This window comes from Mariniradius saccharolyticus AK6 (assembly GCF_000330725.2).
In the GTDB taxonomy this organism is placed as follows: domain Bacteria; phylum Bacteroidota; class Bacteroidia; order Cytophagales; family Cyclobacteriaceae; genus Mariniradius; species Mariniradius saccharolyticus.
The window spans coordinates 57672-115342 of sequence record NZ_AMZY02000004.1 but is presented as its reverse complement, the minus strand read 5'-3'; the positions used below and the strand labels follow the sequence as shown (position 1 = coordinate 115342).

The window sequence follows — 57671 nt, the reverse complement described above, 5'->3', positions numbered from 1 at the left end:
GATTGTTGACGTTTTGGAAAATCTGACCGATTGCAAGAAGCCAAATCAGCGATTCAAAAAAGCCTAAAATCGGCGCGATTTTCTTTTTCCCATTCATCACGAACATGATGCGCAGGGTATTGATCGATACGTCCATGACCCGCGCACAGAATATCAAGAGCGGCATCACCACATAATCAAACACTTCTTTTGGCACTCCCAATGAAAGCAAATGCTCCTCCATCTCGGTTTCTTGGTTTTGGCACAAAGTTAACACCTTTGTCGGCACGGCTTGTAGGAAAAAGTCTAGATCAGTTCGGATTTGCCTGATTTAGTCCCAAAGTAAATGTACAGGACCGAACAGGCCAGCATTAATCCGATGAGCAGGTTCCAATCCCCAAATACATCAAACGCAATCCCAAAAAGCACCGGACCCAATGCGGCCATGTAATAGCCCGTCGACTGGACCATGCCTGAGAGTGCCGTTGTGCTCTGCTCAGAGTCGGTCCGAAGACCAATCATGGTATAGGCCAAAGATACGGATGCGCCCAAACCCAGCCCTGCCAGTGTCAGCCCGGCGTAGTTGATAAAGGCCGTCGTTGACAATAGACTGGAAAACCCTAGCAAATACATCAGGCCAATACCGATGACCATACCGACTTGGTCCCGGAATCGCACCGCCAACATGGGTGCAAAAAAGGATCCCAATAGCCCCACCACTTGCATCAAAGACAGGATAAGCCCAGCCCGTCCCAGGCTATAGCCTCTTGCCACTAGCATATCCGGTAGCCAAGCAATGATGGTGAAGTAAAGCATCGATTGCACCCCCATAAAAAGGCATACGTTCCAAGCCAGGCGGGATTTCCAGACATTTACCTTTGGGCTTTGTGTGGTTGTTGTTGGGGATTTTTCATTGTCAAAACTGATTTGGGGAAACCAAACTGCCAATCCGACGATAAGTAGGCCCACCCAAAACAAAAGCGAGCCCCTCCATCCCCAGCTCCAATCAGTAGCCAAAGGGGCCGAAATACCCGAGCCAATCGCCGCGAATAATGACATGCCTGTCGTATAGGAGGCAGTCACCAAGCCAAGTTTACCCGGCATGCGTTTTTTGATCAATGGAATCAGAAGGACGTTGCAGATAACAATGCCGATACCCGTCAAGCCAGTCCCTAGAAACAGTGAAAGCTTGCCGCCCGACACCCGCCAGATACTTCCCACGAGTAGAACAAAAAGTGCCAAAAAGATCGCCCTGGCAAGGCCCAGTCTTTTTCCTATTCCTGCAGCAAACAATGAGAAAGTAGCAAATGTCAACAGAGGAAGGGTGGTCAAAAAGCCTGCCCATCCATTGCTCAGTCCCAAGTCCTCCCGTATCAGCGGAATCAAAGGCCCGACGGCGGTTATCGACGGACGGAGGTTGAAGGAAACCAGCAGAATCCCAAAAAACAAAAAGCCAAGGTTTTGCTGCGGCAATGGTGATAGTTTCATTTAAAGAAATGGATATTCCCAAAATGCCCTCGGCAACTGGATCGTTCAATTTTCATGCGTGCAAGTCCATTTTGAGTTAATCAATTCAGAATCTAGGTTCTTGGCTCTCACTGCTATTCTATCTAAATCACCTGAAAACCATGCACATAAGGATCGTCGTCATCAAGGATGATCGTGTTGTAGCCGTAGACCTTTGCCCAGCCTTCTATGCTCGGCACGATGGCAGGCTTTTCCGCGATTTCGGTTACCTGCTCGATTCTTCCGATGAATTTGGACCCAATGAAGCTTTCGTGGATGAATTCGTCTCCGGGTTTCAGCCAACCTTTCGCATGCCATTGGGCCATGCGCGCGGAAGTGCCCGTCCCACATGGGGAGCGGTCAATGGCTTTGTCACCGTAGAAAACCGCATTTCTTGCGGTGCTTGTTGGGTCGATGGTCTTTCCCGTCCAAAGCACATGGGATAGCCCCCTGATTTTTTCATGCTCGGGATGGACAAAGTCGTAGCGTTTGTTCATTTCTTGCCGTAGGTTTCTCGCCAATGAAATCAGCTGCTCCGCTTTATAATGCTCCAATCCGGCGAAGTTTTCCTGTGGATCGACGATGCAGTAAAAATTCCCGCCATAGGCCACGTCTACGGTCAGTTTTCCCAGTTCCTCGATTTCGATTTCCAGGCCTTCCGCTGCTAGATAGCTTCTAACATTCGTAAGCTTCACGGATTTGACCTTTTTGCTTTCCTGCTTGTACTCGACCAAAACCAACCCTGCCGGTGCTTCCATGCGGAGAAAGCCGGGAGTCTTTGGATGAATCAAGCCTTCCTCAATCGCGACCGTGATCGTGCCAATCGTGCCATGACCGCACATCGGCAAACATCCCGAGGTTTCGATAAACAATACCGCAAAATCATTTTCCGGGTCGTGCGGTGGAAACAGCATCGAGCCAGACATCATATCATGTCCCCGTGGCTCAAACATGAGCCCTGTCCGTATCCAATCCAGGTTTTCAAGGAAATACTGGCGTTTTTCGAGCATGCTGTTCCCCTTTAGAAAAGGGACTCCCCCCGAGACAACCCTTACTGGATTGCCACAGGTATGTGCATCGATGCAGGAGAAAGTATGTCTGGAAGGCATGGGTGAAAAGGGATTGGTTGAATTGAAAATTGGAAGATTGGGATCAGTTTTGATCAGGTTTCAAGGTTGAAAGGTTTGGAATGCTGCAAGGTTATTTGCCTACACGAGAATCGCAAGCCCTAGATTGACGCAGGCAATCATCTCGTTTTTTACTGTTGGAAGGTGAGGAGTCTGTCTTATCATCCCTCAAACCATAAGGCTTGAATCTGCTGACTTGTCTCTAACTTCTACCTTCGTACTTCTACCCTCTATCCTTATTTCCCCCATTTCCCATCGACCATTCGCCAGATCTGTAACGGATTGTCGTCACGAAGTGCATCGGGGAGAAGGATTTCCGGCATGTCTTGGAACGCGATCGGACGTACAAAGCGCTTGATGGCATGTACTCCGACGGAGGTACTGCGGCTATCCGTAGTGGACGGATAAGGTCCGCCATGTTGCATTGCGTATCCGACTTCGACTCCGGTTGGCACTCCTTTATAGAGCATACGCCCGCATTTTTCTTCCAATAAATTGATGAGGTAAAGCTTATCGGTCAGTTCGCTCAACTCAGCCCAAATGGTGATCGTCAATTGGCCATGAAGTTTTTGTGCGACTTCCATCAGATCGGACTCCGATTCGTACACAACCATCAAGGCAAAGGAACCAAAGACTTCCTCTTGGAATTTGTTGTCGCTCAGCCAATCTGTCGCTTTGATCTTTGCCAATGCCGGATGACCCTTGATGAGGTCTTTTGCGGCGGCTACTTTCACCCATTCGAGTTCATGTCGACTTTGGAGATATTGCAGGGCATCATAATAGGCCGAAGCGATGCCTTCATGCAGCATGGGTGCCGCGGCGATCTCTTCCAATTCGGCCTTAATGGCAGCAGAAAAAGCAGCTTCCTGTGATCTTGGGACGAAAATCAATCCAGGGTTGGTACAGAATTGACCGACACCCAATGTAAGCGAAGCGATAAATGACTTGGCGTAGCCGGTGATATCCTTTTCCAGTTTTTTTTCAAAAGTAAAAATCGGATTTACAGAGCCCATTTCGGCATAGACGGGGATGGGTTCAGGTCTTCTGCTAGCTAACTCAAACAATGCCATCCCACCCCTGTGTGAGCCGGTGAAGGCTACCGCTTTGGCGAATGGATGCTGTACCAAGGCTTGTCCCTCTGCGATTCCTCCGACTACGTGCGTAAAAATTCCCTCTGGAAATGCGGAATCCTGAATGGCCCTTTGGATTACCTTGCCTACCAAAAGGGAAGTATCGGGATGTGCAGGGTGAGCCTTGTAGACCACTGGACACCCTGCGGCTAATGCCGAGATGGTGTCACCTCCTGCCGTTGAAAATGCCAGGGGGAAGTTGCTGGCACCAAATACTACCACCGGCCCGAGTGGTGTCAAAAACCTCCGGATATCCGGTTTGGGAATCGGGCTTCTGCTTGGGTCGGCGTGATCAATGGTTGCTTCCACCCAACTTCCTTCTTCCACCAAATTGGCGAAAAGCCTAATCTGGCCCACCGTTCTCCCTAGTTCGCCTGTGATCCTACCTTCGGGCAGGTTAGACTCGCGTGCAGCCAATGGGATCAAATCCGCTTTAACAGACTCGAGCCCATCCGCGATTTTGCGAAGGAAAGTACCTTTTTCTTTTCCGGTTACATTTTTGTAGAATAGGAACGCCTCTTGGGCAGATCGGAAGATTTGGTCTAGGTTCATATGGAAGGAGAGAAAATTTAATCGGTCATAAGGTAATCATCCCAAACCCAACGTCAAAGAAATTTGAGTTGAATGGGGATAAGAGCGACTTTAGATCGCATGATGCTTATGCCAAGTCTTTAATCGTAACTTTCGTAGGTATCAAATCTTCGGCCTGTGCTCCAAACCCTGCTTGATGATGTTCTCGATTTTTACCCGCTCTTCCCCGATGAGAGTAAGTCTTGGCGCACGTACGTACTCAGATCCGATTCCAGCCATTTGCTCAGCCAATTTGATGTATTGTACCAGTTTTGGATGGATATCGAGTTCCAATAAGGGCAGGAACCAACGGTAGATTTTAAGCGCTGCTTCGGTTTTACCTGCTTTGCAAAGGTTGTATACGGCCACGGTTTCTTTCGGAAAGGCACAGACCAATCCGGCTACCCAGCCGTCAGCGCCCATGAGCAGTTCTTCCATTGCAAGGGTATCTACCCCGCAGAGAATTTTAAACCTATCGCCAAACAGGTTCCTCATCCGGGTGACGTTGGAAATGTCCCGTGTGGATTCCTTTACAGCTTGGATATTGGGGATGGAAGTCAATTCCTCAAACATAGACAAAGTCACCAAAGTCTTGTAATCCACCGGATTGTTGTAGATCATGATGGGAAGGCTGGTGTTCTTTGCAACGTCTTTGAAATAAGTCACTGTCTCCCGCGCATCCGCAGCATAGCGCATGGGAGGGAGAAGCATCAGTCCGGAAGCGCCCATTTCTTCAGCTTTCTGCGCCCAGAAGATGGCATCTCTGGTCGCTCCCTCGGCAATGTTGAGTACCACCGGTACTCGTCCATTTATGTACTTTACGGTCTGAGTTGTCAGCTGGATTTTCTCTTCCAAATTGAGTACTGAAGATTCTCCGAGCGTGCCGCCGAGAATGATGCCGTGGACGCCGGCTTCAAGTTGAGCATTTAGGTTTTTGAAAAACAACGGCATGTCCAAGCTTCCATCAGAGTGGAACTTGGTCGTCACTGCCGGAAATACGCCTTGCCAGTTCATAGTTTCTATTTTTTTTTATCAAAATTAGCTCAGTCCTGTCTCCCAGTCCCGCACCCAATTGGGGTTTATTGGTACAATATTGACTTGAATATATTTTTGAATTATTCAAATCGATTAATATTATACCAAAAATGAATTGTTCGATTTGGCAGTAGGCAATTCTGGATTGACTTTAGACGCAAAAATGCAAATGGGTAGTAAAGTAATTCCCTTTAAAATCCCAAAATCCAGCAAGGAGTTCGTGCGCTTCCAGGTGGATGCTGAAAAGCATTTCTACGACAAACTGCACCAGCATCCCGAATGGCAGTTGACTATGATTTTGGAAGGAAGGGGGCAGTTGATGGTCGGGGATTATTTGGGGCGATTTGAACCTGGGGATGTGTTTTTGTTTTCTGCCAATATGCCCCACGTCTTCAGGTCAGATCCTGAATATTTTGACCCGCAAAGCGACAAACTTTCTTTAGGGCACACCCTTTTTTTTGATTTTGAGGCCTTGGGAAAGGGCGTGTGGGAAGTAACTGAATTTTTTCCTTTGCAACAATGGCTTCACCAGACCAAGGGTTGCTATGCTTTGGAGGGAGGAATCAAGGAATTGGTTGGAGAGCAACTCAGGGTTTTTGATTCCAAACAAGGTTGGGATAGGTTGATGGCCACCTTTGGGATTTTACAGCGTCTACAGGATTCCAAAAGCCTCCGTTTGCTTAACAGGCTGACACCATTGCGGGATTTTACTGAGTCCGAGGGGAAAAGAATGGCGCAGGTCATGTCCTTCATTTTGGCTCAAAGCCACCGGAATGTTCAGCTTCAGGAGGTCGCCGATGTCGCAATCATGAGTAAAGAAGCTTTTTGCCGGTTTTTCAAGGAACGAACGGGCAAAACCTTCACGGAATTTCTCAACCAAATCCGCATTCAGCAAGCCTGCCAACTCCTCCTGGAAACTGACTTGTCAATTTCCCAGATCGCATTTCAGGTTGGATTTCAGAATCTATCTTATTTCAACAGGACTTTTCGGAAACTTGGGGGGAGTACTCCGAAAGAATACCGAATTAAGTTGTTGGGTATTTGATTTGCACCCAAGTTAGATAGCAAAATCTCCATACCTATTTGGGGATCAGATAAAATCCACCAAGGTTTCAAGCTTCATGCCGCGGCTGCCTTTGATAAGGATTTGGTAATCCTCCAGTTTGGAATCCTGCAGCCAATTGCGGAAGGAAAACGGATCCGGGAAATACAGCGTGGAGATCGGAGCCTTGGACAGGGCGGCCTGCATGTGTTTTCCGGTAAGGCAGATTTTGTCGAATGCGAATTGGGAAAGAATTTCGCCGATTTTTTGATGCTCTGCTTCGGTATGTTCACCCAGTTCAAACATATCCCCCAAGATTACCATCTTGTGTTTCTTCCTGTTCATCGAGGCAAAAGTCTTGATAGCCACCTCCATGCTGGATGGATTGGCATTGTAGGCGTCGAGGATGATCAGGTTGCTGCGTTTTTCCATGAGTTGGGAGCGCATGTTGGCAGGCACATATTGGACTACGCCCTTTACAGCCTCCCGGAGTGGTACGCCGAAATATTTTCCCACAGTTAGCGCCGTTGCGATGTTGCCAAAGTTGTATTCTCCGATCAGGGAACTTTGGTGGACCGTGTCATCATTTTCCACTTTAAAACTTACGAAGGGATTAGCTTCAACGAAAGACACTTCGCAATAATCCCCTTTGGACGGATACAGGACAGGGTTTTCAAACCGCTTGATCATGTTCGAAAGAATCGGGTCGGCCGTATTGATAAATACGGTTCCTTTGTTTTCCCGCAGATGCTGATAGAGTTCGGTTTTTGTTTTCAGGACACCTTCCGGCCCACCCATTCCTTCGAGATGTGCTTTGCCGATATTGGTTATGAATCCGTGGGTCGGTTCCGCGATATCGCAGAGTTCCTTGATGTCACCCTGTTTGTTGGCGCCCATTTCGATGATGGCGATCTCGCTGTCTTTTCCGATCGTGAGCAAGGTCAGGGGCACGCCGATATGGTTGTTTAGATTGCCCTGCGTGGCGGTGGTTTTATATTTGCGGCTGAGTACCGCGTTCAGGAGTTCTTTGGAAGTGGTTTTTCCATTGCTTCCTGTAAGTCCGATGATTGGGATTTGGAGTTGGTGTCGATGGTGGTTTGCTAGCTGCTGCAAGGCAGTCAAGGCATCCGCTACAAGAAAATAGCGTTCGTCTCCCGGTGGAACTACCCGCTCCTCATCGACTACAACCAAGGCCGCTCCAATTTCCAAGGCCTTCGAAGCGAAGTCATTGGCGTTAAAATTTGGTCCCTTGAGTGCAAAAAAGATATTCCCGGGATTGATTTTTCGGGTATCCGTGCTTACGCCCGTTGACTGGAGAAAATACTGGTAGAGGTTTGGGATGTTCATAGCTGTCAAAATCGCAGGCTAAAATTAACGGAAAGGCGGAACATCTTTTATCAGTCCATTCGTTTAATTTGGTACGCCAAGCCCTGTTTGATTTGTGAGAACATTCTATTTGTACATTTTGGTTTTTTGCATGAGTCTTCCCGCTTGGGCGCAGCAGGTTTTTACTTTTGGTGAGGGAGTTTCGATTTCTGTTGATGGTGAACAAGTACCAATGCCGTTTGCCGTTGGTATCAATGCGGCCCAGTTTCAGCAAATGGACCTCGATGGGGATGGAACTGAAGAGTGGATCGTTTGGGACATCAATTCGCGACGGGTGTTGGTCTTTTCAAAAAACAATGAGTCATTCAATTTCCGCGCAGGATTGGCCTATTCTTTTCCGTCTGATATCAGCGGTTTTTTGGTCCTTCGGGATTTTGATGGAGATGGGAAAATGGACATTTTCACTTCCAGTCCTTTCGGCATAAAAGTCTACCGAAATAGCAGCCCAAGCGGTGCCAGCAAGCCGCAGTGGACGCTTGCCCAGAATTTTCTCCGCTTGGACAACGGCTCCAATCTCCAGGCAAATAACCTCGATATTCCTTTGGTTACTGACTTGGATGGAGACGGCGACCTGGATATCGTTACCTTCAATTTTGCCTCGGGTGATTATCTCGAATACTACAGAAATACCAGCCTGGAGCGCAAAGGGCAAGCCGACGTGGACGGTTTTGCATTTCCCGAAAGCCATTGGGGAGGTTTTGAGTTTTGTGGTTGCGGTGCCTTTAGCTTTGGGATTTCTTGCTTGGGAGTACCTTTCGCGAGGCTTGACGAAAACAAACGAGTCCAACATGCGGGCGGGCATTCGATCCTGTTTGAGGATTTTGATGGGGACGGGATTCGTGATCTACTTTTGGGAAGGGACGAATGCGGCAGCCTGTATTTTCTTCCAAACCTTGGCAGCAACAACGATCCGGTTTTTGAGTCCTTTTCCCAAGAGCTTCCTGGCTACGGACCGCTGCCGCAGTTCCCGATTTTTCACACCGCTTTTTTGGACCGGGCAGAATTGATCGTGAGCAGCAATACTTCCGAGATATCGGTGATATTTCAAGCCGATTTTTCACAAAATATCTTTGTTCTTCCGCGTTTTGGAACCAAGTCAGCTGTTTACAGCCCGTTTTTGCAGGACCAGATGTTGGATTTGGGGGAAAGTTCACGGCCCTTTTTCAAGGGGGTGAAGGAAGACGGAACGCTGATTGTCACGGCAAATTCAAAGTGGAACGGAAAAGTTGTCGGCCTGGCATATCGTCTTGATATAAAGGGAAATGACTGGGTTTTGGCGGAAATGGATTATTTGGGAATGTCTGCATGGGATTTGTTGGAGTTGCAGTATTTCGAGTATGTAAAAGGCCAAGGAGGCAGGGAGTATTGGATATCAGGCATTGATACGGTCGCCGGCCTTCTCCAAAGGAGGGTTTGGGTCGGTGAAAATGCCATTCAGGACCAAATGCAGGAGCTTGTTTTCCCCGGCACGGGCATAAGGACTTTGGACCATGTCGAGCCGTTTGCCTACAAGGGAAAAGATTATCTGCTTTTGGCAAGGCAAACGGGGGAGTTGGTGCTTTTCGAGGTCGTTCGCGGAGAAAGTATAAGCTTGGAATTGTTGGAGCGGAATTTCCTTGGACTGTCGGATAATCCTGCACGACGCAACCTGTCTGTCCATGTCATACAAGGTCCTGAGCCTTCCTTATACCTTGTGGACCAAAATGGCGAGTTGCGTCTTATTCGGGATTTTATGGGCAGCGCAGAGAATTTTCCCGTACAGTTGGATTTGGGACAAGGGGAAAAGGTTCCTACCCGATTGAGTCGAAGTACATGGATCAGTTCGATAGCTGCTGCCTTTGGCAATAGCCACGATTTGGTATTGGGAAATACAGCGGGAGGTTTGGAATATTTGAAATCCACGGGCGACAATCCGTCCAGCCGTGATTTTCTCACAAAAGTATACCCCAATCCAAATCAGGGGGAATTTTTCATCGTGGCATCAAAAACTTCAAAAGCAAGGTTGATCAACAGCCTCGGACAGATCTTGATGGAGGATATAGAAATGATAGCGAATCGGCCCGTACAGATTCAATATCCATTCATTGCACCGGGATTGTACCTGATTCAAATAGAAAGCGTGGAAGGGGATCGGATCACCCGCAAAATCTGGGTCAATCAATAACTTTCCTTTTCAGATGGAAAAGATTTGGACTTTACGTCTTTAATATAACCCTGCACGGCTTCTGTCATGATAGACTGTAGGTTTGCGTATTGCCGGAGGAACCTTGGTTTGAATTCTTGGTTGATACCGAGCATATCATGGACAACGAGCACTTGCCCATCTACATAGGGACCCGCCCCGATTCCAATTACAGGGATTTGAACTGTCTCAGCGACTTGCTTGGCGAGGGCTGCTGGGATTTTTTCCAATACAATCGCAAAGCAGCCACATTCTTCTAGGAGTTTGGCGTCATCCAGGAGTTTTTTGGCTTCGGCTTCTTCTTTTGCGCGTACGGTATAGGTTCCGAATTTATAGATCGACTGAGGTGTCAAACCCAAATGCCCCATCACGGGGACGCCTGCACTGAGGATTCTGACCACGGATTCCCTGATTTCTGCTCCGCCTTCTACTTTCACTGCGTGGGCGCCGGATTCTTTCATGATTCTGATGGCGGAGCGGAGCGCTTCAGAGCTGTTTCCCTGATAGGATCCAAACGGTATGTCTACAACCACGAATGCCCGTTTTACCCCTCTTACCACCGAAGTGGCATGGTAGATCATTTGGTCCAAAGTGATCGGCAGGGTCGTCTCATGTCCGGCCATCACATTGGAGGCGGAGTCGCCGACCAAGATGATATCGATTCCTGCGCTATCGATAATGCCTGCCATCGAAAAATCATAGGCCGTGAGCATGGATATCTTTTCACCCCGCATCTTCATTTCCTGAAGTATGTGGGTTGTGATTCTCTTGATATTGGACGAATTGTGGACAGACATCTCAGCTTAGTGAAGGTGTACGGTATGGTTTTCGGATTGCAAATCTACTGTGATATGTTCGCTCAGCGTGGTGGCAAGCTCAAGCCCGGTGTAATCGGGAGTGACTGGGAAGAGTTTGTGAGAACGGTTGACTAATACCGCGACTTCAATCTTCCTCACGGCACTATTCAGAAACGGCTGTAGCGCATAGACCAAGGTCTTTCCGGTATTTAGCACATCATCGACGATAATCAGGCAATGGCTTTCAGCGCTTGGACTTTTGGACAACCTGATTTCACTTTTCTCCACATTTGATTTGTCCAAAATTATTTCAATGACTTCTGTCTTGATCGGCGAGATTGATTCTAGGGTAGACGACAAGGACAAAGCCAACAGATGCCCCATGCCCGTAATTCCCGCAAAGACCAAAGTCTCCTCGTGGAGGTTCCGTTCGTAGATTTCATAGGCCATGCGGGTAATTTTTTGGCGGATCTGTCGATCGTTCAGCACCAAAGTTTTGGTCTTGCTCATGCGCTCTAGGGATAGGGAACGAAAAATAAAGCAATTGGAATTGGATTCAAACGGAAGCGGCTACAAATCTCCCTATTTTAAGGAATTTGTAGCCGCTGAGTTTCAATTTGCGTCTTTTAAAAAGGAATGTTCCTAATCTGGTCACCCAGCCTTAGTGTAAGTTGGGTGCTGCATTCCGGACCAGCTCCAACTGATGTTTGGATGTCTGCATTGTCCCAAACGGATTCCATCAGACCTCTTGTGAAGCCATTTCGCCCCAAATCCCTACAATTCATGGCAAATTGTAGCGGTGAGGTGATCAGGCTTACAAAATTTCCGGTCCCTTTGTAGTTCCCTGTTCCTTGCCCTAGCACATCGTAAGACACCAAAAGGCCGTTGCTCCGGTTGACTTGGGCCGGGAAAGTCCCTGAAAGGGTAGAAACCTTATTGTCCTCGTGGGTATACTGTAAATTTTGATATAAGATCGCCTGTCTGTAGGTATCTCCAAATACGATATCCCTATGTTCGATTCGCAACGTTCCTTTGAAAGCCCTTTGGTCAAGCACGAGGTTTTCTGTCTCTAATGTGGCGATAGCGCCTGGTACCCATTCAGATCCCGAAAGCGTCACCCGAATGGTCCCCGACTTCGGAAATCCGGTAGTGGGTTGACAGGATTGTCCATAACTGATAGTCATGGTGTTGGTTGCTGGATTCCATGCGTAGATGGTGTTTGGGCAGTCAACTTCGGCAGGATTCAGCAGAAAATTTCCAATGATGCCGTTGGATTGCAAACCTTTGTAGAAAGAGAGATTAATCTCAAACATAAACCTTTGGAACATGACTTCGGAGACCGCAAACACCTGTTGCTCAAACAGTGGATCGACGGGTGTTTCAGGTTCTTTCTCACAGGAAAATAGCCCCATTCCAAAAAGGCCAAACAATGCAAACCAAATCGTTTTTCTCATTTTCATAACTTTCAATTTCCGTGCTTCAGAGGTTTTTTTACCAGGAAAACAAGCCCTCGTTCAAGCTTCTAAGCGCGTCATTTTTGTATTTTGCTTCCACCAACAAAGAGACATTGTGTCTACTTCCGCCATAGGATACCATCCGAATCGGGTAATCCCGTAGGCAGTCCATGATATTGGCCAAGGTTCCTTTTGATTCGGCAATCATGTTACCAACGACGGAGATGATGGTTTGGTTTTTGTCGACTTCCACGGTTCCAAAGGCTTCGAGTTCCTTCACTATTTGCTTCATATGGGTCAAGTCATCTATCGTGACAGAAACTGCCACCTCAGAAGTGGTGATCATGTCAATAGAGGTTTTGTATTTCTCAAACACTTCGAAAACTTTCCTCAAAAATCCGTAGGCCAACAGCATCCTGGTGGACTTTATTTTGATGGCTGTAATACCATCTTTTGCGGCCAAGGCCTTTACGCCTGTTCCCTGTTCCTTGGACGTGATGGTGGTGCCCGGTGCATTTGGCTCCATGGTGTTGAGCAATTTTACCGGGATATTGGCATGTTGTGCTGGCCAGATGGAAGCAGGGTGGAGGATTTTGGCGCCAAAGTATGCCAATTCTGCCGCTTCATCGAATGAAAGCTGCGCAATTGGTCTGGTCTTGTCGACAACCCTAGGGTCGTTGTTGTGCATGCCGTCGATGTCGGTCCAGATTTCCACTACTTCGGAATTGACAGCTGCCCCAATAAGCGATGCAGAATAATCCGAACCGCCCCGCTTGAGGTTGTCGACCTCATTGCGGTGGTTTTTGCAGATATAGCCCTGAGTAACAAAAATCCGGTCTTGGGGATAATTTGCCAGGATTGATTTCAGTTTCTCACTGATTTTCTTCAGTTCAGGTTCGTTGTTTTCATCGATGCTCATGAAGTCCAAGGCTGGAAGAAATACTGCCTTGATGTCTAGTTCCTGCAAAAGCGTGTAGAATAACTTGGTGGAGAGCAACTCTCCTTGTGCCAAAATATCCCTGTTGATGGCTTCATTGAAGGATATTTTCAGTAAGATATTGAGAAACTCAAAATGTTCCTGAATAATTTTCTCACCCTTTTTTCTTGCCGCCTCGGTTTTGAGGAGTTCTGGGAAAAAAGCCAGGTAATGTTTGTGCAAGGTATCGATGCGCTCTTTCGCGAGGTCTTTTTTGCCTTCGGCAAGCGCTTCGCCGATGGACACCAGGGCATTAGTGGTGCCGGAGAGCGCCGAAAGAACTACAATCTTTTTTTCGCTATCGCGGGTAATCAGGTCTTTAACTTGGTGCATTCTCTCGGGTTTTCCGACAGAAGTACCTCCGAATTTCATGATTTTCATGGTACGAATTTTTCGTTGTCAATAGGTTTGGAAAGAAGTGCGAAGTTGGAAGTCAGAAGTACGAAATGACGAGATACTCAAATCTAAAATCTCATGTCTCATACCTCAAAATCCCAGCATCTTAATCGCAGTGATGGCAGCCTCGTCGCCTTTGTTGCCGTGTTTGCCGCCTGCCCGGTCGAGCGCCTGCTGTTGGTTGTTCGGAGTCAAAACCCCAAAAATGACTGGTTTGTTGTATTTGAGGCTGACATTGGTAATGCCGTGGGCCACCGCATCGCAAATAAAATCAAAGTGGCGGGTTTCGCCCTGAATCACGCAACCCAGGCAAATCACAGCATCGATTTCGTCAAGTTGGGCGAGCCATTGTGCCCCCAGCGACAGTTCGAATGAACCCGGGACATTTTTTCGAAAGATGTTGTATTTTTTCACCCCGTGTTTCAGCAGCGTCTCCAAGGCACCTTTGTACAGGGCCTCGGTGATTTCATCGTTCCACTCGGAGACGACGATGCCAAATTTTTTGGTGGACATATCCACCAGGTTTTTGTCGGAATATTGGCTGAGACTTTTGAGGGATGTTGCCATGGTATTTCTGTTTTGGATAAAAACAAAAAAGAGCAGAACCTAGGCCCTACTCTTTTGGAATGCTGCTTTTTGTCGAAGCATTACTTAGAGGCAAGGCCTTCCAAGCGAGCTTTATGCTTTCGAGCGTTGGTATATTCGTATGATTCGAAATATTTCTCTTCGATGGTAGTGTAGGTCTTGATAGCATTTTCGATATCGCCTGCCTCTTCATAAGCAACGGCCAATTTACTCAAATACCGCGGTGCAAAGAACTTGTTTTCCTTGTGGTCAACAGCCTTTTTGTAGGACGAAATTGCATCGCTCGTATTTCCTAATTCCAAATATGCGTCTCCCAAGAGCGAAAATGCTCTCGCTTGAACAAAATAGTCGTCGGACGAGAATTTCTTCAAGTGATCCACCGCGTCTTGGAACTTGCCTTGGGATAGGTAGATCGATCCGATGTAGAAATGTGCCAAGTTGGCGGCATCGGTCCTGCCGTACTGATCGACTATTTTGAGGAAACCCGGATTGGAACCATCGCCATTGAGCGCATAATCCACGCTGTCCTGCTCAAAATAATACACAGCTTGGAACATTTCCTCCTGTGCTTTATCGTTTTTGTTCTGATTGTCAATCTGGAAGTAGAGTGCACCGGCGATCACGACGATCACCGCAATCAAAATTCCCCCAACCAGTTTTGAGTTTTGCTTTACGTAGGCCTCGCCTCTTTCCAGTCTGCTTGCGATTTCTTCGGGTTTTTCCAACAAATCTTCCACACCAGAAGCTTTTTGCGTCGTTTTCTTAGCCATTGTTTGATTTTTTGCAGCCGCAAATATAAGGCTTTTACTTAATACACAAATTGGGATCAAAAAAATCAGCCACGGTTCCTTATGGGGCCGTGGCTGAAGTCCAAGTCGGTTTGGGGAATTTACTCCATTACAAACGGGTAATCTTCCTGTACATAAACATCTTTGAATGCGTCCATCCCGTCAGGCCAAGGTGATTCTTCAGCAAATTTCACGGATGCGTCCACTTGCTTTTTCACCCGGGCATCGATTTCGGCGATTTCCTCCTCGGTAAGGATATTGTTGTCCTGGATGGTCTTTTTGACCTGCTCGATGGGATCACGCTGCTTGTATTCTTCGACCTCTTCCTTGGTTCTGTATTTTTGCGGATCGGACATGGAGTGCCCCTTGTAGCGGTAGGTTCTGAATTCCAAAAGGGTTGGTCCGTCACCTTTCCTTGCTCTTTCAGCAGCCTCAGCAACTGCCTCATGGACGGCTTCCACGTTCATTCCGTCGACTGGGAAAGACGGCATATCATACCCTTTTCCGATCATGTAAAGTTCGGTCACGTTGGAGGTCCTCTCTACGGATGTACCCATGGCATAGCCATTGTTTTCAATGACGAAGATCACAGGGACCTTGTAAAGCATGGCTAGGTTGAATGCCTCGTGTACGGCACCTTGTCTGACGGCACCGTCACCCATGTAGCAGATACAAAGGTTTTTGGTTCCTTTGTATTTTTCCGCAAAGCCAATTCCAAGGCCCATCGGCACTTGCGCACCCACGATTCCGTGGCCACCCATGAAGTTTCTTTCTTTGTCAAAAATGTGCATGGAGCCGCCCTTTCCTTTGGTGGTACCGGTTGATTTTCCATACAACTCTGCCATGATGGCGCCCGGGTCTGTTCCCAAGCCAAGCGGATGGGCATGGTCACGGTAGGCTGTGATCCACTTGTCATCCTTGGTCAATGCCGTGATGGCACCGGAAGCACAGGCTTCCTGACCGATATAAAGGTGACAAAATCCCCTAATTTTTTGCTGACCGTACAACTGTCCTGCCTTCTCCTCAAACCTCCTCATCAAAAGCATGCTTTCATACCAATACGCGTAAGTTTCTTTTGAATATTTCGCTTTTGACTTGGTGGTGGTACTTTTCTTTGCCATATCCAATGTGGTAAAATATGCTAAATTAGGCCCCAAATATAGCGAAATGGGCTGAATTTCGAGGCTGCCTGCGAAATTAACCAAAAACCCCACAGTATCCGCATCATGTATCTCAAAAATCTCCGGCTCCACCAATTCAAGAATTACCAAAAGGCGGACCTGGATTTTTCCCGGGAGATCAATTGCCTGCTCGGTATCAACGGTAGTGGTAAGACCAACCTGCTGGATGCCATCCACTACCTCTGCCTTACCAAAAGCGCCTTCCAGAGCATGGACAACCTCAACGTCCTGCATGGGGGGGAGTTCTTCACTTTATCCGGCGAGTTTGACTTGGAGGGAAAAAATTGGGAGATACGATTGGTGGTGGAAAATGGGAAAAAAAAGCAACTGCTGCGGCAGGGAAAGCCCGTGGAGAAAATGAGTGAACACATTGGGCTGCTGCCGATCGTCCTGATTGCACCGGATGATACTATGCTGATCAAAGATGGCAGTGAGGAAAGGAGGCGTTTTTTTGATGGGATGATCTGTCAGGTCAACCATGAATACCTGGAAAAGCTCATGCGTTACCAGCATTTCCTCAAACAAAGAAACGCGCTGCTCAAGCAGTTTGCGGAAAGGGGAAACTGGAAGCCGGCGTACCTAGAGCCTTACGATAGGGAGATCGTGTCGCTTTCGAAGTACATTGCGGGTGTGAGAAGCGATTTTTTGCTGGAATTTCAACCGAAGTTGCTGGAGTTTTACCGCTTCATCTCCGATGCGCAGGAACCCGTAGGCGTGTCTTATGAATCGGATTGTATGGAGGAGAATTTCATGGAAAGCTTTGGGCAATGCCTCCAAAAGGACATCGCCACCCGTCGGACAAATATGGGTATCCACAAGGATGATTTTCTGTTTTCGATCAATGACTTTAAAATAAAAAATTTTGGCTCCCAAGGGCAGCAGAAGTCCTACGTCATTGCCCTCAAGCTTGCCCAGTTTCAAATTCTTAACCAACAAAAGGGAACCAAGCCCTTGCTCCTTTTGGATGATATCTTCGACAAGCTGGATGACAAGCGGATCGGTAAATTGATGGAGTTGGTCGCCGACCGCCAGTTTGGACAATTGTTCATTACCGATGCCAGACCGGAGCGCTCGCGTCAGATTCTTTCAGGAATGAAGGAGACGGATGTTCGGTTTTTTACGATCGAAAAGGGGAAAGTCGCCGCCGTTGCTCAATAATTGCGCTTTTTGATCTGGGCATCCACAGAGTACTTTCCGGGACCGAGCAAAAACAGCACGATAAATACCAACAGAAACAGCAACGATTTTTCTTTGGATGAAAATGGATCATCCGCATGGGCGATCAGTGCCGCGACGAGCATCGTGATGATCATTGGGATGAGCGAAAGCCGGGTCAAAAAACCGATCGCTACCAAAATCGCACAGAAAAATTCTGCAAAAATGGCAAGCTGAAGCGAAACCGCGGGGCCGAGTCCGATCGGATCGCTGAATTTGGCAAGGTAGCCGGTGAAGTCGGAAATCTTGGCCCAGCCATGTGTCAGCAGCATCAGCGCCCCGCCAATTCTAAGCAATGCTAGCGCCAAATCCTTGGCAATTTCAGTTGTGGAGAAAAGAAGCTTTTGCATATTTTCAAATCAAAGTTGCCTAGAATCAGTTTATTTGTTCAAAAGTAGCCATTTTATCCAAGACACTCGTTAAATTGGCAGCATATCATCCACCCATTTCAATCCATTTCATAACGATGAAATCGCACTCTATCTATCTCAAAAAATCAGTTTTATTGCTTTTTTTGTCTTTTGTGTCGGCGTTTGGATATGCACAAAGCGCCTCGCCTGCCTACCAAAAGTTCATGCAGAGCATGGATAAATATATCCAGCAGGAATTGTATTCGGAAGTCTCCAAGGTCCTTTTTGACGTGGAAGAAGCACCTGCCATCGATAGCTATATCGGATTTAGCAAGGGCGTCAAGTCCAACCTTGACCAGATTGTGAGCCAAAACTCCGCCGGACTTGAAGCCAAGGAAATGGCAAACGCCAGGCTTTACACCCAAGCCATGATGATCCAATTGGGAGAACTCTATATCGAGCGTGCCCAAGAATTGGAGCCTAAAGAAAAGATCGCCTTTTTGGATGCCTATCTTTCCGGAATTGGGCTGGACAAAGAAATCAACGCACTGTCTGACGACTTGGCGAGGTCACTGATGATGTCGCTGCATTCTGCCATGGGTATTCCCTTTGGCGTACCAAACTACCAAATCGAAAACTACATCGAGAGCCTTCCCGAGCCCAAGCAGGAACTCTACCGTGCTGCGATGATCCTCAACGAAACGGTGATGCTGTCAGGCGGCTATGAAGTGGCAGAGCGGCAGGTGACCGAGTTTCAGCAACTGTATCCAAAGTCTGGATTTTTGCCCCAGTTGCAGAGGGGATTGGCTTCCTTGGAAAAGCTGAGGGAGGGTGCAATCGTAGAAAATTTCGCCTTTGAGGATATGGAAGGCAACAAGGTAAGTCTGGCAGACTACAAGGACAAGATCATTTACCTTGACCTATGGGCCAGCTGGTGCGGACCCTGTATCAATACGTTCAGGACTAAAACGCCCGCTTTTGAGCAAAAATTGAGGGAGAGGGATGATGTAGTGCTGATGTATGTGTCGATTGACGAGAAGCCCGAAGCTTGGAAAAATTACCTCAGCAAAAACCCCATGCGCGGTGTTCACTTATTTGCAGGCAAGGGATTTGAGGCAGAGATTGTCCGCTACTTCAAGGTATGGGGGATTCCGCGCTACCTGATTTTGGGAAAAGACAACAAGATCATCGACGTAAATGCCCCACGGCCGGGTGATGAGGCCTATGAAGCGCTGATTCAGATAGGGGGGATTTAAGGTAGATTCTGCGTGTCACACCGAAAGTTTATTCAATCTGATAGAGTTGATTCTGGGATTTTGCCTAATTTTAAATATCCATAAAAACGCTTAAAATCATGAATCTTGAAGCCCGAAAAATTGAGTTTATCCAGGAGTTCTTGAAGCTTCAGAGCGAGGAAGTGGTATTAATACTTGAGCAGGTTTTGAGGAGTCAGACTTTGGCGCCAGCGGGAGAGGCCCCGGACTCCACCGGAATGGAGGAACTCAACCTTCGGATTGATCGTTCGGAGTCAGACTTCGATGAAAACCGATTCAAGAGCAGCGAGGAACTCCTTTTGAAGTACAAGTAATGAATTTTTCGATCGTTTGGTCTGAATTTGCTGAATCACAACTCGATGAGATTTACGATTACTACTGTGGAGAAGTGGGCAAAGAGTTCGCAGCTAAATTTGTGAAGGGGATTATCAACGAACCCAACAAGCTTTTAACTACTCCATTTATCGGTCAAGAAGAAGAGCTTCTGAAAGGACGAAAAATCCAATATCGATATTTGGTCTATAAAAATTACAAGTTGATATACAGTGTAGATTTGGACAACGGCTTGATAAGAATTGCTGATGTTTTTGATACACGCCAGAATCCCCCGAAGATCAGGCGAAATAAGTAAATCAGCCCTGCCGGTATCTGGTGTTTGCGTATAGGCAATAGAATTTGGATGAATTGTTCTTCATGGGTTATTTCAAGTTGTTTTTCTTCTTCGTAGTCTTTAGTGTTTGGATTGGGTTACTTTTCCCTGTTTATTTTTGGTGGCTCAATAAATGTCAAGGTATTCGTTTTGAACAAGGAACGAGAAAAGTTGCGCTGAAAAGGAAGCAAATTTTGGAGATGATAAGTGCCCTTGGTGAAAATGATACACGAAGACGTTATCTCAGAATTCTTCTATTTTTCCATACGTTTTTGGTGATTTCCGGGAAAGTGATCCTTACGTTGTTTCTCCTGTTGATCATGCTGGTAATTGTGGACAAGGTGTTTTAGAAATAAAGCTGGGCTTTGCTCGGTGAGATTTTGACATCAAAAGCGGGATGTTCTGCATTTATTCAACTTCAAGAAAGAGAGAAATTTGCGGTTTGATAAGGTTCTAAAAAGATTGCCGAAATTTGGTTTTTGACCAGATTTCTGGACCTCCTCAAGAAAAAATTCAAATCAGCCATTTTTTTATTGATTACTGACTGCCCTAGAAACCAAAAAAAGCCTTCCAAACTCGGAAGGCTTTCGCTTTTATTTTTTCATTGGGAAAATCGGTTCGATCGTACCGTCCTCCTTGTGGACCAATTCGGTCATTTTGATGTTTCGGAGGTGCGTCTCTCCGGAGAGTTCGGTGTCGTGGTAGAAGAGATACCATTTCCCGTTCCATTCCACAATCGAGTGGTGGTTGGTCCAGCCTTGGACGGGGTGTAGCACGATTCCCTTATAAGTAAATGGACCGTAAGGATTGTCAGAGGTGGCATAGGCGATGAAATGTGTGTCGCCTGTGGAGTAGGACAGATAGTACTTGTCAGCATACTTGTGCACCCAGGCTGCCTCAAAGAATCTCCTGTTGTTGTCACCCGCCAAGATCGGATTTCCGGACTCATCGAGAATCTTGATTTCCTTTGGCGTTTCTGAAAAAGACTTCATATCGGCCGAAAGTTTGGCCACATAAGGTCCCAAGGCTGGTAGGCTGTCAGCGGGAAGGCCGGCTGTGGGACCGGTTAGGCCCTCTTGGTATTTGCCGTTTTTGAATCGCTGCAACTGTCCGCCCCAGATTCCACCCGCATACAGATAATAGTTGCCATCGGTATCTTTCAGCACGGAAGGATCAATGCTGTAGGAACCCTTGATGGGTTCGGGTTCTGCTTTGAATGGACCGGCGGGATTGTCGGCGACGGCAACGCCGATTCTAAAGACATCCTGCTTGTCTTTTGCGGGAAAGTAGAGGTAATATTTGCCATCCTTCTCGGCGGCATCCGGTGCCCAAAGTTGCCTGCTGGCCCAAGCGACATCTTCCAAGGCCAAGACCTTGCCATGGTCGGTGACCTCGCTGCTGGGACTGTCCATAGAGAAGACATGGTAGTCCTTCATGTCGAAATGAGAACCCATGTCATCCTGTGCCGCGGCACTTTCTACATCATGTGAGGGATAGATGTACAATTTTCCATCAAACACATGGGCCGAAGGGTCGGCTGTGTACACATGACTCACGAGTGGTGGATTTACAAATGGATTTTCGGTGACAGTTTCGACCGGTACTTGTTGTGTCTCGGTTTTTGGTCCGCAGTATGCCAAAAGCATTGCCAATGGCATGAGGTAGATTGGGTTGTGTTTCATGGTTACAATAGGTTGAAATTGGCCTCAAATTAGGGAAAAGTGTTTGGATTTCGGGTATCTGCCGCTTTTTGGGCTTTACCGCTTTGCCTCGGAACGGCAATCGGCCCAATCGATATTCAAAATTGGAAATTCGATATTCTACATTTATTTCAATAATGAATGAAGAACGCCGAATATCGAATTTTGAAAGTAGGAGGATTCCTCGGATGCATTCGGAAAAGCAGCAAAACCTAGCTCCGATTTCCGCATAAAAAAAAGGCTGCATTTCGCAGCCTCTCAGTTGGTGGTTTATTTCCAAAGGTTCGCGGGATATTCTCCCGAATCGTGCAGTTTTTTCAATGCGTCGATGACCACCGGTTTATCCTCTGTATACGTTACTCCAAACCACGTTTTGCCGCCGGGTAAGATTTCAAATGCTGCTTTTCCCGCTTGGATAAGGTTGTTGGCGACGGTTGGGATATAAAATTCGGATTTGAGGTTTTCTTTGTTGGCGGGCAGGAAATCATGCCACATCTGTTCGATATCCGCGAAAACATCCGGATGGAATCCCCAGAAATTCATGGAAACAGGTGTTCCTTCCTTGATTTCGATCACCTCTCCATCACCCTTCGCCAGTATTTTTTCACCCTCACGGGCAATGGAAGTTCGCTCTACCATGCCAATAAGTTGGTTCGCAGCGTTCATGGAGCAAACGCCACGACTGACGGTGCCATGCTCGGAAAGTACATTTTGGATGGCATAGCCGACCATGGCATGGAGGTCAGGCTTTACCTCGTTTTGTAGGAAACTACCCAATACGTCGTAAGCTTCCTTGCCATAAAAATCATCCGCATTGATGACTGCGAACGGTTCCGCAATCGCATCCTTTGCGCAAAGTACCGCATGGGCTGTGCCAAAAGGCTTTACCCGATCTGGATTCTGAAATTCCTCAGGCACAAAGCTCTTGATGGATTGAAGGACGAAATCCACTTCTATTTTTCCTTCCAATTTTGGTAGAAGGAGGTCTTTTGCTGTTTGTAGGATTTCTTCCCTTACGATCAGTACTACTTTTCCAAATCCTGCCCTGATGGCATCATAAATGGAATATTCCAATATCGTTTCGCCGTTTGGCCCGAATCCATCAATCTGCTTATTGCCACCGTAGCGGCTGCCCATGCCTGCCGCAAGGACCAAAAGTGTTGGTTTTTTGTTCATGTTCTCTAAAATTCAGGTGCCAAATTTAGGTTTTTCCCTCGGGTATCAAACTTTGCGGCGAATATTTTGCCGGATAGGGATTTTGGTTTTTTGTGCAGATAAATTGACAAATTTTCTCCCACTAACCTGCTTTTTTTCAGATTTCCCCATTCTTGGTAGCGATTTGAGGCTAAAAATCAAAAAATAATGCGTGAGTGATATAATTATGGTCTAATTCAATGCTTGATTTTGAAATTAAAGTGAAAAATTTTTCAAAATTGGATTGAAAAATAACCATCAAATATTTTTTTTTCATTTTTTCGCTTAGATTAGCGCAGATTTCCTATTAAACCCTCCAAAAAATTAGACAAAATGAAAAAAATCGAAGCAATCATTAGGACATCAAAATTTGATGAAATCCATAAGTGCGTGGCCGGATTGGGAGTGAAATTCCTGACTTTCTACGAAGTCAAAGGCATGGGTATGGAGCATGCAAGGATGCAAACATACCGTGGTGTGGCTTATGAGCCAGCCTATATACCACGAACCAAGCTTGAGATTGTGACCGAAGATGAACTTGTGCCCTCCGTGATTGACTGTATCCTAAAGATGGGTAAGACTGGTGAAGTCGGGGACGGGAAGATTTTCGTCTATGAGGCGCTCGAGGCCTATCGTATCAGAAACAATGACAAAGGCGTGGATGCCCTTTAATCCGAGGAAACCATCAATAAAATAAATATAAAACCTAACAAACCTATCAACCTATGACTCAGGAATTATTTACCATCAATAACCTGTGGATGATGGTGGCCACGTTGTTGGTCTTTATCATGCACTTGGGCTTTGCTACATTGGAGGCCGGACTGACCCGAGCCAAGAATACTGTCAATATCTTGTTCAAGAACACAATCATCCCGGCGATGGGTCTTTTGACCTACGCGTTTATCGGGTTCAATCTGATGTATCCCGGTGCGGATTTCGCCGGATCGGTGTTTGGATTTTCCGGATTTGGCTTATCACTTCCCGAAGGTTGGGACTCTTCCAATTATAATGCGGGCTACACCTACTTCACAGATTTTATCTTCCAGGCCATGTTCGCTGCAACTGCCGCTACGATCGTGTCAGGTGCGGTGGCCGAACGGATCAAATTGGGACCATTTATCTTTTTTTCCTTGATCTATGTCGGGATTTGCTACCCGATTGTGGGCATGTGGAAGTGGGGTGGAGGATTTTTGAATACAATGGAAACCCCGTTCTATGATTTTGCAGGCTCTACAATTGTGCATTCAGTGGGAGGTTGGGCTGCCTTGGTGGGTGCGTTTCTCCTTGGTCCAAGACTTGGCAAATATACACCTACCGGCATGAAGGCGATCCCGGGTCATAACCTGCCTATGGCGACCATCGGCGTGTTTTTGTTGTGGTTCGGCTGGTTTGGGTTCAATGGCGGTTCAGTACTAACTGCCGACCCTGGCACGGTATCCAAGGTATTTGTCACGACTGCGATTGCGGGTGCAGCAGGTGCTTTCGGAGCGCTGGTTTCCTCCTATTTCAAATTCAAAACCTATGATATCACGATGGTGCTCAACGGTATCCTTGCCGGACTTGTTAGCATCACCGCTGGTGCAGACAAAATGGGTGTTGGTGAAGCTGCACTGATCGGATTGATCGGTGGTACGTTTGTCGTTTTTGCAGTCGTTCTTTTTGACAAAATCAAAATCGACGACCCAGTGGGTGCGATCTCAGTGCACTTGGTATGCGGGATTTGGGGTACCTTGGCCGTTGGCTTGTTTGGGGATTTGGCGGGCATGCCGCAGATTATTGCCCAATTAAAGGGGATTGCGATCGTCGGTGCTTTCTGTTTTGTAACAAGCTGGCTGATTTTTTTCACGCTCAAGCGGACAATCGGTATCCGTGTGGATGAAAAAGAGGAAAGGGAAGGTTTGGATATCAACGAGCACAGCATGCAAGCTTATCCTGATTTTGCTTCAAAGGATTAATTGAATATTTCCAAAAATAGAAAGAGGCTCGGGAGCTATTCCCAAGCCTCTTTTTTTATGATTGCTTGATTTAAGTTGGGGTAGACAACAAATTCAACTTATTTCGGTTTGCGAAATTTGGCGATCGTAATCACCAAAAATTGATTTTCCGAGTTTATTCATTCTTCACAAACAATACACCTACACCTTTTTCTTGTGCCAAAGCATTGAATTTGGGTATTTCCTCCTGCAATAAAGCATTTCCTTCTGCTTTGAGTGTCACCCATTCTGCGTTGAGTTCGGCCAATCTATCCCTCGATCCCTGCGTGATCCTAGGGATCTCACTATCGGACTGATTGATGAGGTAGAGATAGTTGGCGGTGAACTTGTTGGGAAAGTTTTCTACATCGTCATAGGCTTTGGATTTCCGCTGTACCATCGATTCGTCCCAAGCCTGCATCCTTTTTTGGAGTGTTTGGGCGGCAAGGTATAGGTCTTTTCGATCTGCATCGGTCTTGATTTGGTCCATCAGGGCCTTGAGTTGGTTTTGGTAAGCCATAGCCGTATTGACCATTCGGTGCATCGCGGTGAGTTCCTTTTCCATTTCTGACATGAATCTGTCATATTCTACATAGGCCTCTTGGGTCAGGGCAAAGTGAGGGTTGGGGATGATTTTCGCCGAAACTTGGCTGGAATCGTTTCCTGCTTTGACCTTGATTTGGTAGCTGCCTGGAATAGCTTTGTGGCCCCTGTAACTCCCCTCGATGAAGGCAGTTGGAATTCCGGGCATGGTGGCATGTCTCAGGTCCCAAACGAACCGATTGACTCCTTTTTTCGAAGAAATCACTGGCTCGGGAGATGGACCTCCATCATAGGAAATGAATGAAGCGTCTTTCTTGCTGCTGAACCTCCTTATCATTTCTCCCGCTTCATTCCGGATTTCCAAAGTCACGGGGATGCTATCCACATGATTCTCGGGCAAATGGTAGTACAATACCATCCCCGAAGCGGGGTTGACGCCCACGAGTGGGTCTTTCCCCGTGGCGCTGTTGCTGTTCAGCGAGGAATACCAGCTACCATTATACGTATCGTCTGGTGTGTAGAGGAGCGGCTTTTCGACTTTTGTCTTCAGTTCCCTGACCGGTTGCAAATCATCCAAGATCCAATAGGAACGGCCCGAGGTGGCCACGATCAGGTCATTGTGTGCAATCTTCAGGTCGGTAATGGGCGTGACGGGAAGATTCAGTTGAAAGGGATCCCATGATTGGCCACTATTTCTGGAAATGTAGACTCCTGTTTCTGTTCCTGCAAAAAGAAGGTTTTTGATTTGGGTGTCCTCCCGCACGACCCGTGTAAATGCACCATAGGGAATGCCTTTGCTGATGTTGATCCAGGTTTTTCCATAGTCCGTGGTCTTGTAAATGGCTGGCGTGTAGTCGTTGAACTTATAGCGGGTCGTCGCGATATAGGCAGTGGCAGCGTCATGGGGAGATACCTCGATGGCATTGACAAGCGTCTCGGGAAGTCCCTTGGGCGTGACGTTTTCCCAAGTCTTCCCGCCGTCTTTGGTCAGGTGTACAAGTCCGTCGTCCGAACCTGTCCACATCACGCCTTTTTCGTGGGGTGATTCGATGATGTAGGCGATCGTGCCGTAGTTTTCCGCGCCCACTGCCTCGTTGGTGTAGGGGCCGCCGCCTTTGCCTTGTTTTTCTTTTTCGTTTTTGGTCAAATCTGGGGAAGCCTCTTCCCAAGTTGTACCGAGGTCCCGGGTACGCAACACATGCTGGGCGGCATGGTAGAAGGTGTTGGGTTCATGCTGCGACCAAATGATCGGCGCATTCCAATTGAACCGATACTTCATATCGCTCGCATCCCGACCCAGGTATAGAATCGGAGCAGCCATGATATTGGTTCCCGCTTGGGCCTTGGTGTCCAACACCTCAATCGTTCCCAAATAGACGCCTCCCAAAACATACCTGGGGTCATTTGGATCAAAAGCCAAAAATGCGGATTCACCACCCGCTGAGTAGTTCCAATGCTCTTGCGTGATTCCGCCCCGTCCCAAGGCCATACTGTTGATCACAAGGGAGGTATTGTCTTGCTGCCCACCGTAGATGCGGTACGGAAACTGGTTGTCGGTATTGATACGGTACATTTGCGCAGTGGGCATATTGTCTTGGCGTGACCAAGTTTTGGCATAGTTGAAAGAAATGGCTGCCCCACCATCATCGGCAATGACCATGTTTTTGGAATTTTTGGGATTGATCCAAAGGTCATGGTAGTCACCATGCGCGTTGGGCAACACTTCCCAATTCTTTCCACCATCAATGGACCGCAATGCCGGAGCGCTGAGCACATAGACCGTATTTTCATCACCCGGATCTGCAAACACTTCGATGTAATACCAGGCCCGCTGTGTCAATCTGTTGTCGCCACTCGCCAAGGTCCAGTTTTCACCTGCATCATTGGAGACAAACAATCCCCCTAGGTCCTTGTTGGAGTCGCTTTCGATCAGCGCATAGACCTTGGAAGAATTAGCGCGGGAAACGGCTATGGCCATTTTTCCTTTTTCCTTCGGAAGGCCTTGGTTGATCTTTTTCCAGGTTTTGCCGGCATCGGTCGATTTGTACAGGTCAGAACCTGGGCCGCCGGAGATGACTTTCCAAGGCAAGCGCTGATGTTCCCACATGGCTGCATACAGGATTTCCGGATAATTCATGTCCATAGAAAGTTCCGCCGCGCCTGTCTTTGTATCCACATAGAGGATTTTTTCCCAAGTTTCCCCGCCGTTGGTGGTTTTGAAAATACCGCGATCCTCATTTGGGGCGTGGAGTGCGCCTTGCGCAGCAACATAGACGATATCTGGATTTTCGGGATGGATGATGATCCGTGAAATGTGTTGGGTTTTCTCAAGACCTACCTTTTTCCAAGTACTGCCTCCGTCTATCGATTTGTAGACGCCATCTCCATAGGAGGTCATCACGCCCCGGGGTGCGTGTTCACCCATGCCGACATAGACGATGCGGGGGTGGCTTTCGGAGACGGCGATCGCGCCCACAGATCCTGTCGTGAAATAGCCATCGGAGATGTTCTCCCAAAGCTGCCCGGCATCGCTGGTTTTCCAAACACCACCGCCAGTGATTCCCATGTAGTAAGTGAGCGGATCACCAACCACGCCAGTCGCCGTGACGGACCGACCGCCGCGGTGTGGGCCGATGTTTCTATATCTCATGGGAAGCTGGGTTTGGGCGATCAGGATAGTCGTAGAAATCCCCAGCAGGAAAGTGAAAAGAATTCTCATTGCTTGTTTGGTTGGAAAGTCAAGCAATGAAGTTCCAAATTTCTCGAAGCATTCCAAACAAGATTTTTGGTGGCGGGATGAATACCCAAAAAATTGATGCGCAACTGAGGGATTTCAAAAGAAAAGAACCTGTCCTGATGACGCTCAGGTACTCCGAGAGGATTTGGGGAATTGGCAAAAGGAAAAGGAGAAACGGACTACAAAGCCCTTATTTCTCCATCTTCCTCGATGTACTTGATGCCCTTAATCTTCAAATCATCCAGCTTGGACTCATTTCCGGACGTGGTGCCGGAGATTACACCCGTAAACGACAAAACATCACGAATCACGCAGCCTTTTTCGCGTAGTTTCTGGGCAATGGTTTGGATGTTGGAAATTTCCGCTTCTTCCACTGCTGCAATGAACTTGGTTGGCTTGTGTCCCATAGGATTTCAGTTTTTTGGCATTATTGTGGGCTTTGGACCAAACCTGCACCTACGTCACTGGCGGGCAAGTCCAGTTTTCTGGCATTTTGCACCAATTTGTTCCAGATATCGGTGGCTGAGGCGTTGGGATTTTGTTCCCACAGTTGGGCAGCTACACCCGAAACAAAAGGCGTTGCCATGCTGGTTCCGTTGAGGGAGGCATATTGCTGAGGCGCTTTGTAGGAACTCATGACAGCCACGCCCGGACCGGCGATGTTCACTTCACCGCCACCGTCATTGATGCCGCCACAGGAGAAATCAGCGACTTTCAGAAACCGGTCGATTGCGGCCACGGCCATGATCGAGGGGCAGTTGGCTGGGTGGCCGACAGGACGGATGTCTCCCGAGGAGCGCCTACTTTCATTGCCAGCCGCGGCGATGATCAGGGTACCGTTGGCGAGGGCTCTTTTGCCGATGTCTTCATAGATTCTCGAATAGGATTGACCGGGCCGGACTGCCGCGCCCAAGGACATGGAGACCACTTTGCAGCCGTTGGTCATGGCCCAGTCCAAGCCTGCCAAGATTCCCGAATCCGCGCCCGACCCGGCATTGGACAATACTTTTCCGATAAAAATGTTGGACTCAAACGAAACGCCGTAGCGGATTTGGTTGGAGCCTCGGAGTCCCCCTGCAGCGTTGCCGGTGCAATGGGTGCCATGCCCGTTGAGGTCATTGACCTCTTCTCCCGGGATAAAGGACTTGCTGGAGATGACCCGTGTCTGAAAGTCTGGATGGCTCAGCAAAAAGCCCGTATCAAGTATAGCGATTGGGATGTTTTTTCCCGTAAATCTGCTTGAGAGTGCCCGAACCGCATGCACGCCCCAATATGCCTTGGAGTCGTCGGCAAAGGACTTGGGAAGCGATGGATCAGGTTGCGGACCGGGTCCTGGGGTAGGCACAGGTGGCTTTGGTTTGGGGGAAATACCCAGCAACCGCATCAACCACTGCCAAAACCCTCCGCCTGCCGCCTGGCTTTCGATAGCGTAGAGGAACCTTTCGGGCTCATCATAAAGAAACAGGTCCTTGGTACGGGCAGAGGTCGTCAAGGCCCCGATTTCGGAATCGTGGTTTTCATTGATCACCGCCACGCCAAAGCGCTCGAAGATGATCCCATCGGCTTCGGAGAACGCCTTGACGTAATCTTCTTCGTGGGATTTAAAGTCGCTGGACGTCGCTAAGCGCAGGGAGGCATCCTCTGCGGCTTTTTCAATACTGCGAAGCTTAGCTTCAGGCGTATACATGACGAGTCGCCTGCCGGTAAACTCCGGTTTAGGGTCTTGATTGGTGGATTGGTCGGCCATGGTATAGGAAATGAAAAGTGAAGGATAGAAAAGAATGACCCAATTTAATCAAAAATATTAAAATATTGATTTTCAGTTAGATGAAATTGGGAGGGGTGGAGGTTTGAAAGGTTACAAGGTTATAAGGTTGGGAGGTTCGGAAGTTGGGAGGTTAGGAGGTTGGGAAGTTGGGAGGTTCGGAAGTTAGAAGGTAAAAAAGTTATAAGGTTGGGAAGTTTGGAGGTTAGGAGCTTGGGTTTATTCGCTGCTGTGTCATTCCGACGAAGGAGGAATCTCCGGGAATTTAGCCCATGATGCATCGAAAACATCAGCCCCATCGGGGCGCTCTGATTGTAGCAAACAGTCACAATATGGATTCCCGAGCCTCGGAAAGGGGTAGAGGTTTGAAAGGTTACAAAGTTATAAGGTTGGGAGGTTCGGAAGTTGGGAGGTTCGGAGGTTCGGAAGTTAGAAGATTAAAAAGTTATAAGGTTGGGAAGTTAGGAGCTTGGGTTTATTCGCTGCCCCGTCATTCCGACGAAGGAGGAATCTCCCAGATTTCAACTCAGGATTAAACGAAAACATCAGCCCCATCGGGGCGCTCTGATTGTAGCAAACAGTCGCAATATGGATTCCCGAGCCTCGGAGAGGCGATTTGATCGAATGGGTTCTGATTTCAAAGAAATCCTGCGTTCGGAAACGCAGGATAGCCCCAAGCTTTTAAAAACCCAGAAATGCTAATATGAAGCACTTCCCATCGCCACAGGCGACGGTACGATACAGTCCGGCGGTGCAACTGCGGGAAAACCAATGTTGCGCTATTTTCAGATATCAGTGTGGATTGTTGCTTTCGCCATAATCCGTTTTTCCACCTCCTCCATTTTCTTTACTTTGCCGGCCGATTAAAGGATGATATCAAATGAAACCAACTAGAAACCTGTTCCTCATCGTTTGCCTCTTTTGGGCTGGATTTGCTTTTGCGCAGCAGAAAAAGAAAGTCAGCCTTGAGGATGTATTCAAGAAAAATACCTTCGCCCAAAAATCCGTCAGTGGCATCAATTGGATGAATGACGGACAATATTATTCAGCGCTCAAGCGCGGCATTGCGGGGCCTATGGTCGTGAAAATGAACATCGCTACCGGTGCCGAGGAAGCTGTCTTGATCGACGGGGGAAAGCTGGGAGTCAATTTTTCCTCCTACGAATTCAACAGCGATGAGACCAAGGCCCTGTTGGCTTCAGAGGTAGAAAGTATCTACCGACGCTCTTCCAAAGCGGTCTTTCATGTGCTTGACCTACAATCCGGGACAGTCCAGAAGCTTCTCGATGGGGAGAAAGTCATGTACGCCACGCTTTCGCCCGACAATGACAAGGTCGCATTTGTGAAGGATAACAACCTTTTTTACCTGACTTTGGCCTCCGGCAAAATCACCCAAATCACCACCGATGGCAAGTGGAACCATATCATCAACGGTGCCGCAGACTGGGTCTACGAAGAGGAATTCTCGATGTCCAAGGCCTTCGAATGGTCGCCCGACGGCAAGCAGATTGCCTTCATCCGCTTTGATGAGACCGATGTGCCGGAGTTCAACATGCAGACCTGGGGAAAATTGTACCCCCAAGACTATCGCTTCAAATACCCCAAGGCTGGGGAAAAAAACGCCGAAGTCAGCATCCATGTCTATGATCTGGGTAGCCAAAAAACCGTAAAGGCCGACGTCGGTGCGGAGAAGGATATTTATCTCCCCCGGATTTATTGGACTACCGAATCCAATACTTTGGCCTTTATTCGCCTGAATAGGCTCCAGAACCAACTCGACCTGCTCTACGCCAATATCCAAACAGGCAGTACGACCTTGGTGCTACGCGAGGAATCGAAGACCTATATAGATTTGGATTACAACGACGACCTGCGGTTTTTGGCGGGAGGAAAGGGCTTTATCCGGACTTCCGAACAGGATGGATTCAAGCATATCTACCACCATGCCAACGACGGCAAACTGATCCGACAGATTACCTCCGGCAATTGGGAGGTGTCGAGTCTCGTGGGTATCGATGAGAAGGGGAAAAAGATCTATTTTATCTCTACCGAGCAGTCTCCCATGGAGCGGAATCTTTTTGTCATCGGGATGGATGGGAAAGGGAAAAAGCTCCTGACTCCCGAAAAAGGGACACATGGCATCAACATGAGTCATGATTTCAAATATTTCATCGCCAATTACTCCAATGCACAGCAGCCACTGCGGGTATCGCTGCATGAATCCTCTGGCAAGATGGTCAAGGTCCTGGAAGACAATGCCGAGCTTCAGGAGCGTCTGTCCGGATTCGCGCTTTCGGGCCGGGAGTTTTTCCAATTCAACACCGTGGATGGCACGGCGCTCAACGGCTACATGATCAAGCCTGCGGACTTTGATCCGGCCAAGAAATACCCCGTGCTGATGTATGTCTATGGCGGACCGGGTTCCCAAAACGTAACCAATGCCTGGGGCGGCACGCGGGATTTTTGGCACCATCACTTGGCGGCAGAAGGCTACATCGTGGTCTGCGTGGACAATCGTGGCACGGGAGCCCGCGGACGGGATTTCAAGCATGTCACTTACGCCAATTTGGGCAAGTATGAAACCCAAGACCAAATCGCCGGAGCCAAATACCTCGGGACATTGCCTTATGTCGACGCTGCACGCATTGGGATTTGGGGTTGGTCGTACGGGGGCTATATGTCTTCACTTTCCCTGATGCTGGGGAATGATGTATTCAAAGCAGCCATTGCCGTGGCACCTGTGACGACTTGGCGGTATTATGATACGATCTACACCGAGCGCTACCTGCAGACTCCGCAAATCAACGCCGCGGGTTACGATGACTACAGCCCCATCACCCATGTCAACAAGCTGAAAGGGAACCTGCTCTTGGTGCATGGCACGGGCGATGACAATGTGCATTTTCAAAATGCCGTCGATCTGGTCGATGCGCTCGTCAAGGCCGACAAGCAGTTTGAGACGATGTATTATCCCAACCGCAACCATGGAATCTACGGGGGCAATACCACCTGGCACCTGTACAGCATTATGACGGATTTTATCAAGCGAAAGCTTTGATTTCAATAGCCACGGGGCACGCTTCAAGTTGTGCTCCGTGGTTTATTAAGTAAACTTTTCGCTGCGTTCATCATGATTTGGCTTTGGGTCTGAAATGCTTCAGATATGTCAGAGGGGCATTTTTTGTGACGAGAGTTTTTTTGTTTTTTCTTGAAAAAGTGAAAATCAATTGGGCTAAAAAGACCATTAATCGACGGCAATCGCCACCTGTATGTATTTCGTTTCAAAGGCGCTTGTTTGGCCGTAGTTTTCGGATTGATAAACATCGTATCCGTCCCCAAGTTATATTCTGGATTAATGAAAAAGGGCATGTTGTACTACAAGACCTACAAGCATCCTTCCAGTGAGGAATGGGTGGTGTTTATCCATGGGGCAGGGGGTTCCTCGGCTGTTTGGCACAAGCAAATCCGTGAATTTCGGGAGAGCTTCAACCTCCTGCTGATCGATCTGCGCGGACACGGAAAGTCCGCCAACCAGATCAAAAACCTCTGGAACGAGGCCTATACCTTTGAGGCGGTGACCAAAGACATCATCGAGGTGTTGGAGCATTTGGCCTTGCCGCCGGTGCACCTGATGGGCGTTTCGCTGGGGACGATTCTGGCGCGTCAGTTGGCCGAAATGGCTCCCCACCGGGTCAAGTCGATGGTGATGGCCGGAGCGGTGACTCGCCTGACAGTGACCTCCAGGTTTTTGGTGTTTTTTGGAAATACTTTCAAAAACGTCCTGCCGTATATGTGGCTTTACAGGCTTTTTGCCTGGATCATCATGCCTCGCGCCAACCATGCCGAGTCCCGCAACCTTTTTGTCCGCGAAGCCAAAAGGCTTTGCCAAAAGGAGTTTTTGAAATGGTTTAAACTGACCAAGGACATCAATCCGCTGTTGAAATACTTCAAGGAGAAAGACATTCCTGTTCCGACACTCTACATTATGGGCGAGCAGGACATCATGTTTTTGGAACCTGTCAAAAAAATCGTCCGCGAGCATAAACTTTCGATCCTTAAAGTGGTCAAAGACTGTGGGCATGTGGTGAACGTCGAACGCCCCGAAGTTTTCAACCAATACTCATTGGAATTTATCAAAAACCAATAAACCAGCATTATCCTTTTCTCTACCTATTCGCATGAAAAAACAAACGAAAGTAATATTAACTGTTGCCATCGTCCTGGTTTTGGCTTTTATTTTTCTCTACCCTCGCTGGGGTCAGATAACTGGAAGCGGTCCGTCAAGCGGACCTGCAGCAGGACCCTCAGCGGGAGGACCTGGAGGAGGTGGGGCACAGCCACTTCCTGTGAACGTCGTGCAGGTAGCACCCAAAGTATTCGAAAATAACCTGAGCGTGACTGGAACGATTATTCCCAACGAAACAGTAAACCTTAGGACCGAGATTTCTGGCTTGGTGACCAAGGTTTCCTTCCAAGAGGGTCAATTTGTGAAAAAAGGCACGCCGCTTTTGTACCTCAATGACGACGAGTTGAGGGCTCAGTTGCAGAAACTGGAATTCACCAAGAAACTATTTGAAAGCCAGGAAAACAGGCAGAAGCAATTGCTGGAAAAAGAGGCCATTTCCCAAGAAGAGTATGACATCGTCCTCAACCAATTCAATACCAACCTCTCGGATATCAAGTTGGTACAGGTCCAGTTGAACAAGACGGTGGTGAGGGCGCCATTTGACGGAGTGCTTGGATTAAGACAGATTTCAGAAGGCAGTGTCATAGGCCCCAATGATGTAATAGCCAGCATTGTTAACATTGATCCGATTAAGATTGAATTCTCCATTCCGGAGCGTTATGCGTCTGAAGTAAAGGTCGGTTCCAAAATATACTTCACCAACGATGCTGGTGGCGAAAATGTAGAGGGGACCGTCTATGCTTTTGAACCAAACATCGATGCCGGGACAAGGACCCTAAAGATCCGTGCCCAAAGCCCCAATCGTAACAGATCCTATTTGCCAGGCATGTTTGTGAGGATCAAATATGTATTAGGGACATTGGCGAATGCCTATTTTGTGCCGGCGGAGGCTATTATTCCCGAACTGAACGGCTATAAGGTGTATGTCGTAAACGCTGAAAATAAAGTGGAAGATAGACAGGTATCCATTGGAACAAGGACAGAAAGAGAGGTCCAAATTGTAGATGGATTGAAGGAAGGTGATCTGGTATTGACCACCGGAGTGCTGCAAGCAAGGCAGGGTATGACTGTCAACTACACAAAAATCAATTAACCATGGCCAGTTTATCAAGCATCAGTATCCAAAGGCCCGTTTTGGCAATCGTCATGTCCTTGACGATTATCCTTTTTGGGATTATTGGGGTCAGCTTTTTGGGTGTACGGGAGTTTCCATCTGTGGATCCTCCAGTCATCAACGTACGTACTGCCTATGTAGGTGCCAACGCGGACGTTATTTTGGCACAAATCACCGAGCCTTTGGAGGAAGCAATCAATGGCATCGCGGGTATCAAATCGCTCACTTCCGTAAGTAATGACGGTACCAGCAACATCACCGTGGAATTTGACGTGGGTGCGGACTTGGAAGCTGCTGCCAACGACGTTCGGGATAAAGTATCCGGCGCTTTGCGTAACCTTCCGCCTGATGTCGAGCCGCCGGTGGTTTCCAAAGCCGATGCGGACTCTCAGCCCATTGTGTTTATGACCGTGCAGAGCAATGGCCGGAATCTCTTGGAGCTTACCGACTATGCGACCAACGTGATCAAAGAACGGCTTCAAACGATCCCCGGGGTGAATTCCGTCCAGATTTGGGGAGAAAAAAGATACTCTATCCGATTGCGGATGGACCCCTTGAAGATGGCATCCTACGGTGTGACGCCGCTTGATGTGTTGAGTAAGGTGCAGAGCGAAAACGTGGAGTTGCCTTCGGGAAGGATAGAAGGATCAGCGATTGAGCTTTCCGTGCGGACCAAAAGTCGATTGAGTACACCCCAGGAATTCAACGGTCTCATTGTGAAGGAAGACCAAAACAATATCGTTCGCTTCCAGGATATCGGCCGCGCCGAATTGGCTGCCCAAAACGAGCGTACCGTATTGAAAAGAGATGGGATTCCCATGGTCGGTGTCGTTTTGGTGCCTTTGCCTGGATCCAACCACATTGAGATCCTCGACGAGTTCTACAAGCGACTTGAGGTCATCAAAAAGGATCTGCCTCAGGATATCATTACCAATATCGGGTTCGATTCCACGAAATTTATCCGCAACTCGATCGCTGAAGTGGAAGAGACGATTGTGATTGCCTTTATTCTTGTCGTAGCAATTATCTTCCTCTTCCTGAGGGATTGGAGAACCACGTTCATTCCGGTGATTACCATTCCGATCTCGTTGATAGGGGTATTCTTCATCATGTACTTGATGGATTTTTCAATCAATGTGTTGACACTTCTGGGTATAGTATTGTCGATCGGTCTGGTGGTGGATGATGCGATTGTCGTATTGGAAAACATCTATTCGAGGATAGAAAAGGGAGAAAAGCCTGATGCGGCTGCCGCAAAAGGCTCCGAAGAGATTTTCTTCGCAGTCATCGCTACTACGGTTGCACTGGCCGCGGTTTTCCTTCCCGTAATATTCCTGACCGGTACGACGGGTAGGTTGTTCCGGGAGTTTGGGATTGTTGTGGCAGGTTCAGTCATCATTTCTTCATTTGTAGCATTGACAATGACACCGATGCTGAGCGCCAAACTGCTCAAGCGTCGTGAAAAGCAAAATGCGTTTTACAATTTCACCGAGCCCTTCTTTGTTTGGCTGAATAACCTGTATGACGGGGCATTGGAGAAATTCATGAAGGTGAGGTGGTCCGCATTTGCGATTATTTTGGTGATGGGTTTGGGGATCTATTATTTCGTCACTGTGATTCCAACGGAACTGGCACCTGTCGAAGACCGTGGAGAAATGAGGATCAACGTCACAGGGCCTGAGGGGGCTACTTTTGGTTATATGGACAAGGTCCTTGACGATATATACGCCGACATGTCGGCAAAATTCTCAAAGGATGAAGTGGAAGCATTTACTACGGTTACATCCCCAGGTTTTGGAACGGCTAGTGCCAACTCGGGCTTCGTAAGACTTATCCTTACCGACGCGTCCACCCGTGAGAGGAGTCAAATGGAGATCTTTAACGAAGTCTCTGGAATGGTCAGGAAGTACACTGCGGTACGTGCGTTTGTGACCCAACCCCAGTCGATTGGGGATCGTCGGGGCGGACTTCCTGTGCAATATGTGATCCAGGCACCGACTTTGGACAAGTTGAAGGAGGTGATTCCTCCGTTTATGGAAAAAGTCGGACAAAGCCAGATTTTCAGCTTTTCTGATATCAACCTGAAGTTTACCAAGCCTGAAATCGAAGTCGAAATCGACAGGGAAAAGGCTAGAAACATTGGCGTATCGGTACAGGAGATCGCACGCACGCTCCAGTTATCTTACTCTGGTCAGCGCTTTGCCTACTTTATCATGAATGGCAAGCAGTACCAGGTAATCGGTGAAATGCAGCTTGAAGATCGCAATGAGCCGATTAATCTCAGGATGCTTTATGTGCGCGCGGACAATGGGCAGCTGGTTCAATTGGACAACTTGGTGACGATTCGCGAGAATAGTACGCCACCGCAGCTCTATCGTAACAATCGTTTCGTGAGTGCCACTGTCTCTGCCGGCTTGGCGCCAGGTTACACGATCGGAAGCGGCCTAGATGAGATGGATCGTATTGCTGACGAGGTCTTGGATGATAGCTTCAGTACTGACGTAGCGGGTTTATCGAAGGAATTTAGGGAAAGCTCCAACAGCTTGATTTTTGCTTTCATGTTTGCCTTGGTTTTGATATATCTGGTACTTTCTGCACAATTTGAGAGCTTTATGGACCCATTGACGATCATGTTTACAGTGCCGCTAGCCTTATTTGGTGCCTTGGCTTCACTGTGGATATTTGATTTCACCTTGAATATCTTCAGCCAAATCGGCATCATCATGCTGATAGGATTGGTTACCAAAAACGGTATCCTCATCGTGGAATTTGCCAATCAGCGCAAGGCCCAAGGCATGAGCGTCGATGAAGCCATCATAGGAGCCGCGGGGGCTAGGTTTAGGCCGATTTTGATGACCAGTTTGTCAACTATCCTAGGTATCCTTCCGATTGCATTGGCCTTGGGGGCAGGTGCGGAAAGTCGGGTGCCGATGGGCGTTGCCGTCATCGGTGGTTTGACTTTCTCCACGATCCTCACGCTATTCGTGATCCCAGCAATTTATTCTTATTTAACCTCCAAGAAAGGAAGATTGGCAAGAGTCTGATGAAAAAAGCAATGTTTTTGATACTGTTCCTTTTGGGGACAACCATGTCGGTTTTCGCCCAGGAACCGCAATTGATGGATCTTGAAAAGGCTGTGTTGACAGGTTTGGAGCGAAACTTTGGGCTGAAAATTGCAGCCAATAACGTCGCCATGGCCGAACGGGACGTTAAGATCGGTGTGGGAAGTTTCTTTATGCCAAGAATTGACGCTACCTGGGTGCGGTCGTTCGGTCGGGAAGACGTAGAGCAGACTTTTGTTTCAGATCCAGAGAATCCAAGACAGATCAACGGCGCAAAATCGAATAACCAAGCGTTTTCGGTTGTAGGGTTTTATGGGTTTAGACCTGAAACCATATACACCGTAAAAAGGCTCGGGAAATTGGCAGAAATCAATGACTTGCAGGCAAAGGTTTTGGTGGAAAATACTGTTGCTGCGATATCGGTTGCCTATTTTCGACTGGTCCTTGAGCTACAGCGCTACAATGTGTTGAAGACCACGCTTGACCTTTCACAGGCCAGATTGGACATTGCGAAGGCACGCTACGAACTCGGTGGGGCCGGGAAAAGTGATTACCTGACCGCACAGGTAGATTACAACGCCGATCTTTCTCGCTTGGTCAACCAGGATCTTGTGATCAAAAACGCCAAAATCAACGTCAACGAACTTTTGGCCTTGACTCCCGAAACAGACTTCTCGGTACAAGATTCTATCGTCGTAGAGGGGAGGTTGTCGCTCGAGGACTTGGTGGAAAATGCGTATATGAATAACAAAGCCTTTCTTCTGGCACAGAGACAAGAAAATGCCGCGTTTCTCGCACTTAAAGAAACCCAGGCATTAAGACTGCCCTTTGTCAATTTGAATGGTTCCTTCGTCGATAATACATTTAAGTCGGACGCTGGGTTTTTGATCCAAAACCAACGACAAGGGTTCAATTATGGAGCGACCGTCGGCGTGAATCTGTTTACCGGCTTCACAATCAATCGCCGAATCCAAAACGCCAAGATCGATCGGATAAATGCAGAATATGCCGTTCAGGATTTGGAAATCCAGATGACTTCCGATATCCAACGCGCCTACAACAATTATTTGACAAACCTTGAACTCCTGGATATCGAGTATGTCAATTACAAGGTGGCAATGGATAACGTGGATATTGCATTGGATCGCTTTAGGCTGGGTATATCGGACTATTTGCAGTTTAGGGATGCACAAATCAACTTGCTCACGGCAGAAAATAGATTGATCACCGCCCTGTTTAGTATCCGTGAAATGGAGATAGAATTGATGAGATTGTCCGGAAGAATATTCTACCAAGACGGCTCAGAACAGTTTAAATTATCGCTAGAGTAAACACTATGTAAAACAATCATTTTCAGTCTATTGTAAACACAATAATCTTTTTTTATACAAAAAAATGTATTTCAAATCAAAATAAATTTGGTATATTCTTTGCTATGTTGGATATTTGCATGAACCAACGTCGCTTAGGTGACACCAAAGAGGATGAAGAATACAGCTATCACTCTGATTTTTTTATTGATTTTCACAGTTTTTGGATTTCAGTGTACCGTATTTGAGAGAACAGAAAAAATCGATTTTTGGGAAAACCCGGTGCTTTTGGATTTGGATGAAATCACCAAAAGGGGTTATATCAGGGCAATCGTGGACAACTCTTCCACGAGCTATTATATTTATCGAGGCAGGAGGATGGGCTATGAGTTTGAAATGCTCAAAAACCTTGCATCAACTTTGAATGTCCGCTTGCACTTGATTGTCAAATCAGATATTCAGGAAGCTTTTCAGCTTTTGAACCGTGGGAAGGCTGATATTATTGCTATGAACCTCGAGGTAAGTGAGGAGAGAAAGCAGTTTGCCGCCTTTACGAAGCCGCTGGGCACAATGGGCACTGTCATTGTCCAGAAGAAAGGAAAGACCCCCGTCGAGAGCCCCTTCGACTTGCATGGCAAAGTAATTCACATCCAAAAAGGAGCAATCTATGAAGCGCAGCTTTGTTCGTTACAAAATGCGATGGGTGTGGAATTTGCTATTATGGAGGAGCAAGGCAATGGGGATGCCTTCATCAATAAAGTCTTGAGGGAAGAAATCGAGTATACCGTGGTCGACAAGGTGGTGGCTACCGTGAATGCTTCCTTTAACCCTGAGTTGCACGTGGGTATGGAGATAAGCCCTAAGGCCGATGTGGCTTGGGCCATTAGAACCAATTCGCCGCAGTTGGAACAAGCAGTCAACGATTGGATTGCCAAAAAGGAGAAGTCAGGCTATATCAGAACGGTATATGCCAAGTATTTCCAAAATTCGAACAATCATTACTTTAGAAACAACAGCCAATATTCCTCACTGGGTGGAAACCGCATTTCCCCTTACGATGACATCATCAAGGCCGGCGCAGACAATTTAGGTTGGGATTGGAGATTGTTGGCTTCATTGGTGTACAAAGAATCCGGATTTGATACGACGGCTACTTCTGACAAAGGTGCCATGGGGCTTTTGCAACTGATGCCAGTCACCACAGAGCGATTTGGTGTGGAAAATCCCAACGACCCGATGCAAAGTCTGATAGGTGGCGTGAACTTTCTGAAATACCTCGACAAGTTTTGGAGACAAAGAGTCCCCGACAATACGGAGCGGCTGAAGTTTGTATTGGCATCCTATAACGTGGGTCACGGCCATGTGGAAGATGCTTGGAGACTTGCCCTCAAGTATGGAAGCAATCCACAGTCTTGGGACTCCGTTGCGGGCTTTCTCAAATTGAAATCAGATCCAAAGTACTTCAACGACCCCGTGGTAAAAAGCGGCTATGCCAAAGGAAACGTCGCGGTCAGTTATGTACAGGATGTATTGCTGCTTTATGATTCTTACAGGACATTGGTAAGCCCTTGATTAGACTTGTCCTGCGTAAAGCACAAAAACAGCCGGAACCTTGTGAAGTTCCGGCTTTTCTTTTTTCCAGAGCGATATAGGCTTTGTTAGGATTGATTCGTCGGAGGCGGTAAGATTTCTTGCGACGCAAAGGAGTATATCAGGATGAAGTGACTCGATGCAATCCTCGAACAGCTGCATATTGCGAAAGGGCGTTTCCATAAAGATTTGCGTGCGGTTCAGTTTCCTCGATTCAGCTTCCAAGGCTTTCAATGCCTGCATCCGATCTTTTTTCTGTATCGGCAAATAGCCGTGGAACGCAAAGGACTGGCCGTTGAATCCTGAGCCCATCAGTGCCAGAAACATCGAGCTTGGTCCTGACAGCGGGCAAACCCTGATTCCCTTTCTGTGGGCATAGGCTACAGCCAAAGAACCCGGGTCTGCGATACCGGGGCATCCTGCCTCCGACATTAGGCCGATATCTTTTCCTGTCAGCAGGGGTTCCATAAGGGATTCGATCTCCTTTGTCGAGGTCGACTTGTCCAAAACGTCAAACTTAAGCCCGTCGATATTGACGCCAAGGCGCAGACTGGAGATGAATCGCCTGGCAGTCCTGATATTTTCGACCAGGAAAAATTCTAGGTTTGGGATGGTTCCTTTGATTTGTGGGCTGATGACCAAGTGCGCCGTGTCATCGGCCAATACCGTAGGGATCAAAAAAAGTGTTCCTTTTTGCATGCTGCAAGTTAGGGGAAGCCAGCTGATCAAAAAACGTCAATCGACAGAAATCGCGTTGACAACATGTTGACTTTGTTATCCCCATTGGCAGATCATCATTTGAAGGATAGGATTTCGATAATTTTACGATCTCAATAGGTAAAATATCCGATTATTTTACTACTCAGAGGGGGATCATTAAAGTCTGTGAATCGATCCTGAACCAGGACCTATCCTCACCCATCCAGCCACTCTTTCAATTCGGCGACCTTTTCCCGGCTTACCAAAATGTCGTTGTCGCTGCAATGGTGCAGTTTGATTTTCAGTCGGCTATTGGAGTAAGTATGGATTTCGGCGATCGCTTCGAATGAGGTGATGTACTTTCTGTTGAGGCGGAAAAAGCTCTTCGGATCGAGCGATTCTTGCAGCTGGTCGAGCGTAAAATCAAGAATGTAGCGCTTTCCGTCATTTGTCTGCAGAAAAGTAACCCGTTCTTCGCTGAAGAAAAACGCAACATCTGCTACTTGAATGCTCTGGATTTTTTCGCCAAACTTTACCAGAAACCTTGATTTGAATGATGCCGATTTTGGCTGGAGCAATTCACGCAATTGCTCCACTGGAAGTGTAGGCTGGATACGTTGCTGTTCAAACTTTCTGATGGCCGCGGCGAGTTCCTTTGGATTCAATGGCTTGAGGAGGTAGTCGACGGAGTTGAGTTTGAATGCCTTGATCGCAAATTGGTCGTAGGCCGTCGTAAAGATGATCGGACTCGTGACATGGACTCTGTTGAAAATCTCAAAACTATGCCCGTCAGCCAATTGGATATCACAGAAAATCAGGTCTGGGGCGGGATTTTTTTGGAACCAAGCCACTGCTGATGTTATACTGTCCAAATTCCCATGAATCCGGGAGTTTGGCATCAATTCCGATACCAACTGGGTCAGTCTTTTGGCTGCAGGGCTTTCGTCTTCAATGATCAGGATTTCCATTCAGTTTTAGCAGGGGTAACGTCACGATATACTCAGATTCGGTTTTTCGGATGGTTGGGGATTTATCACTGAGGAGTGCATATCTTTTGATGATGTTATCGAGTCCAATTCCTTTTTCAGAGTGTTCTTGGGAGATCTTTGGCTGTAGGACATTGCGCACAATCAAACTTTCATTTTCCTGTTGGATCATGATTTTCAGCGGTTTTTCGCGGCTGGCAATGTTGTGTTTAATGGCATTTTCGAGCAGGAGTTGTAGCGAAAGCGGTGGCAGGAAGAGGTTCTGGCTCTCCCTGACATCGATGAAATACTCGAGGCTGTTTTCGAAGCGGATTTTTTGTAGGCTCAGGTAATGTTCCGCGAAATCGAGTTCCCGTTTCAAGCTGACCAACTGCTCCTGCTGAACATCCAAAACATACCGATAGATTTTGGAGAGCTGCTGGATAAACTCCGCAGAGCGATCCGCGCTTTCGTAGACCAAATTCGAAAGAACGTTGAGGGAGTTGAACAGGAAATGTGGATTGAGCTGGTCCTTTAGGAATTGGTTTTGGCTGGCCAATTTTTCGGATTTGAGCTGTTCGGCTTCGATTGCCGCATTGCGCCATTCAAACAGCCAAGAACGTGAGATGAAAATCGTGATGATGATGAGCGCAATGATGGTTGGTGAAATCGTGTTGTTCAGCATCCGCGTCCAGCTGATGTTTTGGAGCGTAACCGCTTCCACAGTGATCAATACATACAACGTGACCAATACATAGCTCACAATGAATGAAAAGAGCATATAGGTCGTGGCTGTGAGCAAGAGTCGCTTTACCGGCTGCTCGATCCAGGATATCCGTTTGTCAAAATACTCTTCGACCTTGAAGCCCCCCATACTGAGGCTGGAGGACATTAAAAAGGAAAATACCCAATCAGGCCATATTTCTCTGATCCCAACGAGCGAAAACATTTCCTCTGGATAAGAAATCAACGTCAGACATGTAGCTATGCCGAAATTCATGACGATAAACCGCCTCAGGGAATAGAAGATGGTGGCCGAACCGAAGAAGCTCTTCTTCATGGAGATGCTATGTTTTTTGCGCGACGATCAATTGTCCTTCTTGGATTTCGATGCGAGGATCCCCCAACCTCCCGAACCTATCAGGAAGCCCAGTCCGTACCAAGCACCGGTATTGTTTTGCGCAAACATCACGGTATCGCTGTCAAAGAAGCTGACAATCAACGCGATCGGAGCGATGAGACCGTGTAGTATTCCCCAGAGGAACCCGTAGGTCTGTCCTTCGAGACAGGGATCGATAGGTTCAGGAGATGCGCAGCCACTCATTATGAAAAGAATGAGGGATAGAAAGAACAATGGTGTGTATCTTTTCATCGGTTTCGGGTTTTATCTTACCAATATTAAGAATTCATTTCTCCATTTTTTCTTTTTCAATCCGAAAATGAATCCACCAACGCCCATGATTGCTGCTGTGGCTATGCCTACCATTCCAAAGAAAGGCGTCTCGGGTACTCTTGTGAGCATTTCACTTGCAAAAGCGGCATACAGGCCCATTACCGACCAATACATCCAGCTGAAGTGATAGTAGATGCTTTCGGGCTTTCTGTTTTTCCGCAATACGGGCCACATGCCTAGCGCTAGGGTGACCGAACTGACCACGGCCATGTAATGAAAGATGCCCCATTTTCCCCAAAGGTGGTAAATGCCGAAAGCAGTAGCAAGCATTACGGACATTGCCAACACATATGCATAACCTACCTTGACGTGGGTTTGGGTACCCTTCTTTTGGAAGAGTACCCAGGTGCCTGTTAGAAGCGCGGCGATTGCCGCAATCACGTGTACCAATCCTAGATCACTGTGTATCATATTATTTCCCTGATTTCTTTCTAGATAAATTATACCTCAATCCCATGGTGGTGAAGAATCCATTGTGGAAGAATGGATTTCCTTGAACCAAATCCGCCCGAGCCCGAGTAGGCGCCACGCCGACTTCTAAAAAGTAATGAAATCCTTGCGAAGCGTAAAATTCAGTGCCAAATGATCCATAACCACTCAAGACAAAAGATTCAGAAGAGAAGTTTCCCGAAGGCAATAAACCCATCAATCCTCCCTCTCCATAAATCCGGATGTTTTGGGTGACCCAGCCGCCATACCCAGCCAGACCCAGGGCGATATTCTGGTAGCCGGACCATTCGTATTGTCCTTGCCTGAGGTGTTCATGAAACACCAAGTTGGTTTTGAGGCGAAGCACTGCACCATTGTTCCAAAACGAAGGGCTGCTTACCTGCACTCCAAATCCAAAATCCTGCTGGAACTGGTTGATTTGAAATCCTATGGCCATTCCACTGTTTACGGGTGGCTTTTGCTGGGCATTGGAGGTTGCGGTAATCATCGAAAGCACCAGCAGAACGGTCATTTTCAAATAGATTGCGCGTATCATCGTTAGTTGTGGTTTGGAATCGAGTCGGTTATTTACATATCTGTTTCATTTCCTCGGCCATACTCTTTCCCCACCTGGGTTCGATGCTTCCTTCTACCTTGGATGCTTCTTCTTTGGCGAAAAGCTCCAAGCTCGAGTTTAGTAGGCCGCAGGCTTTTTCGGGGCCTTGGCCAAAAAACTGGGCCATCCCATATTCCATTTGCGCCATCATTACAATCGCACGTGGGTTTTGGCGATTGAGGGAAATGGCCTTCCCGAAAAGCTGCATGGCTTCTCCCGAAAGATGTTGACCCCGAGACTGTGGGTCTGCCGCCAACTCGCCCATGGTAATGAAACCTTGTACAGCCACGATTTCAGAGTTATTGGGGGAGATGGCATCTGCTTTTTGGATGTGTTTTTTGGCCTGCGCATAGAATTCGTCCTTTTCGGCCAAGGATCCTTGTGAGCGGAAACCCATGTTGGCATAGGTCAGTGCGGCATAGTAATCAGGCAGCCATTCCGAGGTGTTCATTTCGGCGATTCTGGCAAAAGCATTGGCGGATTTTTTCAAATCCTCGACACTTGCGGCAGAGCGCATGTTTGTAAGTGCTTTCTGCATGGCTTGGACATAAGCGTCGTTCGAAGCCACTATTGATACCATGGAAGCTAGGAGAAAAGCGATGGTTAGGATTGAATTTTTCATGAGTTTTGTGATTTATAAGTTGTTTAAGTTATTCGCTGTTTTGTCTTTTGAAAGAGTGAGGAAAATGCCCAAGAAAATGAATCTAGGTGCCGTCTGCCTGATCGGAAGGCTTTCGTAGACACCATTTTCGTTCGGGATCGGGCTAAACTGATAGCCAAATATGTTGTCCCTACCGAGCACATTGGAGCAGGCAAGGTGAATGATCAGATTGGGCTTGGGCAGGTAACTCCAGCTGATACTCAAGTCCTGAAATGAAGGTGTCTTCGCGTTCATTTCCCCAGGTAAGTTGGGATTGGTGTAGGCATAGCCATCATTGAAGGCAAAGGAAGCCCCAAGTTGGGATTTCAGTTTTGGGACAAAATGCTTGACCACCACTGAGGCATTGTGTCTTGGCGCAAAGCCAGGTTGTACCATTTGGGTAAAGTTGGCAAAGATCCTTTTGCTGTCCACAAAGCTGTAGGTAACCCAGAAATCGGTGTTTTTGAAGCTTTTCCGATCCCTGTAAAACAGGTCGAATCCTTTGGCAAATCCTTCACCGTTTTGCTCAATGTCCCGGTACAGGAATCGCTCTCCTTGGTAGGTCAGGAGATTGACATAGTCTTTGTAAAACGCCTCTGCCCGGATCGTCCTGCCGTTTTTGTCCAGGAAATAGTTGAGTAAAAGATGGGATGCGCGGGTGTTGCTGCTTTCTGGTGCGACAACTCTGAGCGTTTCGACGACAGGCTGGCTGAATTTTCCCGCGGCAATCGAAACCTGTCCTTCGTGCTTGAACTTGTAGGCCAGTGAAAACCTCGGATCCACCCATGACTGCCCAGTGAGGCTGGTGTGTGCCACTCTTAAGCCTGCCCGCATGATGAGGCTGTTGCTGAAGTAGTAGTCGGCTTCGGAGAAAACGTTTACCTGCGCATCGCTGTATTCACGCTCAAGGCCCTCGGACTTCAGTGACTCCCTGTAGGAAAACTGAAAAACCTCCGTGCCTGTCTTGAGGGAAAACCTGTCTGAAAAACCCTTCACCGCAGCGACTTTTCCGTGAACGATTTGGTTGGTATTCTTGATTTCGAAAGGAGCCACATTGTATTCATCCACGTTGTAGGAAAATGCGAGCCCGCCGTACATCGACCAGTCGTTTGCAAGCGTCTGCTTGAAGGAGCCCTGTCCAAAACTGTAGTGGTTGCGCAGGTCCACCAATTGACCCCTCCCTTCCTGTCCAGGTACTTTTTGCCAGATTTTCATGCCGCCGGATTCTGTATGGAAGAAACCCTTGGCCATACCGTTTTTGCCTATTTTTTGCCTCAGGGAAACCTGCCCATCGACTCCAAAAGGTCCGCGTTCCCAGTCGAAATTTTGTTTAACGATGTGTTGGTAGGGATTTAGGTCAAAGTAATTGGCCGTGGCGGTGAGGCTGTTGTTTTTTCCTACCAAAGTCTGGGAGTATCCCAATCCCACGGACATCAGGCTCAAGTCACCTTGTGTGCGTGCAGGAATATCGACGGAGTTCAAGGCCAATGCCGAGGACATGGCGTTTCCAAATTCCGCCGAGTAGCCTCCTGTGCTGAAGAATGAGCCTTTGAAGAGGTTGGGGTTAAATCGCGTACGGGTTGGCACGTTGGATGCGGTAGTCCCAAAGGCATTGCCGACCATCAGTCCGTCGATGAAGATGGCAGTCTCGCTCGCATCCCCTCCGCGTACAAAAAGACGCCCGTCGTTGCCGACATTGGATGTCCCCGGCAATGTTTGGAAGGCTCCGATGATATCACCCATGGCGGAAGGCACTGTGACAATATCAAGCGGGCGAAGCACTACGGCCCGTTTTTCATCGGAAGCCTCCATGGCACCTGCCGTAATGGTGACCGCCGACATCTCGTTGATCGTCTCCCGCAGTGTGGGGGAAAGCTGGATTTCCCCTCCATTCAATTCCACCTCCTCCTCTTGCGTCTTGAAACCCATGTATTGAAATACGATTACCTGTTTGCCTGTCTCTGTGGTTTCGAGCAGGTAGCTTCCGTCCAGTTCGGAGGTGGTGCCGTCGTAAGTCCCCTTGATGTAGATATTGACTCCAGGGATGCTTTCGCCTTTGCTGTCTTTGACAATGCCCTTGATCGCGGTCTGTCCGCTGACCGCTTGGACGAAAAAGAAGAAACTGAGGGTCAAAAGGAATTTCATGGCTCAATGATTTGAACCAAAATTGAATTGGATTCCAATCCCAAAAAATCAAACCTGACTGAAGTGTCGGATTTGGTGACTGAAGTGTGATTTAAGGTAGACTGACTTTTTCAATCTCGGGAGAGATCGGACAAAGACAAATCGCCAAAGGCAAGGGAACCTCAATCCAGCCTCGGCAGACTCAATTTGTACCTTACTGCTATCAAGCGGATACTGATGATCACCGAGATGGAGATCAGCAAGTTGATGTCCCTTTGTAGGCCGAAGTAGTTTAGTATCAAATACAGGATTGCACCGGCGAGGCAAGCGGATGCATAGATTTCCTTTCGGAACAAAATGGGGATTTCATTGACCAATGTATCCCGAATCACCCCGCCCATCACTGCGGAGAACATGCCCATGATGGCGGCGATTTCCGGTCTGAATCCGAGGCTCAGGGATTTTTCTACACCCAGGACCGTAAAAAAGGCAATCCCCAAGGTGTCAAACAGAAACATCGTCTTGCGCAGTCTGGAAAGGATTTTGGGAAAAACAAATGCCGCCAAAACACCCAATAGAATGGCATATAAGAAATGGATATCCCCGATCCAAACCAAAGGATGCGAATCCAAGAGCAAGTCTCTTAGCGTACCGCCACCAATTGCGGTAACGAAGCCCGTGAAGCCCGCGCCAAACACGTCGTGTTCCTTGTCCCTGACTGCCAAGGCCCCTGAAATCGCAAAAACGAAGGTTCCCAAAAGTTCAAGCGGGTATTGCAGGTCCATAAAACATTCGAATCATATCCGACAACAATTTAAGGCTTTTGGCCGAAGCGCTTTCGATTTTTTGAAATTGGGAAAGGATTCTCTATCTTATTTGTGCCAACCTGAAATAACTGATGAAAGAACGTCTGAATACATCCATCCATGCGATTTCGCTGATTATGGTAGCCGCAGGACTTGCCTGGGTAGTCTGGTCCAGCCAAACTGGCATGCATGAAATGCTGACCTACCTGATCCTACTATTGATAGGGGCGGAGATCCTTAGTCTTTATTTGATCAAAAACATCTATCCCGAAAGTCATACGACCTTCAAAGTCGGCATTATCGCGGCTTTGGTCATCCTAATAGGTGTCAAGACCATGATGCCAAGTCTGTTCACGCCTTTGACGTTGACCGTTTTTGCAGTTAATTACCTGTACAATTTTTACACCGATACCAAGAGGCGTAAGGGAACACTCAAGAAGAAGATACAGGTCAAAGCCAAGCCACGCGGGCGCTAGCTATCGGCACAGGATTTGTTAATTCAAGGGAAAATTGAATTTCTCATGAGAAAAATCCTGCTTGTCTGTTTAGCTTTTCTTTTAGTTTCAGAATCATTTGCCCAAGAAAAACTCAAAAAACTGGTTGAGGAACGGGAGTCGCTGCACCAAGCGTGGAAAGTCTCGGAATCCAAGAAAACGGGGATTTTTGGGAATCGAACGAAGAAAGACATGGTCGAAACCCATGGTTGGATGGAGCGCATCATTGACAAGGACAACCTTATCATGGAGGAATTGAAGCTGCTTCGGGATATAGAGAAAACCGAAATTACCTACGAAAAGAACGATTACAAATTCATCTCCCAAAAGCAGGAACGAGAGATAGCCACATTGAAAAAAGTCCTTGCTGAAAAGGACCTTGAAATGCAGGAAAAGCAAAAGTCCACCCGCACTTACGAGTGGACCACATTGATATTTTTTGTCAGTACGCTGTTGTTGGGGTTTGCTTACAGCAGAAAGCGAAGGTCCTAGCTTTTCAACCTTGCGATCGGTGTCCTGCCTCCTTTGGTCTTTTCATCGAGGCTTACCAACACTTCTGCATCCAAAGGAAGGAAAATATCTACTCGGGAACCAAACTTGATGAAGCCAAATTCTCCGCCCTGTGGCAACGGGGAACCTTCCTTCACATACCATTTGATTCGGCGGGCTAGGGCTCCGGCGATTTGACGGACGAGGAGTTTGGTGCCATTTTGATGGCGGACGACCATGGTGGTACGTTCGTTTTCGGTACTGGACTTGGGGTGCCAGGCGACAAGGTATTTGCCCGGATGATACTTGAAAAACTCAACGACCCCCGCGATCGGCGAACGGTTGACGTGGACATTGAAAGGTGACATGAAAATCGAAACCTGCTTTCTTTTTTCTTTGAGATACTCGGTTTCCTCGGTTTCTTCGATTACTACAACCTTTCCGTCTGCAGGAGCAAAAACAAGGTTATCTTCTTTTGGCAGTGCAACAAACGGATTCCTGAAAAACTGGAGGATCAGCAAATAAATAATCACAGAAACCAACAAGGCTACATTTTGAAGGGTTTCCATTTCAGGCAGCAGTTGGACAAGTGCGACATTGACGGCTACCAATACCAACAAAAGCCAAAACAATAATTTTCTTCCTTCCTTGTGGATACTCATGGTCTTAAAATTAATTGGGGCGTGAAAGCTGATTCCACGCCCCAAAGATAAGAAAGTTTCGTTTTTTTAGAACCCTCCCCTGAAGGTGTAGGTTTTTGCCACCTTGTCTATTGCAACGATATAGGCTGCAATACGCATAGGCACATCGTATTTCACTGCTGCTTGGTAAACATGGTCAAACGCATCTTTCATGATCCTGTCGGATCTTCTGTTGACACGTTCGGCGGTCCATTTATAGCCAAGGCGATTCTGAACCCATTCGAAATAGGAAACAGTCACGCCGCCGGCATTGGCCAAGATATCCGGTACGGCCATGATGCCTTTCTCATTCAAGATGGCGTCCGCCTTGGCGGATGTTGGACCGTTGGCTCCCTCCACGATCAATTTTGCTTTGATCTTATCGGCATTGCCGATGGTGATAACGTCCTCAACCGCAGCGGGTACGAGTACATCCACCTCAAGTTCCAACAGTTCCATCGGGTTGCTTAGTTTTTCCGCTCCTTGATAACCTTCCAAGGTTCCTTTGTTACCGTCACGGTATGCGATGGCTTCTTGGATATTGATACCATTTGAATTGTAGTAGGCACCGGAAATATCAGAGATCGAGACCACTTTCAAGCCACGTTCCTCCAGTAATTGTGCAGCCCATGAACCTACGTTGCCGAAACCCTGTACGGCGCAGGTAGCTTGGAATGGGTTTATTTTCAATTTTTGCATCGCTGCCAAGGCCGTTACCATTACGCCCCGTCCCGTTGCTTCGGTTCTTCCTAAGGATCCACCCAATACGAGTGGCTTGCCGGTCACTACCGCGTTGACGGTCATGCCGTGGGCTTTGGAGTATTCGTCCATCAACCAAGCCATTTCTCTTGGTCCCGTGCCCATATCCGGTGCAGGGATATCCTTGTCTGGGCCGAAAACATCGATCATCGCAAGTGTATACGCCCTGACCAACCGCTCGATTTCTCCCGCTGACATCTCACGTGGATTGCAGCGCACGCCACCTTTTCCGCCCCCATATGGTATATCCACCACCGCACATTTCCAAGTCATCCATGCAGCCAACGCCCTCACCTCATCCAAATGCACGTCCGGCGCAAACCGAATGCCGCCTTTTGCGGGGCCAAGGATATTGGAGTGGATCACTCTGATTCCCTCAAAAACCTTGATCTTCCCATTGTCCATGGTGATCGGAAGGGAGACGATAACCTGTTTGGCGGGGTTTTTTAGCACGTTGTAAACCTCTTCTGACAGGCCAAGTTTTTGTGCTGCGAGATTGAATCTTTCCATCATAGACTCCAAAGGATTCTCTTTATCCTTGATCGGAGCCGGTTCAATGTAAGCCATATTGGGTTTGTTTAGTTGACTTTGAAATTTGGTACAATATTAAGGAGATTTTTAATATGCCTTGGGTTGCATTAGAAGATTTTCAAAAAGGCGGCGATAAAGGGCGCCGAAAGTAACAATCCGTCAAATCGGTCCATGAATCCCCCGTGTCCCGGAAGGGTTTTTCCCGAATCTTTTATCTCGATACTCCGCTTGAAAAGCGACTCAATCAGGTCACCGTATGTCCCAGCGATGATGATGATAGCGGCGATGCAGAGCCATTGCCATTCTTGGAGGGAATTGAAATATTTCGACAATACATATGCCACGAGCAATGCCGATGCCGCCCCGCCCAAAAATCCTTCCCATGATTTCTTGGGAGATACCCGCTCGAAGAGTTTGGTCTTGCCAAACTTCGTCCCCGCAAAATAGGCTCCAGAATCCGAGGCCCAAAGAATGAAAAGGGAACCAATAATCACCTCATAATGGAATGAGCCATCCACGGAAAATGCCGCCACATTCAACAACGCGAAAGGAACCGCCACATAGAAAATCCCCAAAAAGGTGAACGCAATTCCAGTAAATGGTTTCTTGTCGGATTTCCGGTAAAGTTTGATGAAAAACACCAGGGAGGCCAATGGAAAGATCAGGAAATAGAATTCGTCATCCAAAAGCCCCATACCCGTGGCAAATGAAATCGTAAAAATGATGATCCCCAGAAATGTCCCGTAGCTTTTGAGCGGAAGCATGCCGTCCAATCCCGAAAGCTTATAGAATTCCATTTGGGAAAAAGCCTGGATCAATCCGAAAATCAAAAAATACAGCCAAGGACTTATGATGGACCCGGAAATGATAATGGCGGCACCAATAATGGCCGTGATCACCCGTTGGGCAAGGTTACTATAGCTATTTATGTTGAACCGGTCACGTATCCTAAAAGGTGATCTCATTCTTTACAATATTTATTGCCTTAAGAAATTCATTTTTTGGCACTAATACCTCATATGCCCCATGCAATTTGTATACTGATTCTTGTTTGTTTAGCACAACTGCTGGAATGTCGTTTTCTTCCAAGATCGCCTTCACGATTTCCACCCTCACAGGGGAACTATCTTTGAAAACAGGCTGCCAGTTATCCATCTATCGGTCGGATTGCCATTTTTTCCTTGAAAAACCTCAACGCGACCAGCAGAACTCCAAGACCAAGCAGCGCAAGCGGCAGCGAAACCTGTTCGGTTTCCTCAATATTGAATTCCACTTTTCCCAGACCATTCAGGTAGATCATCACGACCGTAAACGAATTGTTGAGGATATGAGCGACAATCGGGTACGTTAGACTGCCCGAATAGTGGTATAGATACCCAAACACAGCGCCCAAAAACATCCTTGGCAAGAAGCCATAAAACTGCAAGTGGATGGCTGAGAAAATAAACGCTGCCAACCAAATCCCTACATGTGGATTGCCAATGTAGAACTGGAGTTTGGGTTGAAGGACGCCGCGGAATAGTACCTCTTCGCCTATTCCCGCTAGGATTCCGATGACCAACAGTCCCATGAGGAATTCCCCCGTATTCTGGAAATCCGTCAGGAACTTCGTCATCGCCATGAGTTCGTCTTCGCTCTCACGCGCAAATTTTTCGAACGCCGACAGGAATTCTGGGAATTTTACATGGGCGTTCCAGTCAATCAGCAGCGCATTGAAGAGTACGGCACCGAGCATGATGACTACCGTTATGGCGATTCCCATGAACTTAAACCGGTCCAGTTGTTGTTGACGGTCCATGTCCGCTTTGTCAATCCATTTGGCGATGATGTAGGCCGCTGCCAAGAAGCCCAATCCTCCGCCAAAACCTTGGATAAACAAAAACGCCATCCGTGCATGGGGAGAAGTGGACTTTAATGTCAAGAGTGCGGGAAGTTCATCCAAGGGGATTGCGAAGAGTGGTGGGATGAGAAGGACCGCTATTCCTTGGAGCAACAAAAGTGTTCCAATCGTGACCAACACTATCACAAACAGGGATAAAAGCCAATTGCTTCTGTTTGCGATAGGGCTTTGGGTTTTATAAATCTCCATAATTGCGGTAAATTTACAGGAAAATTCAAATTAGGAAGAGTGGCAAAGATAGGAAACTTGGATTTGGGGGAATTCCCCTTGCTATTGGCACCGATGGAGGATGTAAGTGATCCGCCGTTCCGAGCCGTTTGCAAGGAAAACGGGGCTGATTTGATGTTCACCGAGTTTATCAGCTCTGAGGGCTTGATTCGTGATGCCGCGAAATCCGTACAGAAGCTCGATATCTTCGAGTACGAACGGCCGATCGGCATCCAAATTTTCGGTGCGGAAATCGAGTCCATGCGTGAAGCCGCTGCGATCGCGGAGGCTGCAGGACCGGATATTTTGGACATCAACTATGGCTGCCCGGTCCACAAAGTGGCCTGCAAAGGTGCTGGAGCCGGTATTCTTTTGGATATAGACAAAATGGTATCCATGACAGCTGAGATTGTGAAGCGAGTCAATATTCCCGTCACCGTCAAGACCCGTCTGGGCTGGTCGCATGACACCATCCGGATCGTCGAGGTGGCAGAAAGGCTGCAGGATGTCGGCATCCAAGCGATCAGCATCCATGCCCGTACGCGTCAGCAGATGTACAAGGGTGAGGCTGATTGGTCTTACCTGATCAAGGTGAAGGAGAATCCAAGGCTGAAAATCCCTGTTTTCGGTAACGGTGATATCGATACGCCAGAAAAGGCGAAGGAGTATCGGGAAAAATACCCCGTGGACGGCATGATGATCGGTCGTGCCAGCATCGGCCACCCATGGATATTCAACGAGATCAAACATTATTTCGAAACGGGGGAAAAACTACCCGGCCCCGACTTGGAAGAAAGGATCAAAGTTGCCAAAAAGCACCTTGATTTTTCTGTCAAATGGAAAGGCGAAAAACAAGGCATTCTCGAGATGAGAAGGCACTATACCAATTACTTCAGGAATATGCCCAACTTCAAAAACTACCGTACCCAAATGGTCACTGCGGAATCGTATGCTGAGGTTTCAGCCGTTTTGGAAGAGGTCGGTGAGGTGTATGCTGATTATACATTTTGATTTATTTTGTGCTGAGTTTTACCTCAACCACCCAATTAACATCTCTTCTTTCTTTGCCTTGACTCCATGACCAAAGACATCCAAGCAGAAGGCGCCCTTAAGGCTTGGGGCTTTCTGATTATCTTAGCCTTGATTTGGGGGAGTTCGTTCATCTTGATCAAGAGAGGGCTTGAGGTATTTTCTCCCGGAGAATTAGGAGCGTTCAGGATTGTTGCCGCGGGGATGGTTCTGCTACCGTTGTCGCTGCCAAGGCTGAAAGGATTGAACAGCAGGCAAGTTAAGAACCTGATAACCGTTGGGCTAATGGGAAGTTTCATTCCTGCCTTTCTTTTTGCCAAGGCGCAAACCCAACTCAGCAGTTCGCTGACCGGGGTTTTCAACGCCATGACGCCACTGTTTGTAGTCATTATTGGAGCGCTGTTTTTCCATTCAAAAATCACAAAAAGGAATGGCATTGGCTTGGGGATCGCCTTTGTGGGTGTTGTCTTGTTGTTGATGGTAAAAGAGGGAAAGGCTTTTGGTGATTTTTCGGATATCAACTCCTATGCGTTTTTCGTGATTTTGGCTTGTATATGCTATGGATTCAACCTCAATATCATCAAGTACCGCTTTGTGGAGCTCAAACCCGTCGCGATTACGGCGATTTCGCTGCTGATGGTCTTGCCGATGGCGTTGATCTATTTGTTTGCATTTACACAGTTTTCATTTAAGCTGCTGCATGTCGAAGGCGCCTACCAGGCTGCAGGATATGTCGCGTTGCTGGGCGTGATGGGAACGGCCCTTGCTTTGATACTTTTCAATATCATGGTCAAAGTGGCGACACCGGTTTTTGCCAGCTCCGTTACTTATTTGATACCGATCGTGGCGATCATGTGGGGGCTGTTGGATGGCGAGGTGCTGTTGGCCGGGCATTACATCGGGATCGTGGCCGTCATCGTCGGTGTTTGGGTCGGCAACAGGAAATGATTTGCACGCAGCTTTGTTTATATTTGATCCAACCTAATTTCAAAAACATATGAAAAGATCCTTTCTCTTTTTCCTGCTTCCCATCGTGGCCTTGTTGATTTCTGCTAATGTCAAACTCGCCGAGAATGTCACCGGAACTTGGCAGATGGAAGTCCAAACGGACATGGGAAGTGGTTCTCCGACTTTTGTTTTGAAACAGGATGAAAAAGGCGTCATCACTGGCACCTATTCCGGGCAGTTGGGAGAGACTCCCGTCAAGGGCACGCTCAAGGGAGACGTGATTCATATGGAATTTGATATCCAAGGAAACCTGATCGAATACGACGGTACTGTCGCAGGTGATACCATGAAGGGAAAAGTAAAATTGGGTTCTATTGCAGAGGGGACTTTCTCCGGGAAAAGGAAGCCTTAACAAATTACTGAAGTTTAAATGAAACTTAACTTTCGCAAATCCGGCACCGGTAAGCCGCTGATTATCCTCCACGGCTTGTTCGGTTCGGCGGATAACTGGTACAGCATTGCCAAAGAGCTGGAGAAGGATTATACCCTCTACCTGGTCGACCAACGCAACCATGGCGATTCTCCGCACAGCGCCGATTGGAACTATGATCTGATGGCTGAGGACCTGCTCGAATTGATGGACGACGAGGGGATTGCACAAGCATATCTGATGGGGCATTCGATGGGGGGAAAGACGGTGATGCATTATGCTTTGTCCCATCCAGATAGGGTCGAAAAACTGATCGTCGCCGATATCGCTCCCAGGTATTACCCCCTGCACCATCAGGTGATTTTGGAGGGGCTCAATGCCATCCCGGTCAATGCCATCAAATCACGCAAAGAAGCCGATGACATCCTTGCGCAATACATCCGCAGCGTGGGCATCAGGCAATTTCTGCTCAAAAGCCTCGGACGAAATGATGCTGGAGGTTTTGAATGGAAGATCAATCTTCCGATCATCACGAAAAAAATCGAAATCGTCGGTCAGGCGATTGACGCTGACGAAGCTTTTCCAAAACCCACCTTGTTTATGGGTGGTGCAAACTCGGACTATATCCGGCCGGAAGACCAAGAATCCATTTTGCGTCTTTTTCCCAATAGCCAAACGATCTTTATCCCGAACGCAGGGCATTGGCTACATGCGGAGCAACCCGCTGCGGTGATCACTGAGGTGCGTGATTTTTTGGGTTAGGATAAGGCTTGGGTTTCATAGGAAAAGGATACTGGAATCTGTACAAATCTGATTTTCAGAGGCTTTATTTTTTCGAAAAATTCTTTTGAATAAACAATCTTTAGGATTGCAGGATTTGAACCAAAAAAGTTAATCTTTCTGCCGAAAAGTCATATTTAACGTGATTTTTTTTCCTATTTCATTATTTATTATCGGTTTTATTAGAAAATACATTTCCTCTATGAACTCCCAAAAACTACTTGCTGCACTTCTGTTTTTCCTGGTTACCAATTTGGCATTTGCCCAAGAGAAAAATACACCCATTCGTCTGTTGATCACGGGTGCTTTGGAATTGGGCGGCGATGCGGTGGCCACGGTCAATTTCACCAATGGAAACGACCAAAACGTCAACGCCGGACAGGGCATTTCGGTCGGTGTTGGAGGTGAGTTTGCACTTCCCGGCATGGACCAATTGCGTTTTAGAAGTACGGTCGGCATCAAATATGTCACTACCGCTGCCGACAATGCCCATATTCGCCTTACGAGGATTCCTTTCCATTTCACAGGGAATTATGTCATTGCAGACAAGTTCCGCATTGGGGCGGGATTGGTCATCCACAGCAACATCAAGTTCAATGCAGGTGGACTTGGAGACAATTTCGGATTCCAAACCGCCAGCGGGCCGATTTTTGAGTTTGCCTATAAGTCGATAGGTCTTTCTTATACCGTGATGACCTACACGGACGAGTTCAGAAACAGCTATGCTGCCAATGCCATCGGTCTTACGCTCTCCGGAGTGATTCCGGGGAGGAGGTAAGCCAAATATCTAAATTACCTGGGTCTTTCGCTGGAGACCCGGGTAAACATTTTTCTAGCGAATTGCAGTTGTGTTTGGAGTCCTTTTGGTATTTTTCGACAACTAATACTATCAA

Annotated in this window: 54 protein-coding genes (1 of these 54 only partly in view); 21 read left to right on the top strand and 33 right to left on the bottom strand. The window is 47.6% G+C overall.

Translation table 11 applies throughout. The features are described from left to right. The 5 genes from C943_RS02880 to C943_RS02860 form a co-directional block, all read right to left on the bottom strand. On the bottom strand, positions 1-223 hold the beginning of the coding sequence (locus tag C943_RS02880; protein WP_008624012.1) for a DUF2179 domain-containing protein. 380 nt of this gene lie to the left of the window's left edge; 223 of the gene's 603 nt are visible here — the first part of the coding sequence; it begins with the start codon at positions 221-223; its stop codon lies beyond the left edge, outside the window. Positions 224-285: 62 nt separating this feature from the next. Next, on the bottom strand, positions 286-1467 hold the full coding sequence (locus C943_RS02875) for a CynX/NimT family MFS transporter (RefSeq protein WP_040478809.1): 1182 nt from the start codon (positions 1465-1467) through the stop codon (positions 286-288). A 122-nt stretch (positions 1468-1589) separates the two neighbouring features. Then, a complete protein-coding gene (locus C943_RS02870) occupies positions 1590-2594 on the bottom strand; it encodes a 4-hydroxyproline epimerase (RefSeq protein WP_040478807.1) in 1005 nt (334 codons plus the stop codon). Between the two features lie 254 nt (positions 2595-2848). Continuing rightward, positions 2849-4294 (bottom strand): aldehyde dehydrogenase (NADP(+)), encoded by a 1446-nt coding sequence (locus C943_RS02865; RefSeq protein WP_008623997.1) that lies wholly within the window; start codon positions 4292-4294, stop codon positions 2849-2851. A gap of 141 nt (positions 4295-4435) precedes the next feature. Continuing rightward, positions 4436-5326, bottom strand: a complete 891-nt coding sequence (locus C943_RS02860) for a dihydrodipicolinate synthase family protein (protein WP_008623995.1) — start codon at positions 5324-5326, stop codon at positions 4436-4438. A 190-nt stretch (positions 5327-5516) separates the two neighbouring features. Here C943_RS02860 and C943_RS02855 point away from each other — a divergent pair, with 190 nt between their 5' ends. Beyond that, positions 5517-6392, top strand: a complete 876-nt coding sequence (locus tag C943_RS02855) for a helix-turn-helix domain-containing protein (RefSeq protein ID WP_040478830.1) — start codon at positions 5517-5519, stop codon at positions 6390-6392. Positions 6393-6437: 45 nt separating this feature from the next. Here C943_RS02855 and C943_RS02850 read toward each other — a convergent pair whose 3' ends face one another. After that, positions 6438-7736 carry a UDP-N-acetylmuramoyl-tripeptide--D-alanyl-D-alanine ligase gene (locus C943_RS02850; protein ID WP_008623992.1) on the bottom strand — a complete coding sequence of 433 codons (1299 nt, stop codon included), beginning with the start codon at positions 7734-7736 and terminating at the stop codon, positions 6438-6440. Between the two features lie 130 nt (positions 7737-7866). Here C943_RS02850 and C943_RS02845 point away from each other — a divergent pair, with 130 nt between their 5' ends. Further along, on the top strand, positions 7867-9939 hold the full coding sequence (locus C943_RS02845; protein ID WP_040478805.1) for a T9SS type A sorting domain-containing protein: 2073 nt from the start codon (positions 7867-7869) through the stop codon (positions 9937-9939). On the opposite strand, the gene panB is transcribed toward C943_RS02845, so the two are convergent. The 7 genes from panB to pdhA all read right to left on the bottom strand — a co-directional run bounded on the left by panB (position 9933) and on the right by pdhA (position 16074). After that, positions 9933-10754 carry a 3-methyl-2-oxobutanoate hydroxymethyltransferase gene (panB, locus tag C943_RS02840; protein ID WP_008623988.1) on the bottom strand — a complete coding sequence of 274 codons (822 nt, stop codon included), beginning with the start codon at positions 10752-10754 and terminating at the stop codon, positions 9933-9935. The genes C943_RS02845 and panB overlap by 7 nt on opposite strands. A gap of 6 nt (positions 10755-10760) precedes the next feature. After that, positions 10761-11264 (bottom strand): phosphoribosyltransferase family protein, encoded by a 504-nt coding sequence (locus C943_RS02835; RefSeq protein ID WP_008623986.1) that lies wholly within the window; start codon positions 11262-11264, stop codon positions 10761-10763. A 116-nt stretch (positions 11265-11380) separates the two neighbouring features. Further along, complete coding sequence (locus C943_RS02830) at positions 11381-12214, bottom strand: hypothetical protein (RefSeq protein WP_008623982.1); 834 nt, start codon at positions 12212-12214, stop codon at positions 11381-11383. Positions 12215-12245: 31 nt separating this feature from the next. Next, a complete protein-coding gene (locus C943_RS02825; protein ID WP_008623981.1) occupies positions 12246-13565 on the bottom strand; it encodes an aspartate kinase in 1320 nt (439 codons plus the stop codon). Positions 13566-13670: 105 nt separating this feature from the next. Beyond that, complete coding sequence (gene ribH / locus C943_RS02820) at positions 13671-14147, bottom strand: 6,7-dimethyl-8-ribityllumazine synthase (RefSeq protein WP_008623979.1); 477 nt, start codon at positions 14145-14147, stop codon at positions 13671-13673. A gap of 80 nt (positions 14148-14227) precedes the next feature. Further along, positions 14228-14935 (bottom strand): tetratricopeptide repeat protein, encoded by a 708-nt coding sequence (locus tag C943_RS02815; protein WP_040478804.1) that lies wholly within the window; start codon positions 14933-14935, stop codon positions 14228-14230. Positions 14936-15054: 119 nt separating this feature from the next. Continuing rightward, positions 15055-16074: a pyruvate dehydrogenase (acetyl-transferring) E1 component subunit alpha gene (pdhA, locus tag C943_RS02810; RefSeq protein ID WP_040478829.1), complete on the bottom strand. Its 1020-nt coding sequence runs from the start codon at positions 16072-16074 to the stop codon at positions 15055-15057. Between the two features lie 105 nt (positions 16075-16179). Between pdhA and recF the strand changes: the two genes are divergently transcribed. Continuing rightward, positions 16180-17292: a DNA replication/repair protein RecF gene (recF, locus tag C943_RS02805; RefSeq protein ID WP_008623972.1), complete on the top strand. Its 1113-nt coding sequence runs from the start codon at positions 16180-16182 to the stop codon at positions 17290-17292. Here recF and C943_RS02800 read toward each other — a convergent pair. After that, positions 17286-17699, bottom strand: coding sequence for a DoxX family protein (locus C943_RS02800; protein WP_008623971.1), 414 nt, complete (start codon positions 17697-17699; stop codon positions 17286-17288). The two genes, recF and C943_RS02800, sit on opposite strands and share 7 nt — an antisense overlap. Positions 17700-17815: 116 nt before the next feature. Between C943_RS02800 and C943_RS02795 the strand changes: the two genes are divergently transcribed. From C943_RS02795 to C943_RS02785, 3 genes are all read left to right on the top strand, one after another. Continuing rightward, positions 17816-18955, top strand: a complete 1140-nt coding sequence (locus C943_RS02795) for a TlpA family protein disulfide reductase (RefSeq protein WP_081610439.1) — start codon at positions 17816-17818, stop codon at positions 18953-18955. Between the two features lie 98 nt (positions 18956-19053). Then, the gene (locus tag C943_RS02790) at positions 19054-19287 is read left to right on the top strand and encodes a hypothetical protein (RefSeq protein WP_008623966.1); all 234 of its coding nucleotides are present in this window, start codon (positions 19054-19056) and stop codon (positions 19285-19287) included. Next, positions 19287-19604 (top strand): type II toxin-antitoxin system RelE/ParE family toxin, encoded by a 318-nt coding sequence (locus C943_RS02785; RefSeq protein ID WP_008623964.1) that lies wholly within the window; start codon positions 19287-19289, stop codon positions 19602-19604. Before C943_RS02790 ends, C943_RS02785 begins: the two co-directional genes overlap by 1 nt. Before the next feature lie 611 nt (positions 19605-20215). On the opposite strand, the gene C943_RS02775 is transcribed toward C943_RS02785, so the two are convergent. Then, a complete protein-coding gene (locus C943_RS02775) occupies positions 20216-21304 on the bottom strand; it encodes a glycoside hydrolase family 43 protein (protein WP_008623948.1) in 1089 nt (362 codons plus the stop codon). 288 nt (positions 21305-21592) lie between these two features. Then, positions 21593-22498, bottom strand: a complete 906-nt coding sequence (locus C943_RS02770) for a nucleotidyltransferase family protein (RefSeq protein WP_008623946.1) — start codon at positions 22496-22498, stop codon at positions 21593-21595. Between the two features lie 351 nt (positions 22499-22849). On the opposite strand from C943_RS02770, the gene C943_RS02765 reads away from it, so the two are divergent. Beyond that, positions 22850-23188 carry a P-II family nitrogen regulator gene (locus C943_RS02765; RefSeq protein ID WP_008623944.1) on the top strand — a complete coding sequence of 113 codons (339 nt, stop codon included), beginning with the start codon at positions 22850-22852 and terminating at the stop codon, positions 23186-23188. A 53-nt stretch (positions 23189-23241) separates the two neighbouring features. Continuing rightward, a complete protein-coding gene (locus C943_RS02760) occupies positions 23242-24474 on the top strand; it encodes an ammonium transporter (RefSeq protein ID WP_040478800.1) in 1233 nt (410 codons plus the stop codon). Between the two features lie 154 nt (positions 24475-24628). Here the strand turns inward: C943_RS02760 and C943_RS02755 are convergent, their stop codons facing one another. From C943_RS02755 to C943_RS02745, 3 genes are all read right to left on the bottom strand, one after another. After that, positions 24629-27754, bottom strand: coding sequence for a WD40/YVTN/BNR-like repeat-containing protein (locus C943_RS02755; protein ID WP_040478828.1), 3126 nt, complete (start codon positions 27752-27754; stop codon positions 24629-24631). 197 nt (positions 27755-27951) lie between these two features. Beyond that, on the bottom strand, positions 27952-28179 hold the full coding sequence (locus tag C943_RS21665) for a hypothetical protein (RefSeq protein ID WP_008623941.1): 228 nt from the start codon (positions 28177-28179) through the stop codon (positions 27952-27954). A gap of 20 nt (positions 28180-28199) precedes the next feature. Next, positions 28200-29519: a S8 family serine peptidase gene (locus C943_RS02745; protein ID WP_008623940.1), complete on the bottom strand. Its 1320-nt coding sequence runs from the start codon at positions 29517-29519 to the stop codon at positions 28200-28202. Positions 29520-30417: 898 nt separating this feature from the next. Here C943_RS02745 and C943_RS02735 point away from each other — a divergent pair. From C943_RS02735 to C943_RS02705, 6 genes are all read left to right on the top strand, one after another. Further along, positions 30418-32595, top strand: coding sequence for a S9 family peptidase (locus C943_RS02735; RefSeq protein ID WP_008623938.1), 2178 nt, complete (start codon positions 30418-30420; stop codon positions 32593-32595). 309 nt (positions 32596-32904) lie between these two features. Continuing rightward, complete coding sequence (locus C943_RS02725) at positions 32905-33684, top strand: alpha/beta fold hydrolase (protein WP_008623937.1); 780 nt, start codon at positions 32905-32907, stop codon at positions 33682-33684. 31 nt (positions 33685-33715) lie between these two features. Beyond that, positions 33716-34816 (top strand): efflux RND transporter periplasmic adaptor subunit, encoded by a 1101-nt coding sequence (locus C943_RS02720; protein ID WP_008623936.1) that lies wholly within the window; start codon positions 33716-33718, stop codon positions 34814-34816. Between the two features lie 2 nt (positions 34817-34818). Further along, complete coding sequence (locus C943_RS02715; RefSeq protein WP_008623935.1) at positions 34819-37881, top strand: efflux RND transporter permease subunit; 3063 nt, start codon at positions 34819-34821, stop codon at positions 37879-37881. A gap of 44 nt (positions 37882-37925) precedes the next feature. Next, on the top strand, positions 37926-39230 hold the full coding sequence (locus C943_RS02710) for a TolC family protein (RefSeq protein ID WP_234861934.1): 1305 nt from the start codon (positions 37926-37928) through the stop codon (positions 39228-39230). A 153-nt stretch (positions 39231-39383) separates the two neighbouring features. After that, positions 39384-40781 (top strand): MltF family protein, encoded by a 1398-nt coding sequence (locus C943_RS02705; RefSeq protein ID WP_008623914.1) that lies wholly within the window; start codon positions 39384-39386, stop codon positions 40779-40781. On the opposite strand, the gene C943_RS02700 is transcribed toward C943_RS02705, so the two are convergent. The 9 genes from C943_RS02700 to C943_RS02660 all read right to left on the bottom strand — a co-directional run bounded on the left by C943_RS02700 (position 40782) and on the right by C943_RS02660 (position 48510). After that, positions 40782-41498, bottom strand: a complete 717-nt coding sequence (locus C943_RS02700) for an SAM-dependent methyltransferase (RefSeq protein WP_008623913.1) — start codon at positions 41496-41498, stop codon at positions 40782-40784. Between the two features lie 215 nt (positions 41499-41713). Further along, positions 41714-42466, bottom strand: coding sequence for a LytR/AlgR family response regulator transcription factor (locus tag C943_RS02695; protein ID WP_008623912.1), 753 nt, complete (start codon positions 42464-42466; stop codon positions 41714-41716). Further along, complete coding sequence (locus tag C943_RS02690) at positions 42447-43523, bottom strand: sensor histidine kinase (RefSeq protein WP_008623911.1); 1077 nt, start codon at positions 43521-43523, stop codon at positions 42447-42449. Before C943_RS02690 ends, C943_RS02695 begins: the two co-directional genes overlap by 20 nt. Positions 43524-43550: 27 nt before the next feature. Further along, positions 43551-43835, bottom strand: a complete 285-nt coding sequence (locus C943_RS02685; RefSeq protein WP_040478789.1) for a hypothetical protein — start codon at positions 43833-43835, stop codon at positions 43551-43553. A 12-nt stretch (positions 43836-43847) separates the two neighbouring features. Continuing rightward, positions 43848-44327: a DUF2306 domain-containing protein gene (locus C943_RS02680; protein WP_008623909.1), complete on the bottom strand. Its 480-nt coding sequence runs from the start codon at positions 44325-44327 to the stop codon at positions 43848-43850. 1 nt (position 44328) lies between these two features. Then, a complete protein-coding gene (locus C943_RS02675) occupies positions 44329-44901 on the bottom strand; it encodes a hypothetical protein (RefSeq protein WP_008623908.1) in 573 nt (190 codons plus the stop codon). 28 nt (positions 44902-44929) lie between these two features. Next, positions 44930-45583: a hypothetical protein gene (locus tag C943_RS02670; RefSeq protein WP_040478786.1), complete on the bottom strand. Its 654-nt coding sequence runs from the start codon at positions 45581-45583 to the stop codon at positions 44930-44932. Between the two features lie 12 nt (positions 45584-45595). After that, entirely contained in the window at positions 45596-47746 is a 2151-nt protein-coding gene (locus C943_RS02665; protein WP_008623906.1) for a TonB-dependent receptor, read from the bottom strand. A 161-nt stretch (positions 47747-47907) separates the two neighbouring features. Next, positions 47908-48510, bottom strand: coding sequence for a trimeric intracellular cation channel family protein (locus C943_RS02660; RefSeq protein WP_008623905.1), 603 nt, complete (start codon positions 48508-48510; stop codon positions 47908-47910). A gap of 113 nt (positions 48511-48623) precedes the next feature. Between C943_RS02660 and C943_RS02655 the strand changes: the two genes are divergently transcribed. Continuing rightward, the gene (locus C943_RS02655) at positions 48624-49007 is read left to right on the top strand and encodes a hypothetical protein (protein WP_008623900.1); all 384 of its coding nucleotides are present in this window, start codon (positions 48624-48626) and stop codon (positions 49005-49007) included. Positions 49008-49052: 45 nt separating this feature from the next. Beyond that, on the top strand, positions 49053-49517 hold the full coding sequence (locus tag C943_RS02650) for a hypothetical protein (RefSeq protein ID WP_008623899.1): 465 nt from the start codon (positions 49053-49055) through the stop codon (positions 49515-49517). On the opposite strand, the gene C943_RS02645 is transcribed toward C943_RS02650, so the two are convergent. From C943_RS02645 to C943_RS02625, 5 genes are all read right to left on the bottom strand, one after another. Continuing rightward, on the bottom strand, positions 49514-50176 hold the full coding sequence (locus C943_RS02645; RefSeq protein WP_008623897.1) for a phosphatidylserine decarboxylase family protein: 663 nt from the start codon (positions 50174-50176) through the stop codon (positions 49514-49516). The two genes, C943_RS02650 and C943_RS02645, sit on opposite strands and share 4 nt — an antisense overlap. 66 nt (positions 50177-50242) lie before the next feature. Continuing rightward, positions 50243-51520 carry a Glu/Leu/Phe/Val family dehydrogenase gene (locus C943_RS02640; RefSeq protein ID WP_008623896.1) on the bottom strand — a complete coding sequence of 426 codons (1278 nt, stop codon included), beginning with the start codon at positions 51518-51520 and terminating at the stop codon, positions 50243-50245. A gap of 71 nt (positions 51521-51591) precedes the next feature. Further along, positions 51592-52449 carry a phosphatidate cytidylyltransferase gene (locus C943_RS02635; protein ID WP_040478784.1) on the bottom strand — a complete coding sequence of 286 codons (858 nt, stop codon included), beginning with the start codon at positions 52447-52449 and terminating at the stop codon, positions 51592-51594. Next, positions 52433-52639, bottom strand: a complete 207-nt coding sequence (locus C943_RS02630; RefSeq protein ID WP_008623893.1) for a putative signal transducing protein — start codon at positions 52637-52639, stop codon at positions 52433-52435. Before C943_RS02630 ends, C943_RS02635 begins: the two co-directional genes overlap by 17 nt. Further along, positions 52632-53573, bottom strand: a complete 942-nt coding sequence (locus tag C943_RS02625) for a CPBP family intramembrane glutamic endopeptidase (protein WP_008623891.1) — start codon at positions 53571-53573, stop codon at positions 52632-52634. The genes C943_RS02630 and C943_RS02625 overlap by 8 nt, the downstream gene beginning before the upstream one ends. A 39-nt stretch (positions 53574-53612) precedes the next feature. Between C943_RS02625 and dusB the strand changes: the two genes are divergently transcribed. The 5 genes from dusB (at position 53613) to C943_RS02600 (ending at position 57556) form a co-directional block, all read left to right on the top strand. Further along, a complete protein-coding gene (gene dusB / locus C943_RS02620; protein ID WP_008623890.1) occupies positions 53613-54602 on the top strand; it encodes a tRNA dihydrouridine synthase DusB in 990 nt (329 codons plus the stop codon). A gap of 66 nt (positions 54603-54668) precedes the next feature. Beyond that, positions 54669-55568, top strand: coding sequence for a DMT family transporter (locus C943_RS02615; protein WP_008623889.1), 900 nt, complete (start codon positions 54669-54671; stop codon positions 55566-55568). Positions 55569-55617: 49 nt separating this feature from the next. Beyond that, positions 55618-55980 carry a hypothetical protein gene (locus tag C943_RS02610; protein ID WP_008623888.1) on the top strand — a complete coding sequence of 121 codons (363 nt, stop codon included), beginning with the start codon at positions 55618-55620 and terminating at the stop codon, positions 55978-55980. Between the two features lie 18 nt (positions 55981-55998). After that, the gene (locus tag C943_RS02605; RefSeq protein WP_008623887.1) at positions 55999-56760 is read left to right on the top strand and encodes an alpha/beta fold hydrolase; all 762 of its coding nucleotides are present in this window, start codon (positions 55999-56001) and stop codon (positions 56758-56760) included. Positions 56761-56980: 220 nt separating this feature from the next. Beyond that, complete coding sequence (locus tag C943_RS02600; RefSeq protein ID WP_008623885.1) at positions 56981-57556, top strand: hypothetical protein; 576 nt, start codon at positions 56981-56983, stop codon at positions 57554-57556. Positions 57557-57671: the final 115 nt, after the last annotated feature.

Coding starts and splice junctions, on each gene's coding strand:
- C943_RS02855 (WP_040478830.1), top strand. CDS start 5,517: ATGGGTAGTAAAGTAATTCCCTTTAAAATCCCAAAATCCAGCAAGGAG.
- C943_RS02700 (WP_008623913.1), bottom strand. CDS start 41,498: ATGCAAAAAGGAACACTTTTTTTGATCCCTACGGTATTGGCCGATGAC.
- C943_RS02735 (WP_008623938.1), top strand. CDS start 30,418: ATGAAACCAACTAGAAACCTGTTCCTCATCGTTTGCCTCTTTTGGGCT.
- C943_RS02605 (WP_008623887.1), top strand. CDS start 55,999: ATGAAACTTAACTTTCGCAAATCCGGCACCGGTAAGCCGCTGATTATC.
- C943_RS02670 (WP_040478786.1), bottom strand. CDS start 45,583: ATGAAAAATTCAATCCTAACCATCGCTTTTCTCCTAGCTTCCATGGTA.
- C943_RS02850 (WP_008623992.1), bottom strand. CDS start 7,736: ATGAACATCCCAAACCTCTACCAGTATTTTCTCCAGTCAACGGGCGTA.
- C943_RS02665 (WP_008623906.1), bottom strand. CDS start 47,746: ATGAAATTCCTTTTGACCCTCAGTTTCTTCTTTTTCGTCCAAGCGGTC.
- C943_RS02720 (WP_008623936.1), top strand. CDS start 33,716: ATGAAAAAACAAACGAAAGTAATATTAACTGTTGCCATCGTCCTGGTT.
- pdhA (WP_040478829.1), bottom strand. CDS start 16,074: ATGGCAAAGAAAAGTACCACCACCAAGTCAAAAGCGAAATATTCAAAA.
- C943_RS02825 (WP_008623981.1), bottom strand. CDS start 13,565: ATGAAAATCATGAAATTCGGAGGTACTTCTGTCGGAAAACCCGAGAGA.
- C943_RS02775 (WP_008623948.1), bottom strand. CDS start 21,304: ATGAAACACAACCCAATCTACCTCATGCCATTGGCAATGCTTTTGGCA.
- C943_RS02745 (WP_008623940.1), bottom strand. CDS start 29,519: ATGGCCGACCAATCCACCAATCAAGACCCTAAACCGGAGTTTACCGGC.
- C943_RS02865 (WP_008623997.1), bottom strand. CDS start 4,294: ATGAACCTAGACCAAATCTTCCGATCTGCCCAAGAGGCGTTCCTATTC.
- C943_RS02615 (WP_008623889.1), top strand. CDS start 54,669: ATGACCAAAGACATCCAAGCAGAAGGCGCCCTTAAGGCTTGGGGCTTT.
- C943_RS02795 (WP_081610439.1), top strand. CDS start 17,816: ATGAAATCGCACTCTATCTATCTCAAAAAATCAGTTTTATTGCTTTTT.
- C943_RS02645 (WP_008623897.1), bottom strand. CDS start 50,176: ATGAGTATCCACAAGGAAGGAAGAAAATTATTGTTTTGGCTTTTGTTG.
- C943_RS02845 (WP_040478805.1), top strand. CDS start 7,867: ATGAGTCTTCCCGCTTGGGCGCAGCAGGTTTTTACTTTTGGTGAGGGA.
- C943_RS02790 (WP_008623966.1), top strand. CDS start 19,054: ATGAATCTTGAAGCCCGAAAAATTGAGTTTATCCAGGAGTTCTTGAAG.
- C943_RS02635 (WP_040478784.1), bottom strand. CDS start 52,449: ATGAGATCACCTTTTAGGATACGTGACCGGTTCAACATAAATAGCTAT.
- C943_RS02755 (WP_040478828.1), bottom strand. CDS start 27,754: ATGAGAATTCTTTTCACTTTCCTGCTGGGGATTTCTACGACTATCCTG.
- C943_RS21665 (WP_008623941.1), bottom strand. CDS start 28,179: ATGGGACACAAGCCAACCAAGTTCATTGCAGCAGTGGAAGAAGCGGAA.
- C943_RS02685 (WP_040478789.1), bottom strand. CDS start 43,835: ATGAAAAGATACACACCATTGTTCTTTCTATCCCTCATTCTTTTCATA.
- C943_RS02690 (WP_008623911.1), bottom strand. CDS start 43,523: ATGAAGAAGAGCTTCTTCGGTTCGGCCACCATCTTCTATTCCCTGAGG.
- C943_RS02815 (WP_040478804.1), bottom strand. CDS start 14,935: ATGGCTAAGAAAACGACGCAAAAAGCTTCTGGTGTGGAAGATTTGTTG.
- C943_RS02655 (WP_008623900.1), top strand. CDS start 48,624: ATGAAAGAACGTCTGAATACATCCATCCATGCGATTTCGCTGATTATG.
- C943_RS02765 (WP_008623944.1), top strand. CDS start 22,850: ATGAAAAAAATCGAAGCAATCATTAGGACATCAAAATTTGATGAAATC.
- C943_RS02610 (WP_008623888.1), top strand. CDS start 55,618: ATGAAAAGATCCTTTCTCTTTTTCCTGCTTCCCATCGTGGCCTTGTTG.
- C943_RS02710 (WP_234861934.1), top strand. CDS start 37,926: ATGTCGGTTTTCGCCCAGGAACCGCAATTGATGGATCTTGAAAAGGCT.
- C943_RS02770 (WP_008623946.1), bottom strand. CDS start 22,498: ATGAACAAAAAACCAACACTTTTGGTCCTTGCGGCAGGCATGGGCAGC.
- C943_RS02715 (WP_008623935.1), top strand. CDS start 34,819: ATGGCCAGTTTATCAAGCATCAGTATCCAAAGGCCCGTTTTGGCAATC.
- C943_RS02705 (WP_008623914.1), top strand. CDS start 39,384: ATGAAGAATACAGCTATCACTCTGATTTTTTTATTGATTTTCACAGTT.
- C943_RS02695 (WP_008623912.1), bottom strand. CDS start 42,466: ATGGAAATCCTGATCATTGAAGACGAAAGCCCTGCAGCCAAAAGACTG.
- C943_RS02725 (WP_008623937.1), top strand. CDS start 32,905: ATGTTGTACTACAAGACCTACAAGCATCCTTCCAGTGAGGAATGGGTG.
- C943_RS02660 (WP_008623905.1), bottom strand. CDS start 48,510: ATGGACCTGCAATACCCGCTTGAACTTTTGGGAACCTTCGTTTTTGCG.
- C943_RS02830 (WP_008623982.1), bottom strand. CDS start 12,214: ATGAAAATGAGAAAAACGATTTGGTTTGCATTGTTTGGCCTTTTTGGA.
- C943_RS02680 (WP_008623909.1), bottom strand. CDS start 44,327: ATGATACACAGTGATCTAGGATTGGTACACGTGATTGCGGCAATCGCC.
- C943_RS02800 (WP_008623971.1), bottom strand. CDS start 17,699: ATGCAAAAGCTTCTTTTCTCCACAACTGAAATTGCCAAGGATTTGGCG.
- C943_RS02650 (WP_008623899.1), top strand. CDS start 49,053: ATGAGAAAAATCCTGCTTGTCTGTTTAGCTTTTCTTTTAGTTTCAGAA.
- C943_RS02600 (WP_008623885.1), top strand. CDS start 56,981: ATGAACTCCCAAAAACTACTTGCTGCACTTCTGTTTTTCCTGGTTACC.
- panB (WP_008623988.1), bottom strand. CDS start 10,754: ATGTCTGTCCACAATTCGTCCAATATCAAGAGAATCACAACCCACATA.
- C943_RS02785 (WP_008623964.1), top strand. CDS start 19,287: ATGAATTTTTCGATCGTTTGGTCTGAATTTGCTGAATCACAACTCGAT.
- C943_RS02625 (WP_008623891.1), bottom strand. CDS start 53,573: ATGGAGATTTATAAAACCCAAAGCCCTATCGCAAACAGAAGCAATTGG.
- recF (WP_008623972.1), top strand. CDS start 16,180: ATGTATCTCAAAAATCTCCGGCTCCACCAATTCAAGAATTACCAAAAG.
- C943_RS02835 (WP_008623986.1), bottom strand. CDS start 11,264: ATGAGCAAGACCAAAACTTTGGTGCTGAACGATCGACAGATCCGCCAA.
- C943_RS02675 (WP_008623908.1), bottom strand. CDS start 44,901: ATGATACGCGCAATCTATTTGAAAATGACCGTTCTGCTGGTGCTTTCG.
- C943_RS02860 (WP_008623995.1), bottom strand. CDS start 5,326: ATGAACTGGCAAGGCGTATTTCCGGCAGTGACGACCAAGTTCCACTCT.
- C943_RS02875 (WP_040478809.1), bottom strand. CDS start 1,467: ATGAAACTATCACCATTGCCGCAGCAAAACCTTGGCTTTTTGTTTTTT.
- ribH (WP_008623979.1), bottom strand. CDS start 14,147: ATGGCAACATCCCTCAAAAGTCTCAGCCAATATTCCGACAAAAACCTG.
- C943_RS02630 (WP_008623893.1), bottom strand. CDS start 52,639: ATGGATAACTGGCAGCCTGTTTTCAAAGATAGTTCCCCTGTGAGGGTG.
- C943_RS02870 (WP_040478807.1), bottom strand. CDS start 2,594: ATGCCTTCCAGACATACTTTCTCCTGCATCGATGCACATACCTGTGGC.
- C943_RS02760 (WP_040478800.1), top strand. CDS start 23,242: ATGACTCAGGAATTATTTACCATCAATAACCTGTGGATGATGGTGGCC.
- C943_RS02640 (WP_008623896.1), bottom strand. CDS start 51,520: ATGGCTTACATTGAACCGGCTCCGATCAAGGATAAAGAGAATCCTTTG.